General features: G+C 44.5%; 52 protein-coding genes, 5 tRNA genes and 1 CRISPR repeat array (1 of these 58 running past the window's edge). Of the genes, 12 read left to right on the plus strand and 45 right to left on the minus strand.

Annotated features, from left to right (window positions below; all coding sequences use genetic code 11):
- Positions 1 to 77: 77 nt before the first annotated feature.
- Positions 78 to 638 (minus strand): guanylate kinase, encoded by a 561-nt coding sequence (locus IV71_RS01840; RefSeq protein WP_010690426.1) that lies wholly within the window; start codon positions 636 to 638, stop codon positions 78 to 80.
- Positions 639 to 744: 106 nt separating this feature from the next.
- Here IV71_RS01840 and IV71_RS01845 point away from each other — a divergent pair, with 106 nt between their 5' ends.
- Positions 745 to 2,151, plus strand: a complete 1,407-nt coding sequence (locus IV71_RS01845) for an APC family permease (RefSeq protein WP_010690427.1) — start codon at positions 745 to 747, stop codon at positions 2,149 to 2,151.
- Between the two features lie 38 nt (positions 2,152 to 2,189).
- On the opposite strand, the gene IV71_RS01850 is transcribed toward IV71_RS01845, so the two are convergent.
- Positions 2,190 to 3,893, minus strand: a complete 1,704-nt coding sequence (locus IV71_RS01850) for a septation ring formation regulator EzrA (RefSeq protein WP_010690428.1) — start codon at positions 3,891 to 3,893, stop codon at positions 2,190 to 2,192.
- A 340-nt stretch (positions 3,894 to 4,233) separates the two neighbouring features.
- Here IV71_RS01850 and rpsD point away from each other — a divergent pair, with 340 nt between their 5' ends.
- The 4 genes from rpsD to IV71_RS01870 all read left to right on the plus strand — a co-directional run bounded on the left by rpsD (position 4,234) and on the right by IV71_RS01870 (position 7,492).
- Complete coding sequence (gene rpsD / locus IV71_RS01855; RefSeq protein ID WP_056995000.1) at positions 4,234 to 4,845, plus strand: 30S ribosomal protein S4; 612 nt, start codon at positions 4,234 to 4,236, stop codon at positions 4,843 to 4,845.
- Between the two features lie 111 nt (positions 4,846 to 4,956).
- The gene (locus tag IV71_RS01860; protein WP_010690431.1) at positions 4,957 to 5,325 is read left to right on the plus strand and encodes a DUF1694 domain-containing protein; all 369 of its coding nucleotides are present in this window, start codon (positions 4,957 to 4,959) and stop codon (positions 5,323 to 5,325) included.
- 65 nt (positions 5,326 to 5,390) lie between these two features.
- The gene (locus IV71_RS01865) at positions 5,391 to 6,689 is read left to right on the plus strand and encodes a replication-associated recombination protein A (RefSeq protein WP_010690432.1); all 1,299 of its coding nucleotides are present in this window, start codon (positions 5,391 to 5,393) and stop codon (positions 6,687 to 6,689) included.
- Positions 6,690 to 7,045: 356 nt separating this feature from the next.
- Entirely contained in the window at positions 7,046 to 7,492 is a 447-nt protein-coding gene (locus IV71_RS01870; RefSeq protein ID WP_010690433.1) for a universal stress protein, read from the plus strand.
- 34 nt (positions 7,493 to 7,526) lie between these two features.
- Here the strand turns inward: IV71_RS01870 and IV71_RS01875 are convergent, their stop codons facing one another.
- The 7 genes from IV71_RS01875 to IV71_RS01905 form a co-directional block, all read right to left on the minus strand.
- Positions 7,527 to 8,675, minus strand: coding sequence for a D-alanine--D-alanine ligase family protein (locus tag IV71_RS01875; protein ID WP_010690434.1), 1,149 nt, complete (start codon positions 8,673 to 8,675; stop codon positions 7,527 to 7,529).
- Between the two features lie 40 nt (positions 8,676 to 8,715).
- Positions 8,716 to 9,705, minus strand: coding sequence for a DUF2785 domain-containing protein (locus IV71_RS01880; protein ID WP_010690435.1), 990 nt, complete (start codon positions 9,703 to 9,705; stop codon positions 8,716 to 8,718).
- Between the two features lie 9 nt (positions 9,706 to 9,714).
- Complete coding sequence (locus tag IV71_RS01885) at positions 9,715 to 10,926, minus strand: FtsW/RodA/SpoVE family cell cycle protein (protein ID WP_010690436.1); 1,212 nt, start codon at positions 10,924 to 10,926, stop codon at positions 9,715 to 9,717.
- A 70-nt stretch (positions 10,927 to 10,996) separates the two neighbouring features.
- Positions 10,997 to 11,206: a DUF2969 family protein gene (locus IV71_RS01890; RefSeq protein WP_010690437.1), complete on the minus strand. Its 210-nt coding sequence runs from the start codon at positions 11,204 to 11,206 to the stop codon at positions 10,997 to 10,999.
- Positions 11,207 to 11,217: 11 nt separating this feature from the next.
- Positions 11,218 to 12,201 carry a rod shape-determining protein gene (gene mreB / locus IV71_RS01895; protein ID WP_010690438.1) on the minus strand — a complete coding sequence of 328 codons (984 nt, stop codon included), beginning with the start codon at positions 12,199 to 12,201 and terminating at the stop codon, positions 11,218 to 11,220.
- Between the two features lie 176 nt (positions 12,202 to 12,377).
- Complete coding sequence (locus IV71_RS01900; protein ID WP_158534682.1) at positions 12,378 to 12,971, minus strand: phosphoribosyltransferase family protein; 594 nt, start codon at positions 12,969 to 12,971, stop codon at positions 12,378 to 12,380.
- A gap of 104 nt (positions 12,972 to 13,075) precedes the next feature.
- Entirely contained in the window at positions 13,076 to 14,341 is a 1,266-nt protein-coding gene (locus IV71_RS01905; RefSeq protein WP_010690440.1) for a helicase-related protein, read from the minus strand.
- 62 nt (positions 14,342 to 14,403) lie between these two features.
- Here IV71_RS01905 and IV71_RS01910 point away from each other — a divergent pair, with 62 nt between their 5' ends.
- Complete coding sequence (locus tag IV71_RS01910; RefSeq protein WP_010690441.1) at positions 14,404 to 15,039, plus strand: YigZ family protein; 636 nt, start codon at positions 14,404 to 14,406, stop codon at positions 15,037 to 15,039.
- 18 nt (positions 15,040 to 15,057) lie between these two features.
- A tRNA-Arg gene (locus tag IV71_RS01915) sits at positions 15,058 to 15,129 on the plus strand.
- 45 nt (positions 15,130 to 15,174) lie between these two features.
- Here IV71_RS01915 and IV71_RS01920 read toward each other — a convergent pair.
- The 4 genes from IV71_RS01920 to IV71_RS01935 all read right to left on the minus strand — a co-directional run bounded on the left by IV71_RS01920 (position 15,175) and on the right by IV71_RS01935 (position 18,458).
- A complete protein-coding gene (locus IV71_RS01920; RefSeq protein ID WP_010690442.1) occupies positions 15,175 to 15,750 on the minus strand; it encodes a DNA-3-methyladenine glycosylase I in 576 nt (191 codons plus the stop codon).
- Positions 15,751 to 15,846: 96 nt separating this feature from the next.
- Complete coding sequence (eno, locus tag IV71_RS01925; protein ID WP_010690443.1) at positions 15,847 to 17,172, minus strand: phosphopyruvate hydratase; 1,326 nt, start codon at positions 17,170 to 17,172, stop codon at positions 15,847 to 15,849.
- Positions 17,173 to 17,349: 177 nt separating this feature from the next.
- Positions 17,350 to 18,126, minus strand: a complete 777-nt coding sequence (gene tpiA, locus IV71_RS01930; RefSeq protein WP_010690444.1) for a triose-phosphate isomerase — start codon at positions 18,124 to 18,126, stop codon at positions 17,350 to 17,352.
- Positions 18,123 to 18,458 carry a hypothetical protein gene (locus IV71_RS01935; RefSeq protein ID WP_010690445.1) on the minus strand — a complete coding sequence of 112 codons (336 nt, stop codon included), beginning with the start codon at positions 18,456 to 18,458 and terminating at the stop codon, positions 18,123 to 18,125. The genes tpiA and IV71_RS01935 overlap by 4 nt, the downstream gene beginning before the upstream one ends.
- Positions 18,459 to 18,581: 123 nt before the next feature.
- Here IV71_RS01935 and IV71_RS01940 point away from each other — a divergent pair.
- Positions 18,582 to 18,667 (plus strand) — tRNA-Leu (locus tag IV71_RS01940).
- Positions 18,668 to 18,720: 53 nt separating this feature from the next.
- On the opposite strand, the gene IV71_RS01945 is transcribed toward IV71_RS01940, so the two are convergent.
- The 16 genes from IV71_RS01945 to pth all read right to left on the minus strand — a co-directional run bounded on the left by IV71_RS01945 (position 18,721) and on the right by pth (position 34,749).
- Positions 18,721 to 19,440 (minus strand): SDR family oxidoreductase, encoded by a 720-nt coding sequence (locus tag IV71_RS01945; RefSeq protein WP_010690446.1) that lies wholly within the window; start codon positions 19,438 to 19,440, stop codon positions 18,721 to 18,723.
- Positions 19,441 to 19,494: 54 nt separating this feature from the next.
- The gene (locus IV71_RS01950; RefSeq protein ID WP_010690447.1) at positions 19,495 to 19,812 is read right to left on the minus strand and encodes an ArsR/SmtB family transcription factor; all 318 of its coding nucleotides are present in this window, start codon (positions 19,810 to 19,812) and stop codon (positions 19,495 to 19,497) included.
- Positions 19,813 to 19,904: 92 nt separating this feature from the next.
- Positions 19,905 to 19,977, minus strand: a tRNA-Thr gene (locus IV71_RS01955).
- Between the two features lie 3 nt (positions 19,978 to 19,980).
- Positions 19,981 to 20,053: transfer RNA gene (locus tag IV71_RS01960), tRNA-Asn, on the minus strand.
- A gap of 182 nt (positions 20,054 to 20,235) precedes the next feature.
- On the minus strand, positions 20,236 to 21,486 hold the full coding sequence (locus tag IV71_RS01965; RefSeq protein WP_010690448.1) for an MFS transporter: 1,251 nt from the start codon (positions 21,484 to 21,486) through the stop codon (positions 20,236 to 20,238).
- Positions 21,487 to 21,662: 176 nt separating this feature from the next.
- The gene (locus IV71_RS01970; RefSeq protein WP_010690449.1) at positions 21,663 to 22,922 is read right to left on the minus strand and encodes an MFS transporter; all 1,260 of its coding nucleotides are present in this window, start codon (positions 22,920 to 22,922) and stop codon (positions 21,663 to 21,665) included.
- A 143-nt stretch (positions 22,923 to 23,065) separates the two neighbouring features.
- Positions 23,066 to 23,138 (minus strand) — tRNA-Asn (locus IV71_RS01975).
- A gap of 70 nt (positions 23,139 to 23,208) precedes the next feature.
- Complete coding sequence (gene lysS / locus IV71_RS01980; protein WP_010690450.1) at positions 23,209 to 24,693, minus strand: lysine--tRNA ligase; 1,485 nt, start codon at positions 24,691 to 24,693, stop codon at positions 23,209 to 23,211.
- Positions 24,694 to 24,798: 105 nt separating this feature from the next.
- On the minus strand, positions 24,799 to 25,758 hold the full coding sequence (gene hslO / locus IV71_RS01985; RefSeq protein WP_010690451.1) for an Hsp33 family molecular chaperone HslO: 960 nt from the start codon (positions 25,756 to 25,758) through the stop codon (positions 24,799 to 24,801).
- A gap of 51 nt (positions 25,759 to 25,809) precedes the next feature.
- On the minus strand, positions 25,810 to 27,900 hold the full coding sequence (gene ftsH, locus IV71_RS01990; protein WP_010690452.1) for an ATP-dependent zinc metalloprotease FtsH: 2,091 nt from the start codon (positions 27,898 to 27,900) through the stop codon (positions 25,810 to 25,812).
- A gap of 83 nt (positions 27,901 to 27,983) precedes the next feature.
- Entirely contained in the window at positions 27,984 to 28,520 is a 537-nt protein-coding gene (gene hpt / locus IV71_RS01995; protein WP_010690454.1) for a hypoxanthine phosphoribosyltransferase, read from the minus strand.
- Positions 28,520 to 29,854 (minus strand): tRNA lysidine(34) synthetase TilS, encoded by a 1,335-nt coding sequence (gene tilS / locus IV71_RS02000; RefSeq protein ID WP_081460856.1) that lies wholly within the window; start codon positions 29,852 to 29,854, stop codon positions 28,520 to 28,522. Before tilS ends, hpt begins: the two co-directional genes overlap by 1 nt.
- A gap of 46 nt (positions 29,855 to 29,900) precedes the next feature.
- Positions 29,901 to 30,287 carry an FtsB family cell division protein gene (locus tag IV71_RS02005; protein WP_010690458.1) on the minus strand — a complete coding sequence of 129 codons (387 nt, stop codon included), beginning with the start codon at positions 30,285 to 30,287 and terminating at the stop codon, positions 29,901 to 29,903.
- 76 nt (positions 30,288 to 30,363) lie between these two features.
- Positions 30,364 to 30,639: an RNA-binding S4 domain-containing protein gene (locus IV71_RS02010; RefSeq protein ID WP_010690460.1), complete on the minus strand. Its 276-nt coding sequence runs from the start codon at positions 30,637 to 30,639 to the stop codon at positions 30,364 to 30,366.
- Positions 30,629 to 34,180, minus strand: a complete 3,552-nt coding sequence (gene mfd, locus IV71_RS02015; RefSeq protein ID WP_010690462.1) for a transcription-repair coupling factor — start codon at positions 34,178 to 34,180, stop codon at positions 30,629 to 30,631. The genes IV71_RS02010 and mfd overlap by 11 nt, the downstream gene beginning before the upstream one ends.
- Positions 34,181 to 34,182: 2 nt before the next feature.
- On the minus strand, positions 34,183 to 34,749 hold the full coding sequence (gene pth / locus IV71_RS02020; RefSeq protein ID WP_010690463.1) for an aminoacyl-tRNA hydrolase: 567 nt from the start codon (positions 34,747 to 34,749) through the stop codon (positions 34,183 to 34,185).
- 113 nt (positions 34,750 to 34,862) lie between these two features.
- Here pth and cbpA point away from each other — a divergent pair, with 113 nt between their 5' ends.
- On the plus strand, positions 34,863 to 35,513 hold the full coding sequence (cbpA, locus tag IV71_RS02025; protein WP_010690464.1) for a cyclic di-AMP binding protein CbpA: 651 nt from the start codon (positions 34,863 to 34,865) through the stop codon (positions 35,511 to 35,513).
- Positions 35,514 to 35,566: 53 nt separating this feature from the next.
- Here the strand turns inward: cbpA and IV71_RS02030 are convergent, their stop codons facing one another.
- Complete coding sequence (locus IV71_RS02030; protein ID WP_010690465.1) at positions 35,567 to 36,790, minus strand: NupC/NupG family nucleoside CNT transporter; 1,224 nt, start codon at positions 36,788 to 36,790, stop codon at positions 35,567 to 35,569.
- Positions 36,791 to 37,047: 257 nt separating this feature from the next.
- Here IV71_RS02030 and IV71_RS02035 point away from each other — a divergent pair, with 257 nt between their 5' ends.
- Positions 37,048 to 37,983 carry a ribokinase gene (locus IV71_RS02035; RefSeq protein WP_010690466.1) on the plus strand — a complete coding sequence of 312 codons (936 nt, stop codon included), beginning with the start codon at positions 37,048 to 37,050 and terminating at the stop codon, positions 37,981 to 37,983.
- Between the two features lie 13 nt (positions 37,984 to 37,996).
- The gene (gene rpiA / locus IV71_RS02040) at positions 37,997 to 38,695 is read left to right on the plus strand and encodes a ribose-5-phosphate isomerase RpiA (RefSeq protein ID WP_010690468.1); all 699 of its coding nucleotides are present in this window, start codon (positions 37,997 to 37,999) and stop codon (positions 38,693 to 38,695) included.
- A gap of 66 nt (positions 38,696 to 38,761) precedes the next feature.
- On the opposite strand, the gene IV71_RS02045 is transcribed toward rpiA, so the two are convergent.
- From IV71_RS02045 to IV71_RS02065, 5 genes are all read right to left on the minus strand, one after another.
- Positions 38,762 to 39,409 (minus strand): DUF421 domain-containing protein, encoded by a 648-nt coding sequence (locus IV71_RS02045; protein WP_010690469.1) that lies wholly within the window; start codon positions 39,407 to 39,409, stop codon positions 38,762 to 38,764.
- Positions 39,409 to 39,852 carry a DUF3290 domain-containing protein gene (locus IV71_RS02050; protein ID WP_010690470.1) on the minus strand — a complete coding sequence of 148 codons (444 nt, stop codon included), beginning with the start codon at positions 39,850 to 39,852 and terminating at the stop codon, positions 39,409 to 39,411. The genes IV71_RS02045 and IV71_RS02050 overlap by 1 nt, the downstream gene beginning before the upstream one ends.
- Before the next feature lie 147 nt (positions 39,853 to 39,999).
- The gene (gene groL / locus IV71_RS02055; RefSeq protein ID WP_010690471.1) at positions 40,000 to 41,634 is read right to left on the minus strand and encodes a chaperonin GroEL; all 1,635 of its coding nucleotides are present in this window, start codon (positions 41,632 to 41,634) and stop codon (positions 40,000 to 40,002) included.
- Between the two features lie 68 nt (positions 41,635 to 41,702).
- On the minus strand, positions 41,703 to 41,987 hold the full coding sequence (locus IV71_RS02060) for a co-chaperone GroES (protein ID WP_010690472.1): 285 nt from the start codon (positions 41,985 to 41,987) through the stop codon (positions 41,703 to 41,705).
- Between the two features lie 129 nt (positions 41,988 to 42,116).
- Positions 42,117 to 42,860, minus strand: coding sequence for a nitroreductase family protein (locus IV71_RS02065; RefSeq protein ID WP_010690473.1), 744 nt, complete (start codon positions 42,858 to 42,860; stop codon positions 42,117 to 42,119).
- Positions 42,861 to 42,950: 90 nt separating this feature from the next.
- On the opposite strand from IV71_RS02065, the gene IV71_RS02070 reads away from it, so the two are divergent.
- Positions 42,951 to 43,514 (plus strand): aromatic acid exporter family protein, encoded by a 564-nt coding sequence (locus IV71_RS02070; protein WP_010690474.1) that lies wholly within the window; start codon positions 42,951 to 42,953, stop codon positions 43,512 to 43,514.
- A gap of 149 nt (positions 43,515 to 43,663) precedes the next feature.
- Here the strand turns inward: IV71_RS02070 and IV71_RS02075 are convergent, their stop codons facing one another.
- The 10 genes from IV71_RS02075 to rpsI form a co-directional block, all read right to left on the minus strand.
- Complete coding sequence (locus IV71_RS02075) at positions 43,664 to 45,391, minus strand: DUF2075 domain-containing protein (protein ID WP_010690476.1); 1,728 nt, start codon at positions 45,389 to 45,391, stop codon at positions 43,664 to 43,666.
- 234 nt (positions 45,392 to 45,625) lie between these two features.
- Positions 45,626 to 46,189: a CRISPR direct-repeat array (repeat unit 36 nt; unit sequence GGAAGAAACCCCATTAATCCGACATACATCTAAAGC).
- Positions 46,190 to 46,217: 28 nt separating this feature from the next.
- Positions 46,218 to 46,892 carry a type II-A CRISPR-associated protein Csn2 gene (gene csn2 / locus IV71_RS02080; protein WP_010017463.1) on the minus strand — a complete coding sequence of 225 codons (675 nt, stop codon included), beginning with the start codon at positions 46,890 to 46,892 and terminating at the stop codon, positions 46,218 to 46,220.
- Complete coding sequence (gene cas2 / locus IV71_RS02085) at positions 46,889 to 47,194, minus strand: CRISPR-associated endonuclease Cas2 (protein ID WP_029489945.1); 306 nt, start codon at positions 47,192 to 47,194, stop codon at positions 46,889 to 46,891. The genes csn2 and cas2 overlap by 4 nt, the downstream gene beginning before the upstream one ends.
- 11 nt (positions 47,195 to 47,205) lie before the next feature.
- A complete protein-coding gene (cas1, locus tag IV71_RS02090) occupies positions 47,206 to 48,081 on the minus strand; it encodes a type II CRISPR-associated endonuclease Cas1 (RefSeq protein ID WP_010017465.1) in 876 nt (291 codons plus the stop codon).
- 239 nt (positions 48,082 to 48,320) lie between these two features.
- Positions 48,321 to 52,292 (minus strand): type II CRISPR RNA-guided endonuclease Cas9, encoded by a 3,972-nt coding sequence (cas9, locus tag IV71_RS02095; protein ID WP_010017466.1) that lies wholly within the window; start codon positions 52,290 to 52,292, stop codon positions 48,321 to 48,323.
- 108 nt (positions 52,293 to 52,400) lie between these two features.
- Positions 52,401 to 53,858, minus strand: coding sequence for an ABC transporter permease (locus tag IV71_RS02100; protein WP_010017468.1), 1,458 nt, complete (start codon positions 53,856 to 53,858; stop codon positions 52,401 to 52,403).
- 415 nt (positions 53,859 to 54,273) lie between these two features.
- Positions 54,274 to 54,402, minus strand: coding sequence for a hypothetical protein (locus tag IV71_RS08420; protein ID WP_010017469.1), 129 nt, complete (start codon positions 54,400 to 54,402; stop codon positions 54,274 to 54,276).
- A gap of 288 nt (positions 54,403 to 54,690) precedes the next feature.
- Positions 54,691 to 56,055 (minus strand): zinc ribbon domain-containing protein, encoded by a 1,365-nt coding sequence (locus IV71_RS02105; protein ID WP_010017472.1) that lies wholly within the window; start codon positions 56,053 to 56,055, stop codon positions 54,691 to 54,693.
- An 18-nt stretch (positions 56,056 to 56,073) separates the two neighbouring features.
- Positions 56,074 to 57,027: a hypothetical protein gene (locus IV71_RS02110; protein ID WP_010017474.1), complete on the minus strand. Its 954-nt coding sequence runs from the start codon at positions 57,025 to 57,027 to the stop codon at positions 56,074 to 56,076.
- Between the two features lie 396 nt (positions 57,028 to 57,423).
- Positions 57,424 to 57,671, minus strand: the 3' portion of a protein-coding gene (gene rpsI / locus IV71_RS02115) for a 30S ribosomal protein S9 (protein ID WP_010017477.1). 148 nt of this gene lie beyond the right edge of the window; 248 of the gene's 396 nt are visible here — the last part of the coding sequence; the start codon falls outside the window, past its right edge — the gene reads right to left on this strand; its stop codon occupies positions 57,424 to 57,426.

Here is a 57,671-nt window from a genome sequence, read left to right on the forward strand (position 1 = left end):
CAAGGAACAATAATTAGTATACTGACTTTCTTCCTCTTGGTCAATGCTTTTTTTGAAGAAAATTCTTAAGAAAAGGTTTAGTCACTTTCAAAGCCCTCAACCAGTGCGTCTATAACCTTTTTTGTTTCTTCCCAATCATCATTAATCACAACGGTTGCATCATTTTTCAAGATTTTTGGAAGGGCGAGGTCTCTTTTGAATTCAGTTGAGTGCAATCTTTTTTGGATTGCTGCTGATTGGTCGCCCCTCTTTTCAAGACGTTTTTCTAGTACCGTAACGTCAGAGACCGTGATGTACCAAAGCCAAGCTCTTTGCCCGAGCTCTTGGCGATACGTCGCGGCACCCTTTGTGTCCAATACAATGGAAATCAATTGATTTTGTTGCCAACCAGCAAGCAATCCCTCGTGAGAGGAACCGTATTGATGACCTGAGTATTCGACTTTCTCTAAATAATGGTTCTTTTTGAAGGAAGTTGGGCTTTCAAAATAGTAATCGCGACCGTTTATTTCACCAGTTCGCATTTGGCGAGTGGTATGGGTAATCACTTGTGGAATTCCCCACCGTTTTTTTAAATAAGAAGCAACCGAACTTTTACCGGCCCCAGCCGGTCCCATCAGTACAATGACACGCTTTTCCATTACTTTTTAACTCCTTTATTATTGGCCTATTCTACCATTAAAAATCGACAAGCGAAAAGTGACCTGCTACAATAGTAACCAATATTAGAAAAAAGTGAGAAAAAACATGAATCTTGTGAAACGTGCCTTCCAAAAGGAATCAGTGGAAGGTTACTTGGAAAAAGACGGCCAAATGGCCCGTGTCTTATCGACTAAGGACTTGATTGGCTTGGGCGTTGGAACCGTTATCGGATCTGGAATTTTCATTCTACCCGGACATGAAGCTGCAAACAACGCCGGTCCGGCCGTTGCCATCGCCTTCCTACTCGCTGCCGTCTTTTCTGGCATTTGCGGCATGGCCTTTGCAGAGTTCTCTTCTGCCATGCCCGTTGCCGGTTCCGCCTACTCATATGGCTCTGTCATTTACGGTGAAGTCATTGGCTGGGTACTCGGATGGTCGCTTATTTTGGAGTATTTCTTAGCTGTTTCAGCCATTGCAACCGGTTTTTCAGCCTATTTCAACTCACTGCTAAAAGAAGTTGGCCTTTCTTTACCACAGACGCTACAGGCGGGTCCTGAACAGGGAGGCTTCGTAAACTTAATGGCCGTCCTCGTCATTCTTGTGGCTACCTTCATTCTTTTTGCCGGATTATCCCAGTCAAAGAAAGTCGAGAACGCCGGCGTTGTTTTGAAGGTTGGTATCATTTTACTCTTCATTGTTGGGGGTCTTTTCTTTATTAAACCTGCTAATTACGCTGACTTTTATCCTAAGCAATTCCAAACTGGTCTTTGGGGCCTAGGCGGAATTACGGCAGCAACCGCATCAATCATCTTCTCCTTCCTTGGCTTTGATACCATTGCTGCCCATGCTGCAGAAGTAAAGAACCCGACAAAAACCATGTCACGTGGTATTCTCGGGACGGTTGTCATTTCGTCAACACTTTACACGCTGTTTGCCATTGTATTGACGGGAATTGTTAATTATAAAAAATTAGGTGTTGATGATCCTGCTGCCTTCGCCTTGCAAACGATTAAGCAGACGCAGTTTTCCGTCGTGATTACAATTGGTGCTTTGATTGGAATGTTCACAGCCATCCTGGCTTTGATTTTCGCCTCATCACGACTAGCCTACTCATTCGGCCGTGATGGTTTGATGCCTCGCACTCTCGGAAAAGTCAATCGACAACATCTTCCTAAAAACGCCATTATCTTGGCCGTTGTGGTTGAATCAGTTCTGGCCGGTTTTATTCCACTTTCCACGTTAACAAACCTAATTAACATTGGTACCTTAACCGCCTTCATGTTTATTTCCTTCGGCGTTCTCTTCCTACGTCGCCGAAAGGATTTGAAGCACAATGGTTTCAAAATGCCTCTTTATCCAGTATTACCTGCTGTTTCAGCGGCTCTATCGCTCTTCTTAATTATTCGCCTGCCATTGGCTACCTTGAAGCTGTACCTCGTCTGGGTCATCATTGGCTTACTTTGGTACTTCCTATACGGCATTAAGCATTCTGCTATCAACCAAGACCAATAAGAATTCAAAAAAAGAATCCACGAAATGGATTCTTTTTTTTACAATTCAATTGAATTTTGGTTAGCAACCAAGCGCGCATAGGCGTCGGGCTCGATTTCATTGAGTACCGGTTTGATTTCGCCAATAACGGCAGCATAATCGAATTCATCATTGTACAACTTCGAAGCCTTCTGTAAGGCTTGCGCCATTTGGCCATTCTCGTCCACATAGCGACTGGCATATTGCATAAGGGCAACGGACAAGTCTGCCTGCTCCGCAACGACTTTTGCTTCTTCTTTCAATGTATCCAAGTCAGAAGAAACAATGTTAACTTGACGTTGGACGGCGTCCAAATCAACCTGTGAGGCGTTTACCGCTGTATCAAGACGGGCCATTTCGTCCGATAGAGCAAAGAAATGATCCAAGAAAAGCTTGGGAAGGCCTGGTAAATCACGACGTTCGAGCGAACGTTTCAAGTCCTTCAACTGGCCGATGTAGTCATCTGAATAGGTTTTAGCAGATTTCAAAGCCGGTTGGAAAGCCTCAATTTGCTTATACAGTGCCACTTGATCCCGGTCCAGCTCCCGCATCACCGTTAACCACTTTTCTTGACGAGCAACGGCTTCCGAATAAGTCATGGTTTTATCTGACAAAGCTGACGACACTTCCTGTTGGCCAGTTACTAAGTCTTCAATTTCCTTAGCATATCCCTGTTGTTGACCATCTTCATCATTAGCAAATTGAAAGCGTCCTTTGAGGTAAGCCAATTCAATCATCAAGGAATGGTTTTGTTCTGAAATTCGGTCAAAGGCTTCTTGGACGACTTCTTGCTGCTTAAAATACAGTCGGTAGGCATTTAATTCTTTTTCCAAAACATCATACAAATCCTGGATTTCTTGATTAAGACGCAACTGCAAATCAGTTGCTTCCTTCATTTTAAGTGATTCAAGCGCATCAAGCGCTTTTAATCGATCCTGATCAATTCTTTCCAAATCGGCTTGAACAAGCTGATTGTCAAAAATAACCCCACGTTTCTCTAAATCAGCCTTACCTGAAACAATCTCTTGAATCTGTTCAATAAATTTTTGGTTCAATTGTACAAAAATTAACGGAATTGACTGCAAATAGTGCGTCAACTGCCCTGCTTCCATACCGAGTGTTTCAAAGACTTCAGAGGCCTCAACGGCTTCACCCTGCTCAACCAAATCCAAATAACGTTGATAGTTATCTTCGCCATCTTTAACAAAGTCGATAAGGGCCTTGGCTGAAGGACCAAAGTTCTCAGGTTCGTCCTCAATGCGTTTCGAGATAACAGCACGTTCCTCATGCAATTGATGAATAATCGCGTGATGACGTTCATTTTGCTTATAAAGATTATTCAAGCCATCTTTAATACTTGCCTGTACTTGAGCAGCTTCCTTCGTCAACGCTAAGAGTTTACGCAAGGAATGCTTCGTTGCCCAGACGTTTAACCCAGCAGTTTTTCGCTCCGCCTCTACGCGTACTTGATCCATTTGTGCAAAAAGCGTCTTCTTTAAATAGGAATACTGTCCTTGAATCGCTTCATATTCTTTCAACGCCTGCCCAGACAATGAAATCTTTTTAGCCTCTTTAATTGATTGGTCAACATGCTCATTCAAGAGGGCCTTTTTGGCTAATTCAAAATCAGCCACTTGTCCGGCGGCCTTACGCTGCTCCATAATTGCCCAAGAAACCGCTGCAAAAACGAGCAGTACAAGCATAATTCCAATGATAATCCACATGGTGTTGCCCTCTTCTTATCTCTAATCTTCTACCACAACTTTACACTATTTCATTAATAATGCTTACTTCAATAAAAGCTTTTAGACTTTTCTTAACTTTTTACCTAAGTAAAGTAGGAAGAAAGGCGGTCCATTCTTTCTAAACCTTGCCATCGCAACTTCTAACTGGTATACTTATCAGAGTTGTATTGGTAGCAGTCTGCAAAGAAGCGCGTCAACAACGTCCCAACTCGTTAGTAAGAACTGAGCTACGGTTTCTGAGAAACGAATCAATCGACGTTGCACGCATCTGGTGCAGGCCCTCAAATGTACAGCAAACTACATTTTGGAGGACATATATATGTCACGTTATACTGGACCAAAGTGGCGTGTTTCACGTCGTTTAGGTGTTTCTCTTTCAGGAACTGGTAAGGAATTGGCACGTCGTGCCTACGCCCCTGGTGACCACGGACAAGGTCGTCGCGGTAAGGTTTCTGAATATGGTGTTCAACTTCGCGAAAAGCAAAAGTTGCGCTTTACTTATGGTTTGACTGAACGTCAATTCCACGGTTTGTTCAACAAGGCTGGTAAGATCCGCCAAGGTACTCACGGTACCAACTTCATGATCTTGCTCGAACGTCGTTTGGACTCATTGGTTTACCGTCTCGGTTTGGCAACGACGCGCCAACAAGCACGTCAGTTGGTTAACCACGGCCACATCTTGGTTGACGGCAAGCGCGTTGATATCCCTTCATACGAAGTGGTACCTGGCCAAGTGATCTCTGTTCGTGAAAAGTCAAAGAACATCGTTCCTATCCAAATCGCCATCGAATCAGTGGTTTCACGTCCACAGTTCGTTGAATTCGATAAGGAAAAGTTGGAAGGTAAGCTTGTTCGTTTGCCAGAACGTGAAGAACTTGATGCCGACATCAACGAAGCTTTGATCGTCGAATACTACAACCGTTTGGGATAATTTTTTATCACAATTGGTTGTTTCAAAAAGTCGCTGCAATGCAGCGGCTTTTTTGTATCTACTATTCTTTTTACGTATAATAGACGGCAGAAGAAACAAAGGAGTATGCACATGGATGTCAACGAACGACTCGAACAAAACCAAACAGGTAACGGCCCTAGCCTTAAGCCTGACGAGAAACGACTCTATCTAGGTACCTATCGTGAGCGAGTGATTTTGGCAATCAAAACCTCCCAAGTTAATTCTGAACAAGCCAAACAGGTGTTAGCCGATAAATTAACACAATACCCAAACGCCACACTGCTAATCGACCAGAATCACGCGGGTGCTGCTTACATTGATTATTTACAACTTGCCATTAAATCAGGTAATCAGTATTCATTACTTTCAAATAACGAAACAAGCAAGCAAACTGAAGATCCCTATGCGATTGTCTTAGCTGACCACGGGGCAGTTAACCTTGAACACATTGAACTCTAAGAAAATCGTTTCTAAAGTGATACTTTTATATAAGTCTGCTTATTTAATAGCAAGAAAGGACAACCATGACCGGACAAAAACCACTAGCTTACCGAATGCGTCCACAAAAAATCGACGACATCGTTGGGCAACAAGACCTGGTCGGTCCAAATAAAATTATCTGGCGTATGGTTGAAGCCAAGCGACTGTCCTCTATGATTCTCTATGGACCACCAGGAACAGGAAAGACATCCATTGCCTCTGCTATCGCCGGTTCAACAAACTTTGCCTTTCGTGCTCTCAATGCGGCAACTGATTCTCAAAAAGATTTACAAGCCGTTGCAGAAGAGGCCAAAATGTCTGGCACTGTTGTTTTACTACTTGATGAAATTCATCGTTTAAACAAGGTGAAGCAGGACTTTCTTCTCCCCCATCTCGAATCGGGCGCGATTATTTTAATTGGGGCAACAACTGAAAACCCATACCTGAACGTCACCCCAGCCATTCGGTCCCGAACCCAAATTTTTCAGGTTCATCCGTTGGCAACAGCGGATATTAAAAAAGCCATTGACCGAGCACTGGCTGATTCAGAAAACGGTCTTGGTCACTATCCTGTCCAAATCACGGATGAAGCCAAAGAACACTTGGCACAAGCAACCAATGGTGATCTTCGATCTGCGCTCAATTCACTCGAACTGGCCGTTCTTTCCACAAAAGAAAACAAAAAAGGTGTGATTCCGATTACGCTCGAAGTAGTGGAAGAAACGTCTCAAAAACAAGCCTTAGTGGCAGACAAAGACGGAGACGCCCACTATGATGTTATTTCTGCTTTGCAAAAGTCCATCCGCGGCTCTGATGTTGATGCCGCCCTTCACTATACCGCTCGATTAATTGCAGCAGGCGATTTACCCATCTTAGTTCGACGTCTGACGGTGATTGCTTATGAAGACATCGGTTTGGCCAATCCAAATGCCGCCTTTCGTGCCGTTACAGCAATTCAGACAGCCGAAAAATTAGGCTTACCTGAGGCACGGATTCCGCTAGCCAATGCTGTGATTGAGCTGGCCCTTTCACCAAAGTCGAACGCTGCTTACAAAGCAATGGATGCCGCCTTAGCGCAAGCCAGCCGCTCCAAGGCCCAAAAGATTCCCGCCCATCTTCGGGACGCTCATTATTCCGGTGCGTCCAAGCTCGGCCACGGAAATGACTATGTTTATCCGCACGACTTTGATAATGATTGGGTGGCTCAGCAATACCTACCAGATGCCATTAAGAATGACCGTTACTTCCAGCCAAAGGGCAATTCGACTTTTGAACAACAGTTGAAAGACGTCAACGAAAATCTGAAGAAGAACCAAAGCAAGGGTTTGAAGAATGCCAAATGACTGTCAACATTGTCGAAACAAAATTCTAGGCATGTCAAGACTGTTTTTTTAAACATTTTTTTCTTATACTAGATACGAATACTTCGGTATACGCGTTGCTGCAATACCAGCTTTTTCCTTACAACCTTTTTATTAGGGCGAGAATCCCGAACGGAATGTCAAGCCTTCTCATTTGGTAGACATTTCTTAAGGTGCATCACCCACCTCGATAACTTCGAGGAAAATCTGAGCAGCGATTAACGGTACCAAGGAAGTATCGTAGGCATGACCTACGAGTCCACTTGCGGGTGGGCTTTTTTTATTGTTCTTTTTTCTTACTTTGGCTTATACTAGGGGCAAATAAGGAGGACAAAACCATGTCACAGTTTTACCAACAGATTCTCGTACCCATTGATGGATCAAAGGAGTCCGAAGCTGCCTTACACCGTGCCATTACATTAGCAAATGCTGATGGCAAAAAGACAAAAATCATGCTCGCCAACGTGATTGATACACGGGCCATCCATAACATTTCCGCCTTTGACAATTCCATGATTGACACCGTCACTGAAGACGCAAGGCAAATGCTTGAAAAGTATCAGCAACAAGTAAAAGACGCCGGGATTGAAACGGTTGATTACCGTATCGATTACGGTTCACCAAAGGCACTTCTAGCCCACGATATCCCGGAAGAAATTCATGCCGACCTGGTCATCATCGGTGCCACCGGTTTAAATGCCGTGGAACGACTAGTCGTTGGTTCTGTCACTTCTTATGTCACTCGAATCAGCCAAGTGGATGTGCTTGTTGTCCGCGAAAAATAACCAAAAAAAGAAGACCTAACGGTCTTCTTTTTTTTTACTTTTTTTGCCCATTGAAGGTTCCGACTTTTTCTTCACCTAATGACTCGAATGAATATGAAATCTCCTTGGACTTCTTATAAGCATCGAATCCATACTGCACAAGCAAATCAGCTAGTTTAGCATTGTCGATGTCGGAATAGTCCCAAAGGCGCTTAAACAAAGACATGTTAGTAAAGCCAGGTAACGTATTAGGTTCCCCTAGATACGGCACGTTGTCTTCATCAATCAGAAAGTCCATTCGGGCCTCTCCCTGCAAGTTCAGTGCACGGTATGCCTTGGCTGACATTTCTTTGATTTCTTGCGTAACGGCTGCTGGTAACTTTGCTGGAATTTCAAAGGCAACGGAAGAGTTATCAACGAACTTAGAATGGTAATCATACCAGCCCTTGCCATCACCACCCTGATCGGGTACCTGGTGAGCCCCGATTTCAGAAACCAGAATCTCATCGTTTCCAATGACACCAACTTCCAACTCCCGTGGGCCGTTAACGGCCGCTTCCACCAAAACTTTGTGGTCATATTGGAAAGAATCCTTCAAAGCTGCCTCAAATTCGGCTTCATTTTCTGCACGGGAAATACCAACTGAAGAGCCTTGGTTCGCCGCCTTAACAAAGACAACAGACCCCAACTCTTGTTGCACCTTTGCCCAAGTTAATGGTTGCTTATCAAAAGCATAAGTCACCAGGTACTTTGTATTCCGAATGTTATTCTGAGTCAAAATTTCCTTCGTCAGCACCTTATCAAATGAAACAGCATGGCCACGGAGAGCAGCGCCAACAAAGGGCTTGTCCAACAAACGGAACAGTCCTTGTAAGGTCCCGTCTTCTCCTAGATTACCGTGAACAACGGGGAAGAAAATATCAATCGCTGGCAGTGTTTCTAAGGCCTTGATGGGTGACAAAATCCCCTGTTCCTTCAATTCTGCCATGTAGGAATCAACCAATGGCTGTTCCTCTTCTTGCATCATGATTTTCATGGAACGGTCGGGATCCAAAAAATAACCATTTTGGGCAATTGCGACAACCGAAAGAGCGTACTTTCCAGTTTTTTCTAATGCCTTATAGTAATTATACGCAGAACGCTTTGAAACATCGTGTTCCGAAGAATTTCCACCAAAGAGTAAAACGACGTGTTGTTTTGCCATAACCTTTTTCCTTTTCTACAATCAAGTTGATGAGTAACGTTTATGAAAGATAGTTTTTCGTATTTTGGGCATATTCCCAAATAATTTCGGGAGAAGCAGTTGGCCCATAAGCCAAAATTTGTTGAAAAAAATCCACCCGGTTATATAACATTTGCCAGCTCGCCCGACTTTGAGCAAAGGGTTCGTTAACCAAGTCCTGTCGCCAAAGCTTTAACGTTAACAAAAAATAATCGGCATACAACTGGTGTTGCTTGCTTAGTTGCAGCACGGTACCGACTAAGCGACCCATTTCGCCCATTGTTAACGGCGTATTAATGGTTCGCATGTTGGTCATTAAGCAGGCCAAAAGGTAGAGTTTATCCGCCCTTTTTAAGTCTTTTCGTTCAAAAAGTAAGCCAAGGACATTAGCTAGATGGGTATAACTATGAACCCAACCGTGTTCTTCAACAAAACCACGTGTATCTTTTTCAGCAAGGAGATAAATCCCAATTTGAAAGAGAATGTGCTCTAAAAGCTTATTTGAGATGAAAGGGTCTGCTCGAACAGCGTCCTCATTCAACAAAATAGCTAAAACAGCGAGGCAATACGAACGGTAATAAGCTGCTTCGTTTTCTTCTTCCAACAGATGATCAAACAGTCGGTTATCGGCCATTAGTTCCTCAGTGAGCCAAATCATCTGAGCCTTGCTTAGATGCCCGTTTTGAATGGCGTTCCCTAAAAAGAAGAAAGTGCCTGTATCACGAACCGATTCATCCGGTGAAGAAAGTAAGGCAACAAAGCGACGTAAATCAGCATCCTCAAGATAAGCAACCTGCCCTTCTTCAAGCTGATTCCACTGTTTTTGGTAGGTGGTCATTTGCGCCAAAGATTCATCGGCCCCCAGTACGGGTGTAACCGGCGTCGCCTTTTCATAAACCAGTTCTTCACGAATCGCCCGCAGTAAGTCAGGCAAAGACTCGAATAAATCGCCGGCATGGAGTTGTCGAAGTAAAATGCTTTGTTTTTCTGCAATCGTTGTTAATTGATTCATACAGCAACCTTAGAGAGAGAAATCATTTGATTCGTTAAAAGTACGACTTTGCTGCTGATAAGACATCGACATAACCAAACCAACCCCTATCATATTTGACAGCAGTGACGATCCCCCCTGCGAGATAAATGGCAATGGAATACCAGTAAGCGGAAGTAAACCAATGTTCATCCCAATATTTTCAAATACGTGGAAGAGCACCATGACAACAACACCAGTGGCGATGTAGGCGTAAAATGAGTTTCGCACTTTAAAAGTCACTCGAATCATTAAGTAAAGCAAAAGAAAATAAACCACAATCAAAAAGGCGCCACCGACAAAACCAAAGGATTCTCCCATAACGGAAAAAATCATATCCGATTCACGGACTGGGACAAAGACTTTCATGTTACCGAAACCAGAACCAAAAAGCTGTCCTGAGCCAATGGCCTTCAAATTCTGATAAGTCTGATAACCTGTATCAGAGGTATCCTGACCGGGATGTAGCCATGCATCAATTCGAGCAAATTGATAAGCCTGAAAGCCAAACGCTCCTAGAATACTGCGTCCGATGGACGAAGTCACCAAGAAAAGCATGCCACCGCCAAGCGTACCGGCAGCAATCAAGATTGGTCCAAGAATGCGCCAAGTAACGCCAGAAACAATGGTAATACCACCTAAAATAGCAATGAAAACCAGAAGCGTTCCCAAATCGTTTTGCAAGGCAATCAAAAGCGCAATTGGCAAAAAGACGCCAACCATTTTTCCAATCAATAACCAATCAGAATCCGTCGTGTGCTCTGGATAAAGTCGATTGTGATTGGCAACCACCTTCGACAACATCAGGATGAAAGCAGGCTTGACCACCTCAGAGGGCTGCAGTGAAACTGGTCCAAAAGCAATCCAAGACTTGGCCCCAGCGGAAGCTGCTAACGCACGGTTATAGAAAAAGAGCACGCCAATCAATAGGACAATCCCTAGACCATAGGCGATTGGTGCTAGCCGCCAAAGTTGAAAAGCATCGAATCGCATAATAAAGGCAATCATTACTCCTCCAACCGCCCAATAAAGCAGCTGCATAATAATTGCCCGAAGGGGCGAAGCATCTTTCCCACCGTTTAAAATGGCAAAGTATAGTGAATAAAGGCCGATTAACATCAGCAAAATCAATACCAGAATCATCCCCCAGTCAAGCTCTGAGGCAGATGTTCGATTCGATTGATGAGCAGCTCTACGTTGCATCATGTTCTCCCTTATTGTGAAGTCATTATGTACAAAAACCCCTTGCCGAAGCAAAGGATTCTTTTAAAAATTAATAGTAAAGGTTATAGGAAGCCAACATGGTTTGCAAAGCTTCATCCTCAGATTGTGCCGCAGCAATCACAACTTGCTTGCCCAATGTCCCAACAAAGGAACCTTGGTTTTCTTCAATCTGACCGATTTCTTGATCATCAACGAATACCTTCAAAAGCTTATCTTCATTTTTTAGCGAAACAGCAAAGCTCTGATTTTTCTTTGACATTCAAAAACTCCTTAACCCTTAGCCTTCATGTGTTCAAGCAATGCACCCGTTCCCTTTGCGACATTATCCAAAGGTGATTCTGCGATGAAAACAGGCACTTCAAGACGGTCAGCCAAGAACTTATCAATTCCGTCAAGCAATGCACCACCACCCGTCAACATGATACCACGGTCAATGATATCCGCTGCCAATTCAGGTGGCAACTTTGACAAAGCCAAGTGAGCAGCATCGGCAATCTGAGCCAACGTTTCATGAAGGGCAGTTTCAATCTCGTTTGCATTAACCGTAATGGTCTGTGGCATTCCCTGGAAGTTATCACGACCACGAACCGCCATCGTCTTTGGTTCTTCGGATGGCAATGCCGAACCGATTTCAATCTTAATCGTTTCAGCTGAGCGCTCTCCCACCACTAAGTTATGTTCGCGCTTCAAGTAGTTAACAATATCAATGTTCATGCGGTCACCCGCAACACGGATAGACTCGGAAACAACAATATCACCAAGTGACAAGATGGCAATATCAGAAGTTCCACCACCCATATCGATAACCATTGAACCAACTGGCTTGAAGATATCAAGTCCGGCACCAATAGCGGCAACCTTTGGTTCGTAGTCCAAATAAACCTTTGCACCACCGGCCTTTTCGGCTGCTTGGATGATTGCCTTACGTTCAATTTCAGAAATGTTGGTTGGTGCGCAGATCATGATGTTTGGCTTTGACATAAAGCCTTTCACGTTCAACTTGTTCACAAAGTATGTCAACATCGCTTCCGTGATGTCAAAGTCAGAAATGACGCCATCCTTCAACGGACGAACGGCCCGAATGTTTCCTGGTGTACGGCCAACCATCCGATAAGCTTCAGCACCGACAGCCAACACACGATCTGTCTTATCGTCAACGGCAACAACGGATGGCTCATTCAAGACCACGCCTTCGCCTTCAACATAGATCAATACATTGGCTGTTCCCAAATCAATTCCAATATCTCTTGCCATGGTTCATTTTCTCCAAAATATAGGTTACCTGAGGAGAGTCAAAATACTCCCCTACAATCCTTTCGATTATACCATATTTGGAGCTAAGAAAGACCAACTTTCAGGCGAAAGATAAGGATTTCTTAAGGGTTCTTGGTCAAAAAGCAATGATTATTTCCTAACACAAACGACCTCCATTACCGTGCCAACGTTATTGAAAATACGGCGGCCGCTCCCGCACTTTTTAATCGCGCCGACGCATGATAAAGGGTTCGCCCCGTCGTATAAACATCATCAACTAACAGGATCCGTCGCCCCCTAATCCGTGGTTCCATTCCTTCTTTAAATTCAAAGGGTTGTGTCGTTTGAAGTCGATCGACTCGTGTTTTAGATGACTGATCGACTTTATGATTGTCAGAAACGGTCAGTGGTTCAAGAAATCCCTTACTGATTGGAATAAAAACATGCACTTGGTTGAAACCGCGTGTTTGCAGCCGCTGACTACTGATGGGGATGGACGTAACCATATCAATCTTCTCAGCACGCACTCGTCGACAGATGTGTTTTCTCATTCCACCTTTAAACAACACACGCAACCGATAATCACCAATAAACTTGTAGCGCGCCATGTAATCCTTCATTTGCTGGTTATAAACATAAAGCGCCCGATTTTCAATCAGTGTCTCTCCCTTGTCCTGCCAGGTTTGACAATCCTGACAAAGTCTTGCATCCCCGCTCATTCGACCACAGCCCGGACAGATTGGACCAGTAATCTCCTGAAATTTTTGCAAACAAGTCTGACAAAATTGCTCTTGTGCGCCCCGATAACCAGTTAATAAGGTGAGTAAGGTTAATTCGCTTGTGAGCGATTGCTGACACAGTAAACATTGTTCCATCAATCCATCCCTGCTTTTTCATTTAATAGTCGAATCTCTTTTTGGGCCGCGCGAATCGTACGGGCTGGTCCAGAAGCCACCGCGAACACTACCCCTTCTGTTGCAACACGCGAGCGCCCGACACGACCAGCCATTTGTAATAAGGCCTCTTTTGTAAAAGTCGGATCATCCGCCCCCAATATCACAACTTGTAATTTCGGTAGCGTCACTCCCCTCTCAAGGATGGTTGTGCTCACTAAGTAACGGTAATGGCCGGCACGCATGTCCGCTACTTTTTTCAAACGATCCGGGTCGTTGGCATGAACCGTAGTACCGTTACTAGGGACCATGGCAGTGACGTGTCTAAAAACAGGGATTAAATGACGAACCTTTGGAACAAAGATGATGAATGGTAACTCCTGTCGTTCAAATCCAAGTAACAACTGTTTTAATCGCCTGGAGAACCGTTTCTCCCAATTTGCATGAACATGTAACGTAATCTCAGGAAGGTGCTGCCCATGGAAGCGTTCAGGTAGCATAAGTAACCGCCCGCCTCGTTCTTTGACCTTGTCAAGGAGTCGTTTGGAGGGCGTGGCCGTCAACATGACCAGATGCCCGCTACTCTTTACTGACCGCCTCACAGCGCGTTCCAAAAGGCGATTACCGCGGTATGGAAAGGCATCCACTTCATCAATAATCAATAGATCAAAGGCCTGGTAAAAACGCAATAATTGGTGGACAGTTCCAAGCACTAATTGACTATATCGGTAGGGTTCTTCTTGTTCACCATATAAAACCTGTAATGATACCGAAAAAGCCGCTTGTATTCGGGGAGCAAGTTCCAGCACTACATCAACTCTTGGTGAAACAAAGCCAACGCGTAGCCCCCGTTTTAATGACTGTCCAATTAACGGAAAAAGCATCTCGGTCTTGCCAGCACCTGTTACTGCCCATAACAGCTGGTCGACTCCTTCGCTGTAATTCTTAATCAGCTGGCAACTAATCTTTTCCTGTTTTGCAGTTAGTTGACCGTTCCAATGCATCGTGCCAACTGTTTCAAAGTCATTTGGCTCCGGCACCGTTAGTAACTTATCCAGTGTGGACACACGTCCTATCGTTAAACAGTCCAAACAATAGCTTTGCTTCCCATGTAGCGTGGCCCTTGTTCGACCACCACAACGGCCACAGCGCCCTTTCAGTAGAGAGGGCATCGCCACAGTACCTTCGGGACATTCGCGTGCTTTTGGCCAGGTTACTAACCGACCATAAAATTCCTCTAAGTTCATTTGTTCATCCCATCCATCCTAAAGCAGTTCGCATCCGATTGCTTCATGTTATAATACGAAATATGGCAGACTTTTACTTACTAAAACCCCAGGAAGGTCACTGGGAACAAACAATTAAAAAATCAGACTTCTTGATTTACCTTGCGCGGGTCAATAGCGAAGAAGAAGCGAAAGAAAAAATCGAACAGGTCAATAAAGAACATTACAAGGCCACTCACAACGTCTTTGCCTACGTTATTGGTGATAACGATGAGATCAAGCGTTACTCCGATAATGGTGAACCATCCGGCACAGCCGGTGTTCCGATGCTAGAAGTTCTCCAGAAGCAAGGCGTTCACAACGTCTTGGCCGTTGTCACTCGCTATTTCGGGGGAATTAAGCTTGGAGCAGGTGGCTTAATTCGTGCCTACGCCGGGACGACAGCCCAAGGCCTTGAAGCCCTTGGATTGGTTGAACGGCTCAATCGGACCGTGCTTGAGCTAACCGTTGATTACGCCAATAATGACGAATTAACCTACTGGATAAAGGAGGAAGCCTATCCCCTGATTGACACGACTTTTGATACCGCTGTCCATCACCAAGTGGCCGTCGACCCAAATACTATAAAAACTTTCGAAGAAACCCTTACAAACCGCTTTGCAGGGCGCATTACCTTTAAAAAGATTGGCGAGAGTTACTTGGAAATTCCAAAAAAGTAGGTTATAATAACATAGTTCGCGCGGTTGGTGTAATGGATAGCACGCAAGATTCCGGTTCTTGCAATCCGGGTTCGACTCCCGGATCGCGCATACTATGAAAATAAAAAGAGGAAGAGCAAACAGCTCCTCCTCTTTTTATTTTGTCATCAAATGATGCCAGGCACAGCCCTGATCGTGGCCATTATGAATGCCAACAGCTTGCAACAGCGATTCAACGACGACTGGACCCGTAAAGGAGAAGCCAGCATCCTTAAGCGCTGCTGAAACCTCCTTTGATAAAGTCGTGCTGGCCGGTAACTTTTCCCCATCTTCAGGACCAATATCGACACTTTTCCCTTCTGTAAAGGACCATAAAAAGTCAATGAAGCGTCTTCCCTCCGCATGCCAGTTCACAATAATCCGTGCATTGTGGATGACCGCCTCAATCTTACGACGGTTTCGGATAATTCGAGGATCCTGCATGAGGGTTGCAATATCATCAGCACCAAAGGCGGCAACTCTCGCAATGTCATTGTTCGCAAAGTCTTCCTTCAAGGCCACACGCTTTTTTAAAACCGTCTGCCAAGACAACCCGGATTGAAACAGTTCCATCACCAAGTATTCAAAGGCTACCTGTTCGTCATGAACTGGTCGGCTATACTCTTTATCATGGTAATCAATCAGTTCCTGACTCAGCATCCCACTTGTCACCCAGCGGCACCGTTGCAACATCGTTCCCCTCCTTTTCAAACACCCTTGAACAGCTTTCAACTAATTATACGAAAACAAATAAAAAAACGCTCCATACGGAGCGTTTTTTTAAAGCAATTACTTTGCTTGAATTGCTTCACGAGCTTGTGCTGACAAATTGTAGAAGGCGTGAATACCCTTGTACTTTGACGTGTCACCAAGCAATTCTTCGATACGAATCAATTGGTTGTACTTTGCAATACGGTCAGTACGTGACATTGAACCAGTCTTGATTTGGCCAGCGTTTGTGGCAACAACCAAGTCAGCGATGGTCGTGTCTTCCGTTTCACCTGAACGGTGAGAAACGATTGCCGTGTAACCAGCTTCCTTAGCCATTTCGATGGCATCCAAAGTTTCAGTCATCGTACCAATTTGGTTAACCTTGATCAAGATTGAGTTAGCGGCACCCATGCGGATTCCCTTAGCCAAGTATTCAGTGTTTGTAACGAAGAAGTCGTCACCAACCAATTGAACCTTCTTGCCAAGTTCCTTCGTGATTTCAGCCCAGTCATCCCAGTTGTTTTCGTCGATAGGATCTTCGATTGAGATAATTGGGTAACGGTCTGCCAAGTCTTCCAAGTACTTAATGAAGTCTGCCGTAGCAAATTCTTCCTTCGTTGACCAGCGCAAAACGTACTTTTGCTTTTCAGCATCCCACAATTCAGAAGAAGCAACATCGACAGCGATGGCGATGTCCTTACCTGGCTTATAGCCGGCACCTTCAATGGCCTTGATCAAGTACTGCAATGGTTCTTCGTTGTTAGCGAAGTCAGGAGCAAATCCACCTTCGTCACCAACTGAAGTAGCCTTGCCGTCAGCGGCCAACAACTTCTTCAATTCGTGGAAAGTTTCTGAACCATAACGGATGGCTTCCTTGATTGAAGGAGCACCAACAGGCATGATCATGAATTCTTGGAAATCAACCTTGTTATCTGAGTGTGCACCACCGTTGATAACGTTCATCATTGGCGTTGGCATCACGTATGAGTTCATACCACCAATGTATGAGAACAAAGGCATACCCAATTCATCGGCAGCTGCACGAGCAGCAGCGATTGAAACGGCCAAGATGGCGTTGGCACCCAACTTACCCTTGTTAGCCGTTCCATCCAAATCGATCATTGCTTGGTCGATGGCACGTTGGTCAGTTACGTCGAACTTACCAACCAAAGCCTTGGCGATTGGACCGTTAACGTTGGCAACAGCCTTCGTAACACCCTTACCACCGAAACGGTTCTTGTCACCGTCACGCAATTCAACAGCTTCGTGTTCACCAGTTGAGGCACCGGATGGCACGATACCACGTCCGAAACCACCAACTTCAGTGATTACTTCGGCTTCAACCGTAGGGTTTCCACGGGAATCCAGAACTTCACGTGCAATAATATCTGAAATCAAAGACATTTAGTTGTTCTCCTTTTGTCTGTGGGTTATTCAATAAATAATTCCACTTAAAGTATACCACCCTTATTTAGCAAATTGAACAGTAAACTAGAAGACTTCATCCTTATTTACAAATAAAAAACAGACAACGTTAATTGTCTGTTTTATTTCAAAGTCGTTTTCAAGCAATCCACCGATTTAACGCGTTGCCTGTGCGATATCAATTAATTCTAAGAACTGCTTTGGATCCAAGGCAGCCTTTCCCACCAAAACACCATCGATATCGTTTTGGGACAAAAAGGCAGCCGCGTTCTTGGTCGTGACAGAACCACCGTAGAGGATCCGAATTTTTTCAGCGACACCGGCTGAGTACAAGTTCTTCAAAGATTGGCGAATTAACACGGCCGCCTTTTGGGCAGCCGTCGCTGAGGCAGCTTCACCAGAGCCAATCGCCCATGTTGGCTCATAAGCGATGGCCACCTGATCAAGCTCTTCTGCCGAAATACCCGCTAATGCGGCTCGCAACTGCGCTAGGACAACGGTGTTCGGATTAACCGTATCATAGGTCGACATATCTTCATCGAGATCAACGATGACTTTCAACCCGTTTTTCAGGGCCGCCTTGGTTTTTAAATTCACTCGCTCATCTGTTTCATTGAAAAGTTTGCGTCGCTCAAAATGACCAATCAAAACATAGGAAACACCAATCTCAGCTAACGCTTTTGGCGAAGTTTCGCCCGTATACGCACCTTCGTCCGTCCAATGAGCGTTTTCGGCTGCTATGGCAAGGCGGGTGTTGGTTGTTGCTTTCACCATTTGTGCCAAGTACAAATCTTGTGCGGCAATGGCAACATCGGCGCCGGTGTCTTTTTCAACTTCGGGAATCACTTGGTCAAGATAGGGAAGAACCTGCGAAGGTGTCATATTCATCTTCCAGTTAGCCAAAACAAGTGGTCGACGTTTCATATCCGTCATTTGTCCTCCCCCCGTCCCATAAAGATGATGAAGGCTGCTTCAATTAGCAGGATCCAGGGCAGATTCGCGTTACGTTCGCCGAAGAAAACCAGTAATCCGTAAGATAGCGCCAGAACAACCAGCCCCATGCCAATCCGAATCACCCGGTTCTTAAAACCAGAGCGAGAAAGTAAGTCTTCCATGTGTTTCTTTTCAGCTTCAAGCTCCGTAAGTTCAAGCTTCAGCGACTCGATATGATCAAGCAATCGATCATTTTCCGCTTGGAGAAACTCAATTCGACTGAGTTCCTTTTTATCTTCCTGGTCTTGTTTGGACCAATTAAATAATTTCATAAGCAGTTCTCCATTCCATACATTAGTTTAACAAATATTTGGAAAGTCGAGGAGAATAATCGAAACTTTCATACCCTACTTGACAAAAGTCGCAATACACTGTAAAATTCTAAAAGTTAAGTTGCGGATGTGGCGGAATTGGCAGACGCGCAGGATTAAGGATCCTGTGTCCGCTTTAGGACGTGCGGGTTCGACTCCCGCCATCCGCATCATAGAAAAAAGCAGACCTTCGGGTCTGCTTTTTTTGTTGGTTTAAAACTTATTAAAGTATATTCTTTAAAATACGATTAGCACTTTCCACGTTGTACTTCTTCTCTGATAATGGAACAAGATTACCCACTTCATCAAAAAATTCCCCGCTCACCTTTTTAATATTCTTCGACAAAGCAAGATAAGCACCCACTGGAACATCAGTCCTTAGCAGACTACGAGTGTAAGACATTAATTCACTATGGACATCACCCGGAAAGAAAGCATTGACTGTAATCTCATCCATTGTCAATTCAGCCGCCATTTTTTTAACAAGCAATGTTTTTCTTGATAATAACCACATTGCTCTCTGCATCGTTGTCAATTGTCCAGTGATGATGGGTGCATTTTTAACGGCAAGGGGATTACCAGTAACCAATAAAACTCGCCCACCCCGTAATTGTTGACGCAACGCCATTGTCAAAAAATAATGAGGTCGAATATTCACACGACGATTTTCTTCTCCTGTTTTTGGAAAAACACCTGCACTATGAATGAGAACATCCAACTTGTCGGGAAATGCTCGTGAAGCCTTCTCAACAATTTCAACGCCTTGTTCACTACTAATATCTGCTTGAATAAAGTGAAACAAAGGACCTAGTTGTTCCTGAACAAACTGCCCCTTTTTCTTATTACGCCCCACACCCAAAACCTGATACCCTTTTTTAATCAAGTCTTTTGCAATCGCAAGACCCACACCCGATGTACCACCCGTAACTATAATAAATCCCATACCCCCACCTTTATATCGTTATATTTCGATAAATAGTCAATAAACTCAAAAAAATTATTCTTCTAGATATTTCACCAAACAATCAATTTGCTTTTCGTTTCTCCTATAATAAGTCCACTTGTCATGTCGCTCGCTTATCAATAGATCAACTTGTACCAATTGTTTTAAGTAAGCAGAAACCGTTGACTGAGCCAGTTTTGTTTTAGCAACAATTAGAGTCGCACACACTCCACCATAGTTTTCAACCATATAGTTAATGTTTGCAACAGGCACTTCATCAGTTGCAAACACTTCCGGTCGTCGTAACCATTTGAGTATTTTCAATCTACTATCGTTAGCCAACGCTTTAAAAATTTGTTCATTAATATCCATAACTACACTATATCGAATATTTTCGATATGTAAAGTTTTTTTTTACAAAAACAGCAACAAAAAAGCGCCTTACCGAAGTGAGACGCTTGGAATGCCGACGAAAGGATTCGAACCTTCGACCCCAGGTTTACGATACCCGTGCTCTACCAACTGAGCTACATCGGCATACTCCGAATGTCGGGCTCGAACCGACGACAACACGATTAACAGTCGTGTGCTCTACCAACTGAGCTAATTCGGAATAATGCGTTTGTTGTATCAAAACAACTATTTAATTATGCCATCTGCCCCCATAACTGTCAAGATTTTTCTGCAAAAAAAGAAGTTTTTTTCAATCAGAGAACCCTTCCCTTTTTCAAGAAACGAAATGGCAAAAATATCGCACGAACTAAAAAAGTCACCCCGCAGGATGACTTTTTAAAATTAGAATTGAACGTCTTTCCGGCGCAAAGCTGGAATGGTTAACATAATGATCAATGAAAAAAGATAACTTAAGGTAAAGAAAAGGAGCACGTAGGTGAAGGAGAACTTGTCCATCAACACACCAACAATCGCTGGGAAAAAGCCACCAAGAAACTTTCCACCTGAAGAAACGACAGAATTGGCCGTCACACGTGCTTCAGCTGGGTAAAGTCGTGAAACAATGACACCAAAGCCGGCGTACATCCCGTTCGAGAAGAAGCCAACAATTAGCATGATGATCAAGAGGCTCAACGCATTGTTAGCAAAAGTTGGTAAGTACAGGGCCAGGGCGGAAAAGGATAAGAAGAGTCCGAAGGCTTTTCGTGGCCCAAACTTATCCAAGAAGGAGCCGAAGAAGTACATTCCAAGAGACATCCCAATTACCATGGCCACCGTCCACAATGTCGACTTTCCAACCGGCAAGCCCAAGTGGGCCTGCATGGTCTTTGGCAACCAAGTCAAAATACCGTAATAACCGCCAATCTGAACCATCATCATCAACACCAACGCTGTGGTCTGATAAGCTAGGGCTGGCGTTTTGAAGACCTCAATAATTGGCAGTTGCTGCTGCTTCTTTTCAAGATCACGCTTTCTTCTTGCTTCCTCAAATTCAGCCGAGTCCTTCAGGTTCCGTCGAACGAAGAAGGCAAAGGCAATGGGCAGCAAACCAAATAAGCAAAGGGCATTCCAACCATACTTTGGCAGGATAACCGCTGAAGCGATCGCGGCCAAAATCGTTCCTGTTTGGCCACCAATGTGGGCAAGTGAGGTCAAGCGACCAATTTTCTTGCCAGCAAAACTTTCTGCAATCAGTGTCACACCGGCCCCGTATTCGGCCGCCGTACCAAAGCCAGCGATGAATTTTAAGAAGTAAATTTCATAGATGTTATCGGCAAAGTAAAGGGCGGCTGTGGCAAAGGCCACCACAAAGATCGTCCAGTTGAAAATACGGGCACGGCCGATTTTATCGGCCAACATTCCAAAGAACAGGCCACCTAAAAGTGTGCCTGTCATGGCAAAAGTCGTAATTAATCCGGCCGCCGCTTGGGTTACCCCAAGGGAGGCCACAATGGCAGTCGTCGCGATTGGAATCAAGGAATGATCCATGTGTTCCAAACTGAAGCCAGCAGTCGTGGAAAGCATCGTTACTTTCTGCTGCTTAGTAAAATCCTTATAATGGATCGCCTCAGCATCGTGGGCAGTCTTTGTCATTTATTCAATTTTCCTTTCAAAACCGAGGCTCACAGGCCTCAATTATTTCGTCTAAACATTATTTGGTTAAAAACACCACCTGCTACTATACAGAAATTTGCAGGGTGGCGCAATCACTTTTTACAAAAGAAAAAGAGCCGCAAAAGCGACTCTTTAATCATGTTAGTAAACTTTTATTAAAACTCAATATCCTTGCGACGAAAGGCTGGAATCGTCAACATAATCAAGAACGAGAATAGGTACATGGCCGTAAAGAACATCATGACATGGCTCAACGTGTACTTATCCATCAACCAACCGATGATTGGTGGGAAGAAGCCTCCCAGCAACTTTCCAACAGAGGAAACGACTGAGTTGGCCGTCACACGAGCAAAGGTTGGGTAAAGCCGTGAGACAACCACGCCATAACCACCGTACATGCCGTTTGAGAAGAAACCAACGACCATCATGATGATTAAGAGTGACCAAGCGCTGTGGGCAACTAAGAGCAAGTAGACGGAAACCGCTGCCAAGAGCAAGAAGGCTCCGAAAGCCATGCGTGGTCCAAAGTTATCCAGCACGAAACCAAAGATATACATTCCAAGGGACATTCCAACAATCGTGACAATCATCCAAAGGGAGGAACCTGAAATTGACAAGTGCAGTTGCTTTTGCATGATTTTAGGCAACCAGTTCATCAAACCGTAGTAACCACCGATTTGAATCATCATCATCATGATCAGTGCAAACGTTTGGTAAGCCAAAGCTGGCGTCTTAACAACCTCTAGGATTGGTGCCTTTTCAACAACGGATTCTTTCTCTGTCTTACGCTTTGCCTGTGTCTTCAAGAATTCCTCTGGTTCCTTCAAGTGACGGCGCAGAATAAAGGCCAAGAGCACTGGAACCAAGCCAACTAAGAAGAGTGCGTTCCAGCCAAAGGTTGGAATGATGATGGCGGACGCGATGGCTGACAAAACAGCCCCCACCTGACCACCAATTTGAGTCAAGGATGTTAACTTACCAATCTTTTTACCAGCAAAACTCTCAGCAATCAATGTGACCCCGGCCCCGTATTCGGCCCCGGTTCCAACTCCCGCAATGAAACGGAAAGTGTAAACCAGCCAAATATTGTGAGCGAAGTAAATGGCACCCGTGGCAAAGGCCACAATGAACAGCGTCCAAGTAAAGACGCGCACCCGACCAATTCGATCAGACAACATTCCGAAGAAGAGTCCTCCAACCAAAGAGCCAAACATGGAAATCGTTGAGATAAACCCTCCTGCAAAGTTCGAGATATGCAAAGAGGCAATGATGGATGACATCGCGAAGGAAATGAAGAGCTGATCCATGTGCTCCAAACCAAATCCGGCGGTGGTTGACCAGAGCGTTAGCTTCTGGTTGGTCGAAAAGTCGCGGTAGTGTAAGTGTTCGACAGGCTGTGCTGTGTCTTGTGACATTATTTTTTTCCTTTCAAAATTGACGCTCTCGGGCATCAGTTATTTTGTCAGTGCATTATTTATCGTAATTCACCATTGGCTACTATACCGAAAAAAAGAAGTTAAATCAAATAAAAAAGCCGCCAAAGGCGACTTTTTAAGTACTCCGAATGTCGGGCTCGAACCGACGACAACACGATTAACAGTCGTGTGCTCTACCAACTGAGCTAATTCGGAATAATTAGTGCTTAACTAACTCAATAAGTATACAAAGAAAAGCTAAGCACGTCAATCATATTTTTAAAAATTATGGACGCATCGTTGGGAACAAGATGACATCGCGAATCGTGTTCGTGTCCGTCAACAACATCACCAAACGGTCGATTCCAATCCCCAATCCACCCGTAGGTGGCATACCGTATTCAAGGGCTTCGATAAAGTCGTCATCAATGTTTTCGGCTTCATCGTTACCGTTCTCACGTTCCGCCGCTTGCGCCTCAAAACGAGCACGCTGGTCAATCGGATCGTTCAACTCGGTAAAGGCGTTACCATATTCGGCCCCCATGATATAGATTTCAAAACGATCCGTAAAGCGTGGATCGTCATCATTCTTCTTTGCAAGGGGGGAGACTTCAACGGGATGACCATAAACAATCGTTGGTTGTTCCAAAGTATCTTCAACAAACTCTTCGAAGAAGGCGTTAATAATGTGCCCAACACCCCAGAACTCTTCGTATTTAACACCCTTTTCATCCGCTAGTTGACGGGCTTTTTCAACCGACATTTCTGGCCAGAAGTCCACACCGGACTTTTCATTAATCAAATCAACCATATGCTTACGAGCAAAAGGCTTGTTCAGGTCGATTTCAGTTCCCTGGTAAGTAATCTTCAAGTCGTCTGAGACAACCGCAGCGGCTGCCTTAAAGATGCCTTCTGTTTCGTCCATCACATCGTGAAAGTCCCAGTAAGCTGCATACGACTCCATCGTCGTAAATTCGGGGTTATGCTTAGGGTCCATTCCTTCGTTACGGAAGATCCGGCCAATTTCATAGACTCGCTCCATGCCACCGACAATCAAGCGTTTCAAGTAGAGCTCAGTAGCAATTCGCATGTACATGTCGATATCCAAAGCATTGTGATGGGTCACAAAGGGACGAGCAGCAGCACCACCAGCCTGCGTCTGGAGGATTGGTGTTTCCACTTCTAAGAAGTCCTGCTTTTCCATGTATGCACGGATGGCCGAAATAATCTTTGAGCGCTGTTGGAAGCGAACGAACGATTCCTTGTTGGCAATCAAGTCAAGGTAACGCTTACGGTAACGAGTTTCCACGTCAGAAATTCCGTGGAACTTGTCTGGCATTGGCCGCAGGGCCTTGGACAAATGCGTCAAATGCGTGACCAAAACCGTTAATTCACCGGCTTCCGTCTTCATCATTTGACCTTCGATTCCGATAAAGTCACCTAAATCAGCACGCTTAATGATTGGATAGTTCTCACCCAAGTCATCACGCCGAGCGTAAATTTGAATTTGACCCGAACGGTCACGGATGTCTGCAAAGATTACCTTTCCCGCACCACGCTTGGCGACCATTCGTCCGGCAATAATCACCTTCACTGGGTTTTCTTCCAGTTCTTCTTGGCTCTTACCATCGAATTTTTCGTGGAGGTCTGCGGCCAATGAATCACGATCGAAACGGTGGCCAAACGGATCAATCTGAAGATCATCTTGCAGCGCTTGCATCTTTTGACGGCGAGCGCGCATTTGATCATTAAGGGCTTTTTCTTCAGCCATTCATCTTACCTTCCTGTCAGCGATTTTCTCGCATTTTCTCTACTAATCAGTATAGCAAATCCACCTGCATTTAAAAAGTCGGCCGTAGCCGACTTTCCACAAAGTTTATTTTTTTTCGTCCGCTGAATTGGCAGCATCAGAATCATCGTCTTGCGCCTCTTCGTTTTTTTGCTGTGCTTCTCGTTTCAAAACATCCTGCAAAATAACGTCTAATTCATGTGCGGAGAACTGGTGGCGCTTACCAGAGAACTTACCACGAACTTCAGCCCCACCATCTTCATCAATCATGGCTTGGATTTCATGGGAAGGCAACGTGGCCAATTGGGCTGCATAAGCATCCTTCGATGGCTCTGCCGCCAAACCAATGCTAACCGATTGCAACTGACTGTAGTTTTGCTCCCCTAGAATGGCATCCAAAATGGCCAGCGGCCCCTTTTTGTTACCCAGAAGAGTGGCTAACGCCGGCATCTTTTGCAACTTTTCGTTCAATTCCGCCAACTGATCATCGCTTGCGCCAGGCAATGCTTGAACCAAAAAACCGCCGGCCGCTTTGACCGTGTTATCAGAGTTCATCGTCACCCCAACCCCAATCACGGAAGGAATTTGTTCCGAATGCGTTAAGTAGTAGGTAAAGTCATCGCCAATTTCACCAGAAACCATGATGGATTGTCCGATGTAGGGATTTGAATAAGGCGCAAACTTCGTCACTTGGAAGGAACCGTTATTGCCAACAGCACCGGCAACGTTTAATTGATTATCATCGTTCACGATTGGTTCAATCTCGGGGTTGGAAACGTAGCCACGAACAGCCCCCTTTGTATCGGCTTCTGTAACGATTTGCCCAATGGGACCACGGCCAGCCATTTTAACGTTTAATCGTTCTTCACCCTTGAGTGTGGCTTGCGCCAGAATTTCAGTGGCCAACAGCGCCCTTCCCAAGACTACCGTCGCCAAACGTGAGGTTTCGTGCGAGCTTGCTGCTTCTTGAACTAGCTTTGTTCCATCAACCGCAAAGGCACGAAAAGCCTCGTCTTTTGTAATTACTTTGATTAATTGATCTGCCATCGTTTTCCCCTTTCAAGAAAAAAAGTTGGCCGAAGCCAACTTCAAAAGATTTTATTGCTTAGAATCGTCATCCGAGTCAGAACCATCATCAACAGATTCTGGTTCATCTGGATTGTCATCCAAAGGCGCATCCGGATTCTTCGCACCTTCCTCTTCAGCCTGTTCCACTTCGTCTTCCTTGTGATCCAAGGCAGCCTTTGCTTCGTCATAGGACTTAGCATCGTTCTCGTCCTCTTCACCCTTGCGAGTGAAGTGACCAGTTTCATAAATATCTTTAATTTGCTTTTCATCAAGCGATTCAACTTCAAGCAAGGCGTTCGCAATTTCTGCTAACTTATCCTTGTGTTCAGTCAAAATCTTGGTTGCTTCTTCGAAGGCTTCCTTTGTCAATCGACGAACTTCTTCATCAATCAAAGCAGCCGTTTCATCTGAATATGACTTGGCACCGCCACCTTCACTATATGAAACCGACGCATTACCTTCCAACTGGACCATGCCTAACTTATCAGACATTCCGTAAGCCGTGACCATTTGGCGAGCCAGGTTGGTTGCCTGCTGGAAATCGTTAGCTGCCCCTGAGGAAGCTTCATCAAAAGTAGCCAATTCAGCGGCGCGACCACCCATCAGACCAGCCAACTGCTCAAGTGCTTCGGAGTAGCGAATGTTGTAACGGTCCGTCTTAGGAGTCATCAACGCGTACCCACCGATACGACCACGAGGAACAATCGTAACCTTACGCACAACGGAAGCGTTGGATTTCACCAGTCCGACCAAAGCGTGACCAGCTTCGTGGAAAGCCGTTGTCTTCCGTTCAAGGTCTGACATCGCCTTATTGGCCTTGGCAGGTCCTTGGAAGATTCGATCTTCGGCTTCATCCAAGTCGGCGGCATCAATGTTTTTCTTGTTACGACGAGCGGCCAACAGAGCTGCTTCGTTCAACAAGTTTTCCAAATCAGCCCCTACGTAACCTGGGGTTTGGTGGGCAATGGCTTTCAAATCAACTGAGTCGGCCAATGGCTTGTTCTTAGCGTGAACCTTCAAGATGGCTTCACGGCCCTTCACATCAGGAGCGCCAACCATAATCTTTCGGTCAAAACGACCAGAACGGAGCAATGCCGGATCCAAAACATCAGAACGGTTCGTTGAAGCTAAGATGATAACCCCTTCGGAGTTATCAAAACCGTCCATCTCAATCAGGATTTGGTTCAACGTCTGTTCACGTTCGTCGTTTCCGCCACCAATACCAGAACCACGACGGCGACCCACGGCATCAATTTCATCAATGAAAATGATGGCAGGGGCACTCTTCTTGGCTTGATCAAAGAGGTCACGAACACGGGAAGCCCCAACACCAACGAACATCTCAACAAAGTCTGAACCAGACATTGAGAAGAACGGTACGGAAGCCTCACCGGCAACGGCCTTAGCCAGCATCGTCTTTCCAGTTCCTGGAGGCCCCTCAAGTAAGACACCCTTTGGAATGCGGGCCCCCATTTGAGTGAACTTCTTCGGTGACTTCAAGAATTCAACAACTTCAACAAGTTCTTCCTTCTCTTCGTCTGCACCAGCGACGTCGGTAAAGCGTGTCTTGTTGTCCTTTGGATCAGAAGGCTTTGCCTTGGACTTGCCAAAGTTGCCCATCATGCCGCCTTGACCACCCTTGCCGGCTGACTGTGACATCATTAAGTAAATAATCCCCACAATCAACAACATTGGCGCAATGGTGATAATCAGGTTTAACCAAAAGCCGGATGAAGCCGCTGGCTTCGTCGTCATTTCGGTATTGGACTTCTTTGCAGCAGCCGTAATGTCCTTAATTGATGAGTCGTTCTGCAAGACAGAAGTCTGGAACTTTGTCGTCGTTGATTGCTGGGCAATCAGGGCGTTCAATCCAGAATTTGAACTCTTCTGCTTTTGACTATTCTTGTACGTTCCCGTTACGTTATAAACATCATTTCCGGGCTGGATAGAAAAGGAATCAATATCCTTATCAGAAAGTGATTTGACAAATTCCGACTGTGAAATCGTCTTCGTCGTTGTCTTGGAACCACCCATGAAGGTGTAGATTCCAGCAATCACCGCTAGGAAAATGATGACGTATAGGAAGGAGCTTCGAAAGAAGCCACCATTTTGATTTTTCATCTGTAATCCTCAATCTTCGTTTAAAAAATTTATGGCCAAACAACCTCTAACCGTTGCATCGCCGGACAGGAAGCCCTTCCTGCTTAACTATAAATACTTTGTTTCAAAATACCAACGTATGGTAGGTTCCGGTAAAGACCTTTGTAGTCCAAACCGTACCCAACAACGAATTCGTTACGAACATCAAAACCAACGTAGTCCGCCTTGATGTCAACCGTCCGGCCACCCTTCTTGTCTAAGAGCGTTGCCACACGAACGGAATTAGCGCCACGAGACAAAATTAACTCTTCCAAGAATTCAAGGGATTGCCCAGTGTCGACAATGTCTTCTAGAATCAATACGTCGCGTCCCTTTACGTCAGAATGGATGTCTGTTACCAACGAAATTTCATTGGATGACGAAACCCCACCATGGTAGGACGAAATTTTAATAAATTCAAGGTCAACATACAAGTCGATCTTTCGAATGACGTCCGCTGTCCACAAGTAGGCCCCTTTCAAAACTGAAAGAACCAGGGGCTTTTGCCCAGCGTAATCCTCGGTAATGGTTTTACCCAAGCGATCTGCAGCCTCTTGGATTTGCTCTTGGTCAAATAATACTTCCTCAATATCGTTATCCACTAGTTTTCCTCAATTCGCCATACTAAGCAATGTTTGCCATTTGGTTGTCCTTTGGGCCAGTCTTGCGTAAAATACCAGCGTTTCTGTCCCAAAAAAACAGCCAAAATATTCTCTTGTTGGTCCTTGAGAAGCAGGGTTTTAGCCCTGTCTTCCACCGGTATTTTTTCATCAATTTGCAAGCGGCGAACCGTTTTATGTCCATTTGGAATCGAAAGGCGGTCACCCTTGCTTGCCAAGCAAATTGAAAGCGGTCCTTCCAGTTGTTTCGGTAGTGCAATCCACTGATCATTTACCGGAAGAAAGGCATTCGACTGTAACTTTAGCATTGAATCGGTAAAAAAATACCATTGGTCTAATTCTAACACAAGAGGGCCGTTCTGTTGGCTGACTTTCACCAATTTTTTATTCGAAACAGGCGCGGTCGTTTCTTTTTTCTTCAGCGCAATTTCGTAATAGGTTTTTTCAAAAAAATAACCATCCCCTAAGTCAATCCGACCATTGGGTCGTTGCCGGTGATGTAGCAACTGACAAAACTGATCAATTTGTTCTTTTTTTAAGCGATAGTAACCGGATCGAGTTGCCATTTCCTTTAGACAGGCCGGCCACCATTCATCCGGAACACTTCGATAATCTTGGACAAAATCGGCATAATAGCGCACTGCCTGCCCCTGAATCAAAGCCTGCTGTTCCGCCATTTGCGTCCCTAATTCCAACAAATGTTCGGGAAAACGAGCGTTCATTTCCTGCAAGGCGGGGATAATAACCTGACGCAATTGGTTCCGCTTTGTGTAGTGGGGGTCCTGATTTGTCTGATCCTCCCGCCAGGCCAAGCCCATTTCTTTGGCAGCCGCCAGTAATTCTTTCTTTGATAGAGTCAAAAAAGGTCGTCGATAACGGCCACTCTCAGCTGCCATTCCCGACTTATTTTGCCAGGCCCCGCCGCGAATCAGTTGCAACAAAATGGTCTCCACCTGATCGTCTCGATGCTGGCCCAACAAAACGGCCGAACTTCCCGTTTCCGACAACACATCATCAAAAAAGCGGTAGCGATTTTGTCGGGCTTTTTCTTCAACGCCAGTTTCCATTTTGGATAAATCCGCGACCCGTTCATAAAAGAGCAACCCATGCCGATCGGCCAAACGACGAACAAAGTCGGCATCCCCCGTACTTTCAGAACGCAAGCAATAGTTGACATGGGCAACGGTCACTTGCACCTCCGGTCGGAAACGACAGAGCGCCTCGAGTAGGAGCGTTGAATCGAGACCACCCGAGCAAGCCACGACCACCCGCCTCGGTAAGGAAACTGATTGAATTGTTTGTTGAATTTTGTTCATTACCTATTCTAGAAAAGCCACCCCGGAGGGTGGCTTTTGATTTCAATTATTCTGGCAAATTATAAATGGTTTCGTTCTTCTTTGAATAACCGTACTTATCACGCAAAATTTGCTTTAAGTAGTTTTCGTCATTCAACTGCTTCGATTCTTTCTTCAAAGAATCGTTGGTCTTTTGAACCGAGACCAGTTGGTTTTCCGATTTCGTCAGGGTCTTGTTGGCCGCGTGCAACCGCACCTGTCCAAAGACCAGCTGCATCATGAAAACGGCTGCAATGGCCAAGCCGACGAAGATAATCTGCTTTTTGCGGCGACGGTGAGCACGAGCATAGTGCTGACGAGCTGCCTCGCGCTTGGCGTCCGAAGCAGCAATTTGCTGAGCAATTCGTGCGTTCAGCGGTCGAATATTTGGTTGTAAACGACTACTGTCTGCCATCGTCACCTCTCCTTAAAAAATATTTTCACACATTTTTGGTTAAGTTACAAGGCAGTTTGTCAAAGTTTGTAAAACTTTAAAAATCCTGCCGGTCACCCTCTTCATACTTTTCAGAAATTAACTCGTAGAGATCCTGCGCTTCATCCTTCTTCACGATGTCTTGCAACTTAAGCACCTTAAAAGTCGCAGTCTTATTTCCAAAACGAATTTCGACTTCGTCATTAGTACCAACGTTTGCCGAAGACTTCGCTACTTTTCCGTTGATCGAAATCCGACCCTGGTCGGCCAATTCCTTGGCCACCGTCCGACGCTTAATGATTCGAGACAACTTTAAAAACTTATCAATCCGCATTCGTTTCTCCATTCTTTTCATCTGTTACCGAAAGGGCTTCTTCCAAGAAATCCTTCACCGCATTCAACCAATAGGCCGATTCCTGCTTCAGGTCAATTGTCAACGTCACGGCTAACTGAGTAGACTTGCCATCAACCACTGCCTTGTAAGGCACGTCTTTTAAGGCCACAAAAACGTTTTCGCCTGCCAATCGCTGAGACATTGTTTCGTCAAAGCGGATAGTGACCTTGTCCTTCAAACGGCGAATTTGCGTCACCTGAGCCTCGTCAGCCACTGTCTTCAAACGAGAGACCAGAATCAGACGGGCCGCCTCATCAGGCAACTCACCGAAACGGTCCGTTAAGTCGTCTTCGACCTGATCAAAGTCCTCATCCGTTCGTGCCTGGCGAATCTGCTGATAAAGGGCGACTTTCTGAGCATTATCCGCCACATAGTCGTCGGGCAAAAAGGCCAAGACCCCGAGCACCAACTCGGCATCGGTCCGATGGGCGTTGGCCTCATCAGGTAACGTTTCGCCCTGCTTCTTCGCAACCGCTTCTTTCAGCATTTGTGTATACAAATCATAACCAACTGAATCGATAAAGCCGTGTTGCTGCTTTCCTAGCAAGTCCCCAGCCCCTCGAATGGACAAATCGCGCATCGCGATTTTGAATCCGGAACCAAGTTCCGTAAAGTCACGAATGGCTTCCAAACGCTTTTCTCCCTCTTCAGACGGTGTTCGCGTGAATGGGTAGGTAAAGTAGGCGTAGGCCAACCGGGCTGAACGGCCGACACGACCTCGCAACTGATAGAGCTGCGACAAGCCCATGTGGTCGGCGTTATCGACAATCAACGTGTTGGCATTGGGGATGTCGACCCCCGTTTCAATAATGGTCGTTGTGACCAAAACATCGTATTCCTGGTTCAAAAAGTCATACAGCACCGATTCCAACTGAACTTCAGACATCTGACCGTGAATAACAGCCACGCGGGCATCCGGCACAATCTCCTCAATTTGCGAGCGAATGTTGTCCAAATCCGCGACCCGGTTGTGCAGGTAGAAGACCTGTCCGTTACGGGCCAACTCTTTTTGAATCACGTCGCGAACCAAGGTCCAATCCAGTTCCACCACGTAGGTTTGGATTGGGAAACGGTTCAGCGGTGGTGTTTCAATGACCGACAAATCACGGGCGCCAACCATCGCCATGTTTAGCGTACGCGGAATTGGCGTCGCCGTCAGCGTCAACACATCAATGTTGGCTTTCAACTGCTTCAACCGTTCCTTGTGCTTAACACCAAAACGTTGCTCTTCATCAATCACTAACAAGCCCAGGTCCGCAAAGGAAACATCCTTTGATAGCAAACGATGAGTCCCAACCACAATGTCCAGTTCATGCTTTTCCAAGGCCTCAATCGTTTTCTTGTTTTCCGCCGCCGTTTGGAAGCGGGACAAGTGGCCAATTCGAATCTCTGGAAAGTCGGCAAAGCGCTCAATCATGGTTTCGTAGTGCTGCTGAACCAAGATAGTGGTTGGCGCGAGGAGCGCCACCTGTTTACCAGCATGGGCGGCTTTGAAAACAGCACGCAGGGCCACTTCCGTTTTACCAAAGCCAACATCCCCCACCAAGAGACGGTCCATTGGCCGCTTTTTTTGCATATCGACTTTAATTTCTTCAATCGACCGAATTTGGTCGGGCGTTTCGGGATATGGAAAAGCCGTGTCAAACTTCAGCTGCGCCTGATCATCGGCAGGAAAGGCGTAGCCTTGCTTGGCTTCACGCTCGGCATAAAGGGCCAAGAGGTCGTCGGCAATGTCTTCAATTTTCGCCTCAACCTGCTTTTTGGTCTTCTGCCACTCCGTGCCCCCAAGCTTATTAATCTTGGGCCGTTTGCTGGCATCCGAACCACCAATGTATTTTTGAATCAGGTTCAACTGGGTGACGGGCAAGAAGATTTTGGCATTCTTTTGGTAAGCAATGACCAAGTAATCCTGCTTCCCACCGTTGGCTTCAATTGACTCCAATCCCTGGTATTGTCCAATCCCGTGGTTAATGTGAACAACGTAGTCGCCCACGGACAGTTCGTTATAGGATTTGAGCCGTTCGGCGTTTTGCAGCTTCTTTTGCTTGCGGGCAATTGGCTTACGGGCTTTGGCAAAGAGTTCGCGCTCAGAAAGCACGTTCAAGTGGGCCATTGGCCACTCAAAACCAGCCGAGAGATTGCCTAAGAGAACCTGCACCTGATTGGCTTTGACTTCCTGATGGATGGGCACCTGAACACCCCGAGAATCCAACGATTCAACGAGTCGGTCCGCCCGGTCCTTCGACCCGACCAACAAGACCCAGGTCAAGCCCCGGTCCTTGGCAAAAGTCAAATCGGGCAGCAAGGCGTCTAACTGACCAAAATACTGCTTAGCCGGACGAGACGTCCATTCCAATAAATGGTCAAAAGTCAACTGATTCAGCCCACGCTTCAAGTTGGCCAAGTAGGTCTGGGTCTGTTGAACAGACGCTAGCCGTTCCCCTAATTCGGCGCGCAAAGAAAGCGGTGGAATTAGCTGATTGTTTTCAACCTGCAGGTCAAACCAGTCTTGATCCAAACCAGTTTGTGTCAACAGTGATTCCTGCAGACGAGCATATTCGTCCACAATCAAAAGCGCATCCTTAGCCAAATAGTCCTGAATGGTCTGTTTGTCAGGATAGAAATAAGACAAGTAAGGCAAGATTGCCTCATCTCGGCGGCCATCATCCAACGCCCGTTGCGTTGGGGCAAAGCCCTCCGTTACGTGCTTCTTTTCAACCCCAACCGCCTCTTGCCGGTATGCTGAAAAAGCCGCTTCCAAAGCTTCCTTCCCCGCTTGGTAAGCCTGTTCATTCAAAACGATGTCCGAGGCAGGTAGGATTTGGGCTCCCTGAACGGTTCCCGTTGACTTTTGGGTTGCTGGATCAAAGGTTTTCATTTGATCCAACTCATCGTCAAAAAAGTCGAGCCGGAAAGGCTCGTCTTGGTCAGCGGGATAAACGTCGATAATCGAACCGCGTTGGGCAAACTGCCCAATTTGTTCAACCTGTGGTGTGTTCACATAACCTAGGGTCACCAGACGACCTTTCAGCTCTGCAAAGTCATACTGCTCCCCGACTGAAAGCGACAGACAAGCCGCCTGCAAATCCTTTGCTAGTGGTTCGTAACGGCAAAAGGCCGCGGAGTTTGTCAAATAGACGCCGGGTTGATTCGTAGCCAACGCTGTCAAGGCGGCGACTCGGTCAGCCACGTAATTGTTCGACGAAACCGCTAGCTCGGTCGCCACCGCTTCCTCGGCCTCAAAACGGTAAACCGCTTGGTTGCCAAGCAGTTCCGTTAGGTCTTGGGCAAGCTCTTCAACGTGAGCAACGGTGTCCGTTAACACCAAAATTTGCCGAGGACGGTTCTGGTAGAGCGCTGCTAATCCCGCCGCCTTGGCCGAGCCATTGAGACCAAGCAGTAGCTGCCGCTCGCCAGGCTTTTCCTGCTGGGTTAACTGTTGAAATTCTTTTTCCTGTGCTAAGTAATTAACTAATGTCATACCTATCCGTTGTAGCGGTTACTCAAAGCCGCTGCGTCTGCTCCCTTTATCCAGTCCAATAGGGCCTGATCTGTCTTTTCAAACACCTGGTCCCAATAGGCCAAGTCTTCCTTCGAAAACTTCCCCAGTACGTAATTAATCACCGCTTGATGCGTGTGATCAGGGTGTGAAATCCCAAATTTTAGCCGTAAGAAGTTCTGTGTTCCCGTGTGCGCCATAATGGACTTCAAGCCATTGTGCCCACCGGCAGAACCCTTAGCCCGGAAACGCAATTTACCAAAGTCGGAATCCAGGTCATCGTGGAGAATCAAAATATCATCACCATTTCCACCGTAAAAGTCTAAAAAGGCCCGGACTGCTTGCCCCGAATCGTTCATATAAGTCGTCGGTTTTACTAACCAAACCGTTTCACCGTCAACTTGTAGCTTGGCAGCCGTTGCAAAAAGCTTGGTTGGGGTAAAATCAACACCCTGACTAGCAGCAAAATGATCCAAAGCCATAAAGCCAATGTTGTGTCTTGTTTGGTCGTATTTGGCCCCGATATTTCCTAAACCAAAGATGAATTTCATGGATTTTCCCCTCCAAAATGTCTTGTACTCTAATCTTAACATGTAAAGGCGGTGATTTTTGGCAAAAGTATGCTAGGATATAGGAAAGAACGCCATTTTAAAAGAGGTTTCTCATGTTTCCACAATCAATGATTATTAAAAAGCAAGATTTGCTAACCGTTACCGAAGACACCACGATTGGTGAGGTTTACGATATCTTCGAAAATTCCAAAGAAGGGGCTCACCTCCGAACAATTCCAATCTTGGATGCCACTGGTCACCTTTTCCGCGGAAACATTTATCGGCAACACGTTTATGAATTTGTCGCCAACAAGGGGGACCTAAACCAAAAGGCCACCACGATTATGCGAAACTCGACCAAGTTCATTTCAACGACGGCCGATTTCTATGAATTGTTTTTCGCGATTCGGGACCTCCCCTACATCGCAGTGGTCGATGACGGTCACCACTTTGTCGGCATTCTGACCCACTCCGCCTTGATGGACCTGCTTTCCAAGTCCTGGTCACTGGCTAAGGGTGGCGTGGCCATCGCCGTCAAGGATCGCCAACGTCGTGGCGACCTCCAACGAATGGCCCGCATCATTACCCGCTACACCAACATTGAATCCGTCTTGTCCCTGCAAGTCCAGAATTCAGGGCCACTAGCCGTCCTGTTCACCTTGCCGTTAACGGCCGATTCCCCGGTCCTTCGTAAGATTATTACGAAACTCGAGCGGAAACGTTTTTCCGTCGTTGCCCAAGAGGACCTTTCCCAATTTATGTAAACTAAAAAAGTCGCCTTCATGGCGACTTTTTTGATTCCCGTTCATGCCATTGGTCACCAGACAAAGAGTCCCGCCATGGCTGCCGATAAGAACGAAACCAGAACTCCTGCTAACAACATTTGTGGTACACGAGCGGCCACGTATTCGCTTTTTTCCGCACTTACCAAACCCTTGAAGCAGGCAACAATCATACCTACGGTCCCGAGATTGGCAAAGGATGTTAGAAAAACGGATAAAACAATACGGGCATGTTGGTTAGCAAAGAGACCCCTTGAATGCAGCATGGCCTTTGAAACCTGGCCCATCACAACGAATTCATTGGTCACCAGCTTCGTTCCCATATACTGGGCCAATTGAAAGGCATCCCCCACTGAGAAGCCCAATAACCAAGCAAAGGGAAAGAGCACAACGCCGAAAATATTCTCCAAAGTTAACCAGGAAAGGCCAGTCAACCCGAGCAACTGATTAACCAATTCACCGAGTGAAACGAAGGCAATGACCGTTCCCGTAATGATGAGGACTAGTTTTCCAGCCGACAAAATGGACCCACCTAAGAAGGAAAAGAAGGGCTCTCGACGACCGGATTTGCCCTGTACTTGAACAATCACATCGTCCTTCTTTGAAACCGTCGTTGGATTCAAGATAGCTGCGACCGCAATGGCACCTAAAATATTGAGGGGGATGGCCGTCAAAACGTACTGTCCCGGAATCATCTGGGTATAGGAACCGATGATGGACGCCGATACACAAGACATCGACATCAAAGCCAGTGTCATGTTTCGCCGGGCCGACATTTGGTTCAACTGGGTCTTCGACACAGCCAATACTTCGGTGTTTCCCAAAAACATCATTTCGATTGAAAAGAAGGCCTCAAACTTTGGTTGCCGTGTAATTTTAGACAGACCCTTCCCTACCCATTTGATGACCCAAGGCAGAAAATGGCAGTAAGACAAAATATCAAAGAGAGGAACTACCAGAAGCATCGGCAATAAAGCCGCGGTAACAAAATTCGGTCCCCCGTGATTGGACGTTAACCATTCCGGAAAGGCAAAAGCAATTCCCTTCCAAGCCGCCTTAACTAGCCAGGAAAAACCGTCAGCCGCCGCCATAACGGCCAAGCGTCCCGCTCGGAAATTCGTGAAAAACCAAGCTAAGATAAATTCCAAGCCCAATACAATCAAAACGGATCGCCAATGAATCTGTCGGCGATTATTTGACAAAGCATAAGCGATGCCAACAAAAACAACAATACTCAAGATGTTCACTGTAACTAGCATGTTTTCTCCACCTTTTTTATTCAACTAACAAGCAGCAATGAACAACCTAGAAACCTTCTCTCCATCCGCTTATCCTTAATCGATTGCGACAAAGATTCCAAGTTATTTCACCAATAGTCAATCAAATGGAAAGGGCTTTGACCAGCTAATCTTCAAACATTTGTTAATTAGGGCACAAATTCAACCACTTTTGCCAAATGTCTGCCTTCGCCCGCCTTTCTTACCTAAAATAAAAGAAAAACCAGGAGGAGCTAACAATGAAAAACATTGTGGTGATTGGTAGTTTGAACGTGGATGTCTTGCAACGGATTGTCCGCCTGCCAAAGGAAGGTGAAACCCTCAGCATCCTAAACAAATCCAGCAACTTTGGTGGTAAAGGAGCCAACCAAGCGGTGGCCGCCGCTCGTCAAGGTGCCATTGTTTCCTTCATCGGAGCCGTCGGTGCCGATTCCGAAGGACAACGTTTCATCCAATTATTAGAACACGAAGGCATCAATAGTCAGTTCATCCAGACGAAGGATGGCAGCACCGGTACGGCATACATCATGCTTGAAGAAGACGGTCACAACACCATTCTTGTTCACGGTGGCGCCAACGCTGATCTAACGGTTGATGATGTTGAACAGGCCCGTTTACTCATCGAAAACGCCGACATCGTGCTCGCCCAACTTGAAGTACCAAGAACCGTTATCGCCCATGGTTTTGCCATTGCCAAGGCAACCGGAGCCATGACCATTCTGAACCCCGCTCCGGTGACTCGCCGCATCGAAGCGGACATTCTCAGTCACACGGACTTGCTCATCCCCAATGAGACGGAGGCAGCAGCCCTACTTAATTTACCGGCGAGCACCGATTATCAAACCTTGAAAGAACGCTTGCCACTTTACCATGAACAACTTGGAATCCAAAACCTAATCATCACCCTGGGTGAGGCTGGAGCTTTCTTTTCCATCGGTCGACACATCGGTCCGGTCAAAAATTTCCACGTCGCAGTCGAAGACACCACTGCAGCCGGTGATACCTTTATCGGTACCATTGCAACCACCATCGAACCGGACTTTACCAATATTGAACGCACGCTTCAAAAGGCCGCTGCCGCGGCAGCCATTGCAGTTTCCAAACCCGGTGCCATTCCGTCCATCTCCTATCAAGAAGAAATCGCTCGCAAGTTGGCACCCATGACCATGAGCTAAAGGAGGCATTCCAATGGATCAAAACGCCCAAAAACAGCGTGCCGCTTTAGCCGCTCTTGATGAGGTTCAAGACGGCATGACGGTCGGTTTAGGCACGGGCTCAACAGCCAGTTTCTTCATTCAATCGTTAAAGCAAGCCATGGTGGAACGTCATTGGCAACTCACCACCGTCGCGAGTTCAACCCGTTCTGCTGACATGGCTCGCTCGCTTGGTATCACCGTTAAGGATATTGACGAAGTAGACAATATTGACGTGACGATTGATGGCGCAGACGAATGCGATTGGTCACTAAATGGCATTAAGGGTGGTGGTGCTGCCCTACTCTATGAAAAAGTGCTTGCCGTTCGCTCCGACCGAAACATCTGGATTATTGATGAGTCCAAGTTATCCGAGCAGCTCGGCCAGTTCCGTCTCCCGGTGGAAGTGATTCCTTTCGGTGCGGAGCAAGTGTTCAATCGATTCCAGGACATGGGCTTAGCCCCTTCTTTCCGAATGACCAATATCTGGGACCGACTGGTCACCGATGCTGGTCATCACATCATTGATTTAGACGTTTCTAACGTCAACAATCCGTACCGGTTAGCGGACGACATCAAGGCCATGACCGGTGTGGTCGAACATGGTTTCTTTTTGGACATTTGCGACCGCGTCATCATTGGCACCGATCCCATCCAAACCATGGTCCGATCGGTCGAGTTAAAACAACCTTGAGGAAAACCTGCCCAAAACCAACTCTTTTTGCACAGAAAAAGCCTTCTCCATCGAGAAGGCTTTTGTTTACTTCTTTTTTTGATCGTTATAAGGGGTCAGGCTGATTTTACCAGACAGGTACTCCCCAACAAAGATGTCAGAAAAACTGTTATAGCCCTGCTGCTTCACTTGGTCAAGAAGCCAATCCTCATCTTGATCAATGGCGACCAACACATCATCGTTGGCTTGGCCATCGTAAATGATTGGGTACTTTGGTGATTCATCACCATATTCGATAACCGTCAATTGACCATTTTGTTCCAACACAGCGCGCTTGACTTTGGAAACGTCGTAAACTTCCTGCTCACGCAATTTAAACATCAAATCCGAGGCAGACTGCCCAGCCAAAATCACTGCCTGAACGTCAATCTTCCCGTTCTTAATCAGCACCGTTGGCTTACCATCGAGCAAGACTTTGGCATAGTGGTTATGCTGCTTAGCGAACTTGAGCACCATGACAAGCAGGGTCCAGATAATCATGACCATCATGAATTCGAAGACGGTAATCGAGGCCGTGTAAATCGTTCCACCAATAATACCACCAAGCACGTAGTTCTGAACTTGGTCTAGCGCGTTGGTTGGGGCCAGGTTACCCTTACCAAAGATATTAATCTGAATGATGATGACAATCAGACCAATCCCCAACTTTAGAAATATGGGCATGTAAACTGACATTACTGAACCACCTCCGCTTTGGTGTTAATCAAGTAAACTTCCGTCCGGCTGTAGGACTGTTGGTCCTTGGACAGGGTAATTTGATAGAACTTGTTCCCCTCTTTGGCGATCATGCCGTCCTGCATGGTCGTGGAGTTAAAGGACAGTTCGGACTTCTTCACGTCCTGATCTTTAGCATAGGACTTGGCAAAAGCCGCCATTTGGTTCTGCTGCAAGCTTTTCGTTTGCGTGTTCTCCAAATTGGTATACGTTAGTCCTGCGAGAAAGAGAAAGGCCAAAAAGGCGATGATTGTCAAATCCCGGTAGCGCATGTTTAGCCGATTCCGGAAAGAGGCAATCAGCCCAATGCCTACCGCCAAGAAGGCGACAACCAATAGGCCAATATAAAGTTTGTTCGTAAAATTATTTTGACTCAGCAAATAGTCCAGAGAATAAAATGTCATGAGACCCTCCAATAGGTAATAGTGTAGCACAAAGCTGAACTAGCAACCAGCAATTACTAAATTAGAAAGCGACCGGTAGGTCCTCCATTTTCTTGCCTTTATTTCACAAAAAAAGAAGTGGCTTGTACCACTTCTTTTTTAACTTGCTTACATCATGCCGGGCATGCCAGCTTGACCAGCCATGGCAGCGGCTGCAGCACTTGCGTCAGCATCCTTCGGTGCTTCGGCAACAACCGCTTCGGTCGTCAACAACAAGGCGGCGACAGAGGCGGCGTTTTGCAAAGCTGAACGGGTCACCTTGGTTGGATCCACGATACCGGCCTGGACCATGTCGACCCAGCGGTCGGCCTTGGCATCATAACCCGTTCCCTCTGGTTGTTCCTTCAACTTGTTGACGATGACGGAACCTTCCAAACCAGCGTTTTCAGCGATTTGACGAACGGGCGCTTCCAAAGCAGCCACGACCGTCTTCACACCGATCGCCACGTCGCCCTCAGCTACAACGGATGCGGCAGCGTCAATGGCGTTAACCAAAGCCGTTCCACCACCAGCGACGAACCCTTCTTCAACGGCCGCACGGGTGGCGTTCAAGGCGTCCTCGATGCGGTACTTACGTTCCTTCAACTCGGTCTCAGTGGCCGCACCAACGTTAATGACAGCAACACCACCGGCCATCTTAGCCAAACGTTCTTGCAACTTCTCCTTATCAAAGGAAGACGTCGTTTCTTCGATTTGCTTCTTAATCGTTTCAACACGGTTCGCAACAGCGGCTTTATCACCGGCCCCTTCAACAATCGTCGTGTTGTCCTTGGAGATGTTGACTTTGTTTGCCGAACCAAGCTGGTCAACGGTCACATCCTTCAAGTTCAAACCGAGGTCGTCGGTAATCACCGTACCACCAGTCAAGACGGCGATGTCTTCCAACATGGCCTTGCGACGGTCACCAAAGCCAGGGGCCTTGACGGCGACCACGTTGAAGGTACCTCGCATCTTGTTCAAAACAAGGGTTGGTAGGGCTTCACCCGTGATGTCATCAGCAATGATCACCATCGAACGTCCCTGTTCCACTACGGACTGCAAAACTGGCAAAATATCTTGAATGTTACCAATCTTCTTATCCGTAATCAGGATGTAAGGGTTGTCCAAATTGGCTTCCATCTTCTCGTTGTCGGTTACCATGTACTGAGACATGTAACCGCGGTCAAAGGACATTCCCTCAACGACCTTCAACGTCGTTTCGATTCCCTTTGATTCTTCAATGGTAATGACACCGTCGTTGCCGACTTTGTCCATTGCGTCCGCAATCAGCTGACCGACTTCTTCGTTCGCAGCTGAAATTGAGGCGATTTGGGCAATCTCATCCTTGGTTGACACCGTGTGGGACATCTCGTGCAGCTTCTTCACAGCGGCTGCCGTGGCCTTTTCGATTCCAGTCCGGATGCCAACTGGGTTGGCGCCGGCCGTCACGTTCTTCAAGCCTTCGCCAACAATGGCCTGGGCCAAAACCGTGGCCGTGGTCGTTCCATCACCGGCGATGTCATTGGTCTTTGACGCCACCTCGGCAACCAACTTGGCCCCCATGTTTTCAAAGTGGTCTTCCAACTCGATGGCCTTGGCAATCGTCACCCCATCATTGGTAATCGTTGGGGAACCGTATGATTCCTCCAAGACCACGTTGCGTCCCTTGGGTCCAATCGTTGTCTTGACGGTGTTTGCTAATTTATCAACGCCGACCTTCATCTTGGCCCGTGCGTCTTCTGAAAACTTCAACTCTTTTGCCATGTGAATTACTCCTTTTACTTAATCAAATGAAAAAGTCACTCGGAAACCATCCGATGCTTAGCACTAACTTAGGCCAAAACGCCAATGACGTCTTTTTCGTGCAAAGCCAGTAGGTTCTGTCCGTCGACCTCGATGGCCTGACCGGCAAACTTATCAAAGAGCACCGTATCGCCAGCCTTGACTGTCATGGCGATGGTTTGACCTGCGTCCGTCACGCGACCAGGACCAGCTGCCACGACCTTACCGGTCACGGGCTTTTCCTGTGCGGCCTGGGCAATGACGATGCCGCCCACTTGCTGTTCACCGGCTTCTTCAACCGAAACGATTAATCGATCACTTAATGGTTTCAACATATCACGAACCTCCGTTTATCCTTTTTAGCACTCGTTTAATACGACTGCTAATTACACCTTTAGTATAACCCAGTGAGGGCTTTTTGAAAAGAAAAAAGACCACCTAAGGCAGTCTTTTGTCAAAAACGGTTATTTCAAATTCAAACCCTTGTCCATTGGGTACTGGGACAGGCGTGGGTCGGCGGGAATCATCTTAAAGAGCTTGGCGTTGTGCTTCGTCCAGTTAGTGTCCATGTCACGCTCGGCATAGTAGTCGGCCATGGTCTTGTCGTAATCCCGAACGGCTGCTTCGACCTTAGCCTCGTCATAGCGCCCCTTCATAACGGAACCAGACAATGGCAGCTTTGGCTTAACGCCAGGGTTCTGGTCAGGGTAACCAACGGAGAATCCCATGATTGGCTTGACGTACTTTGGCAAATCTAGCTCTTGCTCGTATAATTCAAAGGCACCCATGACCCCGGCCATCGTGACCGTTCCCAAACCAAGGGACTCGGCCGCCACCTGGGCACGGCCCAGGGTAATCGCCGTCGACACAATACCCCCTTCTAGGAATTGGTAGTGTTGAATCCGGTCTTCAATCACGGCCCGGTCTTCAGCCGACTGACCAATCAAATCACGGTTCCAGTCAACGCAGGCCACGTAGAAACGGGGTGCCGACGCAATGTAGCCCATGTGGACCGTGTCGGTAATCTTCTGCTTCAAATCCTGGTCCGTAATTTCAATGAAGGTAACCGGTTGGTAATTCTGCATGTTTGGTCCAGCAAAGGCCGCCGAGAGGATGGTATCCATCGTCTCATCCGAGACCGGCTTATCCTGAAAAGCACGGATTGATTGGTGACCTTGTAATTGTTTTAAGACTTCATTATCTGCCATAAAAACCTCCAAATTTGGTGTATACTATAATACTTGTGTGGCTCTACGGGCCATCTTACACTTTTCAAAAAAATATTTCTAGGAAGATTCATGAATTTCTTTAAAGTACATATTGGTCTCCGGACCTTCAAAACCGGCCTCGCCGTCATGCTTGTCATGATCGTTTACCACTTCATCGACCGCCCCGCCTTCGTGCCGGCCCTCGCCGCCGTCTTCGCCCTGCGCGACACTTGGGACAACACCATGACCTTCGCCAAAGTCCGACTCATCTCGAACGCCGTCGGTGGTGGCCTGGCCATCATCTACTACCTATTCCGCGAATACACCCACAACGCCGACTGGATCTCCATCGTGCTCATCCCCGTCCTCGTCATGCTCGGCATCATCATCCACAACAAACTCGACCAAAGCGTCGGCATCGTCGGCGGCATGGCCGCCTTCCTGATGATCGCCCTCACCATTCCCCTAGACGCCACCATCGACTACGTCTTCCTCCGTGTCCTCGACGTCTTCGTCGGTGTCCTCTTCGCCATCGCCATCAACCGCTTCGCCATGCCCGACGAAATCAAAAAGGTCGAAAAAGGCGTTGAAAAAGTCGAACACAACGCCAAAAAAGTCATTGAGAAAATTGAACATAAGAATGACAAGAAGTAAAAAAGCGTCCTTCCGGACGCTTTTTTGGTCATTCCATTGATAAAAGCACAACAAAAAAGCCACACCTGACAGCGCGACTCCATCCAAAATGTGTACCAACTGAAATACTGAGTAATACAAAAAAGTATATCTTTTGAGTTTTGGTCCGGTTAATCCATATTTTTATTAGCATATGCCTTCATTAAGACGGCTTGCAATTCTGGATCAACAGCATAAATGTATAACCCATTCACGCCACGAGAAAGTAAAACATTTAATTCATTATTCAAATTTTTAATTCTAGCAGACAAGCGTTCCTCTGGGGTAGCGCCAGAACTCTCCCCCATTTTATTCGTTGCTTTTTTGGAAAAAGAATTCTTTGGGTTAAAGACAATTTTTCCACCACGATACTGAACACTCTCACCAATAATCACACCGGCGTAATTCAAATCAAAACCTTGAATTGTGAATGTAGAACCGACTTCGTCAATTGACTTAGGATTTTCTGCCCAAGATACATGTTCATTTTGATTTGTAAGATAGTAATTCCAAGGCTTTGAAAAATTACCATCCGTCACTTTATATTCTCTACCATCCGGTTTCCATTCCCAATCATAAGTCGCAAGAACACGAGAAAGTTCTGAATCTTCTTGTTTAGCTTTTAATCTTATGGCACTATCCAATGCTGTGGCACTATCAAAAACCTTCAAATCATATTTTGAATCTTTTGGAATTGGATTAACTTGATGCTTATGAATCAAATCATCTAACCAATCAATCGTTTGTTGTTGAGCATTAATGCGCATTTGATGGTGAAGTGTGAGTAAATGACCTGCTTCTTTAACCTCTTGACGCAGTTCATCTAGCTGTTTTTGAGGTAAGCGTTGCTCCGTCTTCAAAACTTGATATGGATCATAAACAAGCACCGTTACTCTAGCAATTTTTCGGATTGCCTCTAAGTGTGTTTTCCCATAGGCTTTTTTAAACGCTTGTCCGTTACGATTAGCAAGCAAGTGGCCTTCATCAACGATGACAGCATCAAATTCATCCATCTTATCATGATATCTGTTAATGAAAGGATTGGGCTTCATGACCACATCATTAATGTCTTTAATTCCCAACTTCGCGCCAATACTCCTATAAACTTTCACTTGCTCATCATGGTTTACAAGCAGTGCAACACGCTTTTTAAGACGACCATCTTCACCTATATTTTCAGCAAGAAAATCAAAGAAAAGAGAACTTAAAAGAACGGTTTTGCCAGTTCCAGCAGCACCTTCCACAATCATTAACTGCTGAGAAAGTGATTCTTTCATCGCCTTACGGATGTTGAGCATCAAATAATTTTTATTTTCAATCTGCTCTTCAGTCAATCTGTGAAACGGAGATGATTTAAACATTGCTGATTGTTCTACTTCCGCCCGATTTGGAAATAGCTTTTTGTTAAGATTATGAAGTTCAATCCACAATTCATCAAAGACAGTATCAACCTCATTACTAGTGTAATAATCACCTTGAGGATTCCCTCTGCGATTATTTAAATGGTTAACAGACTCCACTCCAGTCATATATAGCCGCATTTTATTTTCAATATCGAGCGTCAAGGACTTATTAAAATGAGGATGGCCCATCACAATTAATTCAGCTGTTCCAGATTCTCCGAATTTTTTCCAGTCATCTCTTGTGTCTTGAAGATGCTGATTAGTACGATTCTTTATATCATTCGTTTCACCAACATATACATCGAAGAGTCCTCGACCCTGGCCCTCCTTATCATTCACAATATAAACTGTTGGATATTTAAAGATCAAAGAGTGGATTTCAGCTGATTCTTCTAGATCCGGAAAAATATTTCTCCCATACTTCGTACTTCTAACTATTGCTGATTCAGAAACCATTCTCTTCTCCAGATTCAATACATTACTTAAACTATTTGTATTATAACCTTTGGAAGATCTGGTGAAAAGAACACACTGATTATCATTTATCTAATAAACTACTATTAATTTTTACTACTAGACAACACACAGTCATCAATTACGCCTAACAACTTATTTACCTTACGAAGTGATTATGGGTAATAACACACTTCTTTAATATAAAGCATCATGGAAAACATATCCGTATGTTTTGGAGGAAACCCCATTAATCCGACATACATCTAAAGCTGCCAGACGTTTCACCCGACTTATCAATCAGGAAGAAACCCCATTAATCCGACATACATCTAAAGCTACTTTCAAAAAAATACCGCTTTATTTAGCGGAAGAAACCCCATTAATCCGACATACATCTAAAGCACATAGCCAGCCGTAATAACGGTTGGAATAGGAAGAAACCCCATTAATCCGACATACATCTAAAGCAATGAAACCGTTTAATACGCTTTCGTTTGTGGAAGAAACCCCATTAATCCGACATACATCTAAAGCCCTGGCACGATGTCAATGGCAATATTGTTGGGAAGAAACCCCATTAATCCGACATACATCTAAAGCTTCAACTTTCTAACAGAGTCTTTTAAAATTGGAAGAAACCCCATTAATCCGACATACATCTAAAGCACTTCCTTGGAAAGTTTACCATCACCAAATGGAAGAAACCCCATTAATCCGACATACATCTAAAGCTTCGAACTCACCGTTTACAGGAAACCGTACGGAAGAAACCCCATTAATCCGACATACATCTAAAGCCGATAGACCAATGATTTTTGTTCTAAAATTAAGAATATAGAACAAAATCTTGATCAATATGAAAATGGCAATAGTGTTCATCAGAAAAGTTAGGTTTCTCCAAACTAAGATCAATAGATATAAGATTAACACCTTCAGCTAAAAGGCATTCATGGAGTTGATTTAAATCTGACAATTTACAATAGAGTGATGCATTCGTTAAGAAGAGATAGCGACTCTCGTCTAACATCCCCATCACATGTATAACTTCTTCTATTTTACCAAAAATTGTACTGTTATTCCCTTTTTCAACTACAATATTTTGAGAATGGAGTAACCTTTCTAATTCCCATCCTTGTGATATTTCAAATGGTAAATTGTTATCAATTATTTCTGAAGCAATTACGCTTTGTATCTTCTGATTAAGTTGAAAAAGTTCATGTATTCCTTCTTCAGAAATGCTTTGTGCTAATATTTTAGGAACAAATTTAGAATAAAAACCTCTTATATCACGACCACTCACGGGATCACCAATTAACAAGCCACTTTTGCACAATGGCTTTATTTTATTATCATAGCTATAAATAATGTCGTCTTCAATGTCATTACTCAATTTCGCAATTAATCGTAAGTACAACTCAGAATTTGCTACTGTAATTAAATTAAGCCCTGAATTCATTTTTAAAACACCGACCGTTTCGATTGAAATTTGTTCATTTTTCATATAACAATCACCTTATCATCACGATTTTTAACATCTGTTTTCAGTTCACCAGTTAAAAAATGCATGCTCGCATATTGCTTTTCTGTCACCTGAAGCGTCTGAATCACACCATTTGTAGGAGCAAAACGAGCAATGCGATTTTCCAATAACTCAATTGCTTTTCCATTTGTAGCCACACGTACATAAATACTTTCTTGTATCATTAAAAATCCTTCACTCAATAAAGCTTTGCGAAACTGTCGATAAGCTTTTCTTTCAAGCGATGTTTCCACAGGAAGATCAAACATCACGATAAGTCTCATAATTCGATACCTCATAATTCAAAGTCCATTTCTGGCAATTCACTATCGTCAGAGCAAAGATACTTTAAGCACTCCTGTACATGTTTTTGCACTGCTTGTGCCAATTCATATCGTTTTGAATTCATAGTAATTTCTTCATTCAAAACACTTACTAAATTTAACTTATGCTCTAATGTTAGCGGACTATCACGTTGCCACTTCACAATTCGATCAACATACGGCCGAAAAGGCTCCATTAAATCCGATGCCAAATTGAAAGGATTCGTTTGCGACTGATGATGAACTCCAATTTGCGTTAAAAATCCTGCAGCTACGATTTCTCGAGAAACAGCGGATAATAAAATGGAATAACCATAATTCAAGTGTGCGTTTGCTTTCAAAGAATCATTTGAACGAACAAAATCCTTATCAAAAATCCTTGGAAAATATAATCTTGCTGCCTGACCTTCTCGATTATCCTCATCTGCTTCCTTAACCTCCAACCCAATTTCTTTCAATTTCCCATAATTAGCTATTACTTTTTCGCCGAGAGCTTGATGCTGGTTGAAAATTTTTGTTTGAACGATCTTTTGCCACAATAGATTCTTTCGATTCTCTGCCCAATCAAATTGTTTCCAGATATTTATATTTTGTTTAGTGTTATCACAGTAGCTTAAAAACTCGCCTACCGGCATTCCTTTTTCATCACAATTGATTATTTTGACATTCTTTTTCTGAAGTTCATTAACTGCATAAGAAGTAATCACAGTACGAGTATTACCTAAAATTAGAACCCGGATATCATCTATTGGAATTCTTGTCCCTCCTTCCTTTGTCTGGATGTTTATATCATTCATTTTGTAGTTGATTTTTGCATGTTCGTTAACAAAAACTGTTCTCCACGCCATAATTGTGCACTCCTCTATTTTATATGCTATAATTTATTCATGGTTAGCTACCATACAAGCAAGAATTGTTTAGCTAACTATTCTTGCTAGGAAGAACCCATTAATCTGACATACAGGGTTAAAGTAACGCAAGGGCTTCAGCCCAAGCTTCATGAACTTTTAAAAAGTTGGCCTTATGGCCTTTTTTATTGCTTAAATATAAGAAAACGGTTGGCAGAAAACTACCAACCGTTTTTTACTTACAATAAATCTGAAATCTTAACCCGTGTTTCGAAAATCCCTGTAGCTGATTGATAGATCATTTCACTATTATCTGATAGTTTTATTCCTCCAGATTGTTGTAACTTATGCCAATCAGAAACCTTTTTACTAATTATTTTTACAGGTGCTTGATAGGCAGCGTCTATCTGTAATCCTCTCAAAATAGTTTGAATGACCGCAATTCTTTTATCACTATCCAAAAATTCGTCTCTAACTTGACTTAATTTATCAATATCCTTCTTGAAAAACGGAAAACGATTCTTAACATTTTCACTAGTTAATATATCATACGCTTCCAATAATTCTTCATCACTTGAATTTTCAGAAATACTAGCAATTTTATCCGCATCAGTAGTGGATAACCACAACTGTTTAGCATTATGACGATATTCGTTAGATGCAAGATAAATCAAATTTCCATCTTCATTAACAAGTTGCCCCAATGGGAGTTTTGAAATCAATATTTTTTCAAATTTTTTAATTGCAGGGTTATTTACTATATAGTCATTAATTTTCAAGTTTCCTACTTCAATTTGATTTGCGATAGAGATAGGAATTTTAATAAGTAAATTTTTGCCATTAGCTCTTACTAACGTCATGTAAGCTGAGTATACGTTACTATAACCACCATACAAAGCTGTATCACTACGTTTTGAGTTAAGAGGAATCAACTTTTTACCAGACTTTGGACTAAAGATAGTTTCTTTATTCAAAGGACCTCGATCTTTTTCAGTTTTCTTAGTTGTCAAGATGTTCTTAAACATCATCACCTTGCGAAGATAACTAGTATTTTCTTCTGACCAGTCTTCATTCCCCTTACGCATGGTTCCAACAACAAATCCGAAGGACTTTAGTCGGCGTACCTCATCCCTTGAAGAAAGTTGTCGCAAATTCTTTAGGTAATCATTTGTATAACGATCAAATTCATTGTAAACGTTTGTACTGTCACGGTCTGGATAGCGATTCTGCATGTACTGTCCTGCGGCAGTAATCAGCAAAGCATCAAAGGCGTGGTGGAAAGAATTAATTTCGCGATGTTTCTTGATTCCCACCAAGAGTCGCATATCAGCAGTTATTTCTGAACGAATTGCTACAGCTTTACTATTCTCATATTCACCTTCAATCAGTGAAGCAACGTTCTTAATAATCTGACGTGTTTCAACCAGTTGTCGTGCAATAAATCCGGTTTTTTGTCCGTCTAAATATTTCCCCGCTTTTGTTAAGCGTTCATATTTTTTACGGTTTATAAATCCGGATTTCAAAAGACTTGTCCACAACGAACCATCTTGTTTTTGTACTTCATCCGTATAAGCGAAAGAGTCAGACTTACGAGCATTCTCTGGACGTGAAACTAAGACACGGTTATCAAGTGAATCATCCTTTGTAAAGGCTTGCGGAATGATGTGATCGATATCATAATCTTGTGACAAGCGTTCAAAATTAATTGGCCTTCCTGTATACATATCCTTTCCTTGTTGCTGGAAATACAGGAAATAACGATCATCTGACATTTTATTCTTGTTGCCATCAAGTGTCTTTTTCAATACCTTAGCTTCTTCAGAAAGTGACTTTGATTGATATTTTTCTTTTAATTGGTTATAACGAGGAACCGAACGAACCGAAGTTTGATCTTCTCGAGCAAACTCCAAATAAACACGTCGCGGTTCTTCTTTCATTGCCTTCTTAATATCATTCAAAACAGCAAAAGACTGCTTAATACCACGTTTATTTGCTGGAGAGGTTGTCAATTCATTAACCTTTTCATCGAAGGTTAACTTTGATGAACCAGTGTTTTGTTCAGTTATCCAAGCCTGCACACCGTATTTGTCGTTATTAATGATGGACATGAAGTTCTGACTTGTACTCTTTAACTTGTCTAAAATTGAAACTTTTTGTCCGCGTTCATCAATAATTTTGCTATCCAATAATTTTTCAGAAAGACGTCCCCAACCTGTATAGTGCGTTTGAGACAACTTCTTTACTTGATCATCATCTAGGGGTAATTTTGACAATTCCCGACTAGCAATTTTACTATCTTCAAAAACCGTTTGAATTTCGATAATCTTTTCAAGTGTTTCCTGATTATCTTCATTTTCTAAATACTCAGCATCAAAAGTTTTTTTCAAATCGTTATACGAAGACAATGAACTATTGAACTTACTTTCATCAGCAAGACCAGTAATTGTCACATCACCCTTACCTTGTGCCTTAAGATAATCTTTCAAAGCTGAAAGCGAAACGGTCTTTCGCGCCTTAAACAAATCATTAATTAAATCTGCTTTTGTTTTAGAATCAAACTTTTTACCGTTCACACGAACATTGTTTAATTCATTTAAAACAGTGAATAATTGATAACGTAACGAATTTTGCGGTAATGTCTTCTCACCAATCAAATAGGTATCATTACCAGTTAATCGTTCAATAAAGTCACGCGCTGCCTTGTCACGGTTAAAGACTTTATCAAAGTTCCATGGCGTCACTCGACTCTTCTCAAAGCCTTCATTTCGCTCTACCCAGTGATTGTCAGCATCCCCGCCTGCATGCTCTACATCCTTTTTCGTCACCAATGGACCAACGTAATACGGAATCCTGAAACGAAGTAATTCTTCAATCTTATTGTCTTGACCATCTTCCTTTTCAAAAGTATCCAGTAAGAATGGATAGTATTGTCCTTGGTTTTGAAGAATCTTTTGTAATTCTGCGAGATGAAGCTGGTGAGGAATTACTGAATTTGCCTTTGTACGTTGCTTTGGAAGGAATTCATTTTCATCTAAGCGACGAAGTGTATCTTCTTTCACTTCTTTGGAAAGATTTGATTCCTCAACCAACTCACGAGCAGTAGAAATTCCATTTTTAATTGTTGCTTCATCCGTTGCTAGGGCCAATTGCTCATAGATCTCTGAAAAACGTTTATGCTTTAATCCTGCTTTTTGTGCTAAGGACTTTAACAATTTACGGTCTTCTCTATGTTGGTCGTAAAGTTGAACCATTGCAGCAGAAACAGAGTCTGCCCCATTCAATAAACCAATTAATACAAAACCGTCGTATGCTTGCACTACAGCATGGAAGAGCTCAATTTCTTCATCAGTCAATTGAGACAAGATCGTCTGACTTTTTTCTTCTAAAGCTTCATCATCTAGCTTAAGTTTCCATAACTTAGCCTCGTCTTTATCAGAAATATCTTTACCAAATAATTTGGCAAAATCGATTTGATTTCCGGTTAATCCAGCTAATAAAGTTTTAATGGCAACTTTGTCTTGATTATTATCAAATTCGAAGAGCTTGAGTGCCTCATCAGCTTTCATACTCTTGTTTAGGCCATAACCAGCTTCTCCAGAAATAATCTCAGTTAGTTGTTCTGGATTATTTAATTCCCAAGACAAACCTTTCTCATCAGCATAGACCTCAATTGCATTGGCAAGATCCTCGGGATTATATGTTGACCCAATCGTAATTTTTTCTTGGGAACTTAAAAAATGACCACGATATTTTACAAGATGATGAATTGCCAAATAGATTTCGCGAATATCAAATCTCTTATTTGGTTGAGCCATCAACTCTTGTCGTAAATGATAAATTGTTGGATAAGAACGATGAAATTTTTTTGTCTCTTCTTCCGTTGGGAAAAGGTATCCACCATAATAATGTGCTTTATTTTCTTCATCCTTAGGATGGACATAAGAGTACTTCAAGCGTTGGAAAAATGATGAATCAATCTCGTTAATTTCCGCTGAGAATAACTCGTCTAACAAACGTAACCGCCACTTTCTTCTTGAAAGCCTACGTCGTGTCGTTCGAAATCCACGCCGGTCGGCTGCGGTTTGGGCCGTATCAAATAAACGGACACCGACTAAATTTTTACCTTTAGCGCGTGCCAATTTTCCATTTTCATCTAAGGCAACCCAACCAACTGAACCTGTTCCAATATCTAATCCTACGTCGTAAACCATTTCACTCTCCTTAAAGTAATATGTGTACATTATAGCAAAGTTTATAGTGATATATTACAGCGCGATTCACCCCATCAAAAAAAGCACAGTTCCCTGTGCTTTCACCATTTATCTATAATACCCCTTATTTCGATCCACCCGTTCGAAATGATTACCGACCATGGTCATGTTGCGGTCGATGTTTTGTAGACGGTTGTTGGCGTCTTGGATACTTTGGTTGGTGCGTTCTTGGATGTCAGCCATCTTTTTGTTAGATGCGGTGATGGCTTCAGAACTCTTTTGGATGGTACCTTGCACGTTGGCGAAGCCACTTTGAACAGAAGTGTCCAGTTGGAATAGGAGTTTGGCAATATTGTTGTTCTGCTCGGCATTTTGGCGAGCTAGATCATTCATTGCGTCCAGCGTCTTTTGCTGGTTATCCTTGAGTTGGTTCATTAATTCGTCATGGTTCTTCGCGTTTTGGAAACGATCAGTAGCTAGTTCGTTAGCGTGGCCCCATTCCGTTGCTTGCATGCTTTGCAATGCTTCCAACATTAGTTGGTAGTATGGCAATTCAAACCGGTACTGATCGGCCATTGGAATGACGCGGGGTAGGTTTTGCTTAATTTCAGCAATCCGGCGATCAACGGCTGGTAGATTCTGACTTTCGATTTGGTCAATTTGACCGGTCACATCCAAAATGGAATTGTCCACATCGTTTGAATTCGACAGCAAGTTGTTTTTCAACCCCGTCAACACAGCTTTCGCCTGTTGGACTTTATCATTATAGTCTGCATCGGCTTGTTGAACCTGCAATTCATATTTTTGACGGTTTGCTTCCTCAACCGCTGCTGCCTCTCGCTTGAAGCGATTGGCTAACTGATTGTTAGCCTTTTTAATCAAGAAGACTCCCAGTGTAAAATGGGCGAAAAAGGCACCCCATGAAAAGGCAACTTGCAGCATCGTCAGGTGAGAACCAGATGACACCGTCGACATCAGCATGGAAACAAAGATAAAGGAATAGATTAGCAAAGCAACACGGGTGTAGTTCACAACAGGTTTGATCGTTAGGTATTTATTCACGTTATCAAACAACTTATGATGCTTCTTTAAGTACCAAACATCAAACAGCGCAATGTACACTGGTAAGATTGTCAACAATTGCGGCATCATTGACGTGTTTTTCAGTCCTTCAGCCGTCGTATTGGTTACGAAGTTACCTGAAGTAATTCCTGAAACACTCGAAATGACCAGCAGGACAACCTCTAGAAGAATCATCCACAGCAAAAGTCGGCGACCGACTTTTTTAGATTCTGATTCGTCAACCGTTGCCGTGTAGCCCGTTGTGTCCAAGGCAATTTGCTTCTTGCTGATGTTGCCGAATTGGCCACTGTCAATCTTAGCCACAACATCATTGATTTGCCCTTTTAAAATCTCCTTATCAAGCGACAGTTGGTCGGCCTGACGTTCAAGCATTGCATTTTCTTTTGACAGTTTTCTGCGTTGCTTCACAGCCTTTTGATAGGCATCAACGTACTGCATCTCCTCCTTCACCTGATTAATTAGCTTGTTTTGATTCTCGTCCATCACATTCCCTCCAAAAACACAAAATCACTTTATTTTATCACTATTGTGATGAGTCTTGCGAATTGAAGAAAAAGGGAAGAGAATCCTCATTTTAATCTGTAATTTACAAATCGGCATCAACTTTTTTATTAAAATCTTGTTGATTTTTCGATAATTAGGCAGACACATCGTCTGTTTATTGAAATAATGCCGTTTTTTCAATAAATAATTTTATTAGTGTCGTATTAACGAAAAAATTTGGTGTTTTTTCATTTATTGTCTTCAACAAAAAAGGAACAGAATCTCAGAATTCTGTTCCTTTTTTCTAGCCCGGTTGATTAATTGCATTATTCATTAATAAAGTTGCTGGTCAAGGATTGACGCATTTAAATGACTATTCTAATCCCACCAATCGTCTTTGCGCGCGATTCGCCTCCTACGTAATATAACTCATGACGATTAACTTTTCCTCTTCTGAAGCAAATTCATCAAAATCTGAAAAATCATGATGATAGCGTTGAATAATTTCTTCAAATTGTACCTTATTATTCTGAGATTGGTTCATGAATTAACGCCTCCAATTCTTCTTTAGTGTGAATTAGAACTTGCCTGGGAAGCCCTTTCAATTTATTAAAACGAATTCCACAAAAAATAGCGAGGAATTTGTACAACTTGAACCAGTTATGCCAACATATCCGCAAAGCAAAAAGGTCGTGTATTCCTCCCGCTTCTGATTTCCTTACCCTGCCCGGCTGCGCATTTAAGTTGTTCGTAAATAAAGTCGCTGGTCGAAGCCAACTCGATACCAATATAAAAAAGAACGCCCATGTAGGCGTTCCCTTTAAAAATTCAATTACTTGACGTTGTCTGAGTCAGACAGCTTCTTTTGGTCAGAATCGATACTATCAACCAACCACTTTGATTCGTCCTTGTCGTACTTGACGTGGGCCTTCAAGAGGAAGGTCTGCGTCAACGTACCGGACGTATGCTTGTCAGGATCAGTGTCAGAAGAGTAGTTAAAGTCTTCCTTAATCTTGAACGTCACATCGGCGGTCTTCTTACCCGTTGACTTGACGTCTTGGACGTCAATTGGGCCAAAGTTGATGGATTCGGCCGTTCGCTTTGACTTGGTCTTGTTGTTGCTAATCATTTCCGTAAAGTCGGTGTAGGCCTTGTTGCTGCTACCGTCGACGAAGACGTCGGAAGCCGTCACATCGCTACTGTATGAACTGCTGTCCTTGGCCCCGACTTTAGAGAGCAAGGAAGACATGTTGGTCAACAGTGCATCCGCGTCTGACTTGGTCAACTTGGACTTGGAACTTGAAGAAGATGATGACGAACTCGTCCTGTAAGCGTACAGGTTAATTTCGGCGTTGCTCTTGTTGGCAACCACTTCCGTATCCGTTCCCTTATAGGTGTCGCCATCGACATCGCCCTTGGCCTCAAATTCGTAGTAACCAGGTGCTTGGTGCTTCACAATTGCCGCTTCATCATCGTCTGAGTCCTTGATGATGGTCTCATCGTTGGCCGTCACCTTCAGACCTGAATGGTTCGTGTAAACCTTCAAGTTAATTGGCGTGACCACGATTTGGTACTTTGGGAAGACAAGGAAACGATTACCCGTCTTCTTAACCTGAACGTTGTAAGCAGAAGACTTCAACATTCGTTCGATATCGCTCTTAGTGGCACCCGTCTTGATGTACTTCACCAAAGGGGTCACTTCAGACTTAGTCAACTTCTTATCCGTGTCAGACCAAGTCAGGTTTTGACTGTACTTATCGGCGCTACGACTATCCAAAACCTTAATGGCCCGATCCATTGATGAATCGTATGAATAGTAGTTTTGTCCGTACAAGTAACCAGCGACCAAGGCCACAACGATGACAATCAACGTTGGCAACTTCCAGCCACGCTTCTTCTTGTTCGTTTGACTTTGACGGTGTGGGGCAACCGTGGTGTCCTCATCATCCTCTGTCGGCGTTTCAACAGCTGCTGTCGGTGCGATGTACTGGCGCTGCTTCACTTCGTCGATGGATGGCTTGCGACCGTATTTCTTTTCAAAGTCGGCAACCCAAGCCTGCAGAATTTCCTTTTCGGATGGTTCTGCTGCTTGCTGCTTCATTGCAAAGCCGTTGGCCTTGGCAGCCTTGAATTCATCAAGGGAAGGTTCGCGACCGTTTTCTTTCTTAAAGGCGTCACGCCATTCTTGCTGTGTCATGAATTGACTCCCTTTAGATTAGTAGTTAAAGCTTGAAATCGTGTCGATCAATGACTTAAACATTGGGGTGACAATGACCGCGTAACCAATGTAAATCACAACGGACGTGATGATGGTTTGGGCAATTTGCCACCAGATCAAGTCAATCTTCTGGTCGTTTTCGCGATACTTTTGAACAAAGTAGATGGAAGCGAGGTTCGTCACGGCCACAGCCAACATTGGGAGGGCAATCAAGATTCCAATGTTAATCATGATGCCTTGAATCGTGCTGTTCAAGTTACTGATGCTGTTTTCCGTTGGCACTTGAGCGATGAATGAGTAAATAAAGCCCACAGCGGCAAAGATGGCAGCGGCTGGTTGGAAGACCAAGAACTTGTTAACCAAGTTCTTGAACTTTTCCTTCCCCTTTGACACCAATGCCAAACCTGGCAAAGCCGCCAAGAACAAGATGACAAAGACGACAACAAAGTTAAAGAAGACCGATGGCAAAACGCGCCCAGCGAGATCAGCAATCCCACGCGTATAAGAACTTGAATAGCTGCTTCCGTAACTGCTTCGAACGGCATCCCCCATAACCGCAAAGATACGACGAATCACGTTCCAGAAGATTCCAGCAGACAAAACCGTCGTCAAAGCGAAAGTCAGCCAAAGGTACAATTGGTTTGGCTTGTCTTCGTTGACATACTTCATTGGGTGCAAGGCCCGGTTCTTCAACCAACCAAAGTAGTTACCAGCATGTTGCTTGGCCTTGTTAAAGGCTTCGCCGGCTTGTTCCTTGGTTTCTTCCATCCCCTTGCTGATTTCCTTGCCGTCCTTCTTCAGTTCGGCCTCAACCTTTGCTTCAGCCTTAGCAGCTTCGGCGTGGGCATCCGTGAACTCACCCTTTTCCAATGCAGCAGCGATTTCATCTGCGTTTGGCTTACGGTTGTTGATGAGTTCGAAATACTCTTCCCATTCTTTGCGACTTGTCATACTTTCTCCTTTATTATGTCTAGATTAAATGAACATATAAAAGTGTACCACAAAATGGGTACACTTATTGTAAAAAGGTGCATTTATGAGGGTATTTAGACTTTTTTTAAATAAAAAAGACCTTCTAAAATCAGAAGGTCGACAACCTAACCAAGCATCATGATTCAATCGCATACGGCGCAAGCGCCACAATCAAAATCAACAGAACGGCAACAATAATCCAAGTACGCAACCGGATTTGCTTAAAGGCTGCAATACATCTAGCAATCAAATTCATAAATTGACTCTTTCTTTTCAAATTTTTCCTGCTTTTATTTTAGCACAGCAACCACCTGAATTTTGCCAAACAAAAAAAGCCCGCGATTGCGGACTTTTTGTAAAACGGTAATCCAACGATTAACGCTTTGAGAACTGTGATGCCTTACGGGCCTTCTTAAGACCTGGCTTCTTACGTTCCTTCATACGAGCGTCACGAGTCAAAAGACCAGCTTGCTTCAATGCAGTACGGAAGTCAGGGTCAACCGTCAACAAGGCACGGGCGATACCGTGACGAGTTGCACCAGCTTGACCTGAGAATCCACCACCGTTAACGTTAACAAGTACGTCGTAGTTACCCAACGTATCTGTTGCGTTAAATGGTTGCA

The sequence above is a fragment of the Fructobacillus fructosus KCTC 3544 genome, from assembly GCF_001438695.1.
Taxonomy (GTDB): Bacteria; Bacillota; Bacilli; order Lactobacillales; family Lactobacillaceae; genus Fructobacillus; species Fructobacillus fructosus.

Bases quoted from the DNA above. Each gene is read 5' to 3' on its own strand.
- IV71_RS02030 (WP_010690465.1), bottom strand. From the start codon at position 36,790: ATGCTAGTTACAGTGAACATCTTGAGTATTGTTGTTTTTGTTGGCATC.
- IV71_RS01860 (WP_010690431.1), top strand. From the start codon at position 4,957: ATGGATGTCAACGAACGACTCGAACAAAACCAAACAGGTAACGGCCCT.
- IV71_RS01935 (WP_010690445.1), bottom strand. From the start codon at position 18,458: ATGAAATTATTTAATTGGTCCAAACAAGACCAGGAAGATAAAAAGGAA.
- rpiA (WP_010690468.1), top strand. From the start codon at position 37,997: ATGGATCAAAACGCCCAAAAACAGCGTGCCGCTTTAGCCGCTCTTGAT.
- groL (WP_010690471.1), bottom strand. From the start codon at position 41,634: ATGGCAAAAGAGTTGAAGTTTTCAGAAGACGCACGGGCCAAGATGAAG.
- IV71_RS02065 (WP_010690473.1), bottom strand. From the start codon at position 42,860: ATGGCAGATAATGAAGTCTTAAAACAATTACAAGGTCACCAATCAATC.
- IV71_RS01945 (WP_010690446.1), bottom strand. From the start codon at position 19,440: ATGGGATTTATTATAGTTACGGGTGGTACATCGGGTGTGGGTCTTGCG.
- IV71_RS01880 (WP_010690435.1), bottom strand. From the start codon at position 9,705: ATGAATCAATTAACAACGATTGCAGAAAAACAAAGCATTTTACTTCGA.
- IV71_RS01950 (WP_010690447.1), bottom strand. From the start codon at position 19,812: ATGGATATTAATGAACAAATTTTTAAAGCGTTGGCTAACGATAGTAGA.
- IV71_RS01840 (WP_010690426.1), bottom strand. From the start codon at position 638: ATGGAAAAGCGTGTCATTGTACTGATGGGACCGGCTGGGGCCGGTAAA.
- lysS (WP_010690450.1), bottom strand. From the start codon at position 24,693: ATGGCTGAAGAAAAAGCCCTTAATGATCAAATGCGCGCTCGCCGTCAA.
- hslO (WP_010690451.1), bottom strand. From the start codon at position 25,758: ATGGCAGATCAATTAATCAAAGTAATTACAAAAGACGAGGCTTTTCGT.
- mfd (WP_010690462.1), bottom strand. From the start codon at position 34,180: ATGACATTAGTTAATTACTTAGCACAGGAAAAAGAATTTCAACAGTTA.
- IV71_RS01870 (WP_010690433.1), top strand. From the start codon at position 7,046: ATGTCACAGTTTTACCAACAGATTCTCGTACCCATTGATGGATCAAAG.
- IV71_RS01905 (WP_010690440.1), bottom strand. From the start codon at position 14,341: ATGAACTTAGAGGAATTTTATGGTCGGTTAGTAACCTGGCCAAAAGCA.
- IV71_RS08420 (WP_010017469.1), bottom strand. From the start codon at position 54,402: ATGAACCAATCTCAGAATAATAAGGTACAATTTGAAGAAATTATTCAA.
- IV71_RS02005 (WP_010690458.1), bottom strand. From the start codon at position 30,287: ATGGCAGACAGTAGTCGTTTACAACCAAATATTCGACCGCTGAACGCA.
- pth (WP_010690463.1), bottom strand. From the start codon at position 34,749: ATGAAATTCATCTTTGGTTTAGGAAATATCGGGGCCAAATACGACCAA.
- IV71_RS01910 (WP_010690441.1), top strand. From the start codon at position 14,404: ATGGCAGACTTTTACTTACTAAAACCCCAGGAAGGTCACTGGGAACAA.
- ftsH (WP_010690452.1), bottom strand. From the start codon at position 27,900: ATGAAAAATCAAAATGGTGGCTTCTTTCGAAGCTCCTTCCTATACGTC.
- IV71_RS02110 (WP_010017474.1), bottom strand. From the start codon at position 57,027: ATGACAAGTCGCAAAGAATGGGAAGAGTATTTCGAACTCATCAACAAC.
- IV71_RS02045 (WP_010690469.1), bottom strand. From the start codon at position 39,409: ATGTCAGTTTACATGCCCATATTTCTAAAGTTGGGGATTGGTCTGATT.
- tpiA (WP_010690444.1), bottom strand. From the start codon at position 18,126: ATGACGGATATGAAACGTCGACCACTTGTTTTGGCTAACTGGAAGATG.
- IV71_RS02010 (WP_010690460.1), bottom strand. From the start codon at position 30,639: ATGCGGATTGATAAGTTTTTAAAGTTGTCTCGAATCATTAAGCGTCGG.
- IV71_RS02070 (WP_010690474.1), top strand. From the start codon at position 42,951: ATGAATTTCTTTAAAGTACATATTGGTCTCCGGACCTTCAAAACCGGC.
- tilS (WP_081460856.1), bottom strand. From the start codon at position 29,854: ATGAACAAAATTCAACAAACAATTCAATCAGTTTCCTTACCGAGGCGG.
- IV71_RS01890 (WP_010690437.1), bottom strand. From the start codon at position 11,206: ATGTCAAAGAAAAATCAGAGCTTTGCTGTTTCGCTAAAAAATGAAGAT.
- IV71_RS02105 (WP_010017472.1), bottom strand. From the start codon at position 56,055: ATGACACAGCAAGAATGGCGTGACGCCTTTAAGAAAGAAAACGGTCGC.
- IV71_RS01865 (WP_010690432.1), top strand. From the start codon at position 5,391: ATGACCGGACAAAAACCACTAGCTTACCGAATGCGTCCACAAAAAATC.
- IV71_RS02075 (WP_010690476.1), bottom strand. From the start codon at position 45,391: ATGGTTTCTGAATCAGCAATAGTTAGAAGTACGAAGTATGGGAGAAAT.
- eno (WP_010690443.1), bottom strand. From the start codon at position 17,172: ATGTCTTTGATTTCAGATATTATTGCACGTGAAGTTCTGGATTCCCGT.
- mreB (WP_010690438.1), bottom strand. From the start codon at position 12,201: ATGGCAAGAGATATTGGAATTGATTTGGGAACAGCCAATGTATTGATC.
- rpsD (WP_056995000.1), top strand. From the start codon at position 4,234: ATGTCACGTTATACTGGACCAAAGTGGCGTGTTTCACGTCGTTTAGGT.
- IV71_RS01965 (WP_010690448.1), bottom strand. From the start codon at position 21,486: ATGACAAAGACTGCCCACGATGCTGAGGCGATCCATTATAAGGATTTT.
- IV71_RS01970 (WP_010690449.1), bottom strand. From the start codon at position 22,922: ATGTCACAAGACACAGCACAGCCTGTCGAACACTTACACTACCGCGAC.
- IV71_RS01850 (WP_010690428.1), bottom strand. From the start codon at position 3,893: ATGTGGATTATCATTGGAATTATGCTTGTACTGCTCGTTTTTGCAGCG.
- csn2 (WP_010017463.1), bottom strand. From the start codon at position 46,892: ATGAAAAATGAACAAATTTCAATCGAAACGGTCGGTGTTTTAAAAATG.
- IV71_RS02035 (WP_010690466.1), top strand. From the start codon at position 37,048: ATGAAAAACATTGTGGTGATTGGTAGTTTGAACGTGGATGTCTTGCAA.
- IV71_RS02100 (WP_010017468.1), bottom strand. From the start codon at position 53,858: ATGGACGAGAATCAAAACAAGCTAATTAATCAGGTGAAGGAGGAGATG.
- IV71_RS02050 (WP_010690470.1), bottom strand. From the start codon at position 39,852: ATGACATTTTATTCTCTGGACTATTTGCTGAGTCAAAATAATTTTACG.
- cas2 (WP_029489945.1), bottom strand. From the start codon at position 47,194: ATGAGACTTATCGTGATGTTTGATCTTCCTGTGGAAACATCGCTTGAA.
- cbpA (WP_010690464.1), top strand. From the start codon at position 34,863: ATGTTTCCACAATCAATGATTATTAAAAAGCAAGATTTGCTAACCGTT.
- IV71_RS02060 (WP_010690472.1), bottom strand. From the start codon at position 41,987: ATGTTGAAACCATTAAGTGATCGATTAATCGTTTCGGTTGAAGAAGCC.
- IV71_RS01875 (WP_010690434.1), bottom strand. From the start codon at position 8,675: ATGGCAAAACAACACGTCGTTTTACTCTTTGGTGGAAATTCTTCGGAA.
- IV71_RS01885 (WP_010690436.1), bottom strand. From the start codon at position 10,926: ATGCAACGTAGAGCTGCTCATCAATCGAATCGAACATCTGCCTCAGAG.
- IV71_RS01920 (WP_010690442.1), bottom strand. From the start codon at position 15,750: ATGTTGCAACGGTGCCGCTGGGTGACAAGTGGGATGCTGAGTCAGGAA.
- IV71_RS01845 (WP_010690427.1), top strand. From the start codon at position 745: ATGAATCTTGTGAAACGTGCCTTCCAAAAGGAATCAGTGGAAGGTTAC.
- cas9 (WP_010017466.1), bottom strand. From the start codon at position 52,292: ATGGTTTACGACGTAGGATTAGATATTGGAACAGGTTCAGTTGGTTGG.
- cas1 (WP_010017465.1), bottom strand. From the start codon at position 48,081: ATGGCGTGGAGAACAGTTTTTGTTAACGAACATGCAAAAATCAACTAC.